Here is a 56,768-nt window from a genome sequence, read left to right as displayed (position 1 = left end):
GAAACCAAGCGCGAAGATAACAGCGGCATAGCTGCCCATGCTTACGCCGGGATTTCCTTTTTGGATCTTCGATAGGGTTTCGCGGCTTATGCCCGCCCGATCGGCAACCGTCACCATTCTCAGGCGACGGCGCAGGCGGGCCTTTTTCAGCGACTCTCCGAGTTTCTTGAGTCCGCTTCGGACGATGATGGGTTCCTTTTTCGGCATAATGACCAGAATATTAGGCAGTAATTTAGTTTATGACAAGAAATATAGCCCTAACACCTATGGGGGCGCTACCGCCAACCATCCCTGGTCTTATTCCGCAACTCCGACACGACTGCAGCCACATAATCCGGATCGTACGGCTCCAACCAGGTCAGCCACTCTCGCGCAGGGCTCCACCAGGCCACCTTGCCCAGGGCCGTCCATCGGCACCCCGCCGGAGTCACGCCCGCGGCGAATCGGTGGAAGTGGCCAGCATTGAGCAGGCCTGCAGCGCTCCAGGACGCCCTCCAGCGTCTTTTCCAGCGGGGCCGGGCTCATGTCCCAGCCGTGGGCTGATTCCAGAATCTCCCGTGTCCCGCTCGTGCGGTCCACGACCATCATGGCGACGGCCTGCGGCAGGGGGTGCGAGATCACCACGTCGACACGTTCCGGGAGCGCGGCCAAGTCGATCTCCGAGGCCTCAAGGTCACGCCAGACGGAGGCCCCCTCCACCCGGAGTGGCCAGTCGACGGACTTCGCGCCCCCCTAGAAACAGCACCACCCTGCCATCAGGCAACGTGAGGGTTGAGCCCGTAGGCTGGTAGATCACGCCTGGGGCCATTTCGGTTGGCTTCGTCAGATCAGCGAGCAGCGGCCAGCACTCGTGATTGCCCGCGCACCAATGGACCGGGACACGCCGTCCGTTTGGCGTCACGTTGCGCCCGAGCAGGCGCTCCTCTATGAGGCCTGGGAAGTTGCCAAAGTCGCCGACCTGTAGGATGAGATCCGGCTCCGCATGCTCCGAGAGCCAGGCCAGGGCCTCCATGTCGCCGTGGAGGTCTCCGAGGATGGGGATACGCGAGAGCATGCCAATCCCACGCCTTCGTGCTGTTAGCCCTTGGGCAATGGGCTCGTTGCGTTGGGAAAGAGCCTGGTCACTATCTCAGTGGCGAGTGTAAACGGGTTCGTTCCGGGCATGGGGCAAAATTCGTGGGTGATGCCACCACGGATGCGGATGCGCATGACGCGGGTGAAAGTGAAGCCTGCGTAGGCTACCTCACGCCCCTGATCGAACCAGGTCTGGCCGAATGCTACATCTCTGCTCATTGCTCATCTCCTGTTCATTTGTGCGCCTTGACTGCTTCCGAAGCGTTGTTTTTGAGATGAATCCCGAGAGCCTTTTGTGATCAGGAAGAAGCCTCATGTTCGAATTAGCCGTGTATTCTTTTGGCCTTGCGAATTAAGCCTTCTGTCCCCGCTTGACCCCGTCCAGGCGATCCGCCAGCCTGTGTGCACGTAAATGGCTATAGCGCGCAAGCATCTGAAGGGTCTTGTGCCCGCTGATGGTCTTGATCTCCATCACATCCAGGTCGGTATTTTCAAACAAGCGGCTGATCGCCTCGTGCCGCAGATCATGGAATCTCAAGTCAGGTAACCCAGCGCCAGTGCTGGCTCTATGAAAAAGTTTGGTTATCCAATTCGCGCTCAGGCCAAACACTTCGCCTTGAATATTCCTGGGGATCGATTTGAGGATTTCGATCGCACTGCGCGACAGCGGCACTGATCTGGCTTCGCCGTTTTTGGTCATGGGGAGGTGTATGAAGCGTTGCTTGAGGTCGACACGATCCCAACTGAGTTCGGCGATCTCCGACCGGCGCATGGCTGTCTCCAAGGCGAAGAGGATCACCGGCTTGAGGCGTTCATCCGCGGCCTGCAGCAGCTGCTCTTCTTCTTTCACTTCAAGGCGGCGAGACCGCCCGGGTGGGAGCTTGGGCTTGTTCACCCGCTTGGCTGGGTTGTGAAGGGATTCCATGCCCCAGTCCGTGCTGGCGATCCCATAAATGCGCGAGATGAGATTGATTTCGTGGGTTATCGTCTGCGCGCCTGCGCCTTCATCCTGACGGAGCCTGATGTGCTCGGCGAGATCCTTGCCGCGGATCGCGGCGAGGTGCTTGCTGGAGATGGGGCGATTGGTAATCTGGCGGATTCGGCTGCGGACCTTGCGAGGTGTTTTGTAGTTATCGAGATATTCCAGCTCGAAACGCTCCAGCGCTTCCTGGAGGGTGGTGCTTTCGGCCTCGCGGCGGCTGACGAAGACGCCTCTGTCGATTTCCGATTCCACCTCCCGCGCCCATTTTACGGCGTCATCGTATGCCTCAAAGGTCTTGCTCTGAGGAGGGAAGCCCTTGCGCTTGATTTTGACGCGGAACTGGTAGGGCCCGCGCTTCTCGATACACGCCATTACGGTCTCCTTTCTTAATTGGGATGTTCCCAAAAAGTTCCCATAAAGACAAGGGGGAGGATAAAAACAGGATGGAAAAAGAAAAGAATCTCAGCTATCATACTGAGATTCTTTAATTTTAATTGGCGCGCCAGGGAGGGATCGAACCCCCGGCCGTCGGCTTAGAAGGCCGATGCTCTATCCAACTGAGCTACTGGCGCGCGCTGGGGGATGCGTCTTATATGCCACGACGCGCCGCGCGGTCAAGGGAGGGCGCCGGGCGCGGGCCGGGCGCGGGCCGTGGGCGAGGTGGAACGCGGGGCCGGGGTGTGGGAACCGGGGCGTGGGGCCGGATGGCACCCGGGGCGCCGGGCGCGGCTGGCGGGGCGCGGGGGAACGTGCTATTGGCCCGGTCATGGGAAAATCCGCATCCACCCGCCCCGCGCGCCCTTGCCCGGCAGGCGCTGCGACCCGCGAGCCCGCCGCCTCCGCGCCGTGCGCACCATGTGCGCCCGGGGCGGCCTGCGGCCCTGAGGCCTCTCGCCCCGCAGACCCCGCGACCTGCGGGCCTGCCGCCCCCGCGCCGTGCGCGTCGTCCGCGTCCTGTGCGCCCGGGGCGGCCTGCGGCCCTGCGGCCTCGGCTTCCGCCCGCCCCGCGCCCCTGGCCTGTTTCGCGGACCTCGCCGCCCATCTGGACGCCCGGGGCATGTTCCATATGGACTTCGGCCTGGGGCGGATGCGCGCGGCCCTGGAGGCCCTGGGGCTGGCGGGGCGCCAGGAAGGGGGGCGCCCCCTGCCGGGCGCAGCGGTCGCCGCACCCCCGGGGGCGGCCCGGGGCCCTGGCGCCGTGGCCCGGCCCGTGGCCGTGCAGGTGGTGGGCACCAACGGCAAGGGCTCGGTGTCGCTGATGCTGGCCGAGATCATGCGCGCCCACGGGCTGCGCGCGGGGCTGTACGCCTCGCCGCATTTCGTGGACGTGCGCGAACGGGTGCTGGTGGACGGGCGCAAGCTGGACGAGGCGGCCTGGATGACCCTTGGGAGCGCCGTGCTGGCTACCCCCGGCGGGCCGGAGCTGACCTATTTCGAGTGCGTCACGGCCATCGCGGCCCTGGGCTTTGTCCGCGCGGGGTGCGCCGCGGTGGTGCTGGAAGCGGGCCTGGGCGGCGCCCACGACGCCACCACCGCCCTGGATGCGGACCTCACGGTGTTCACGCCCATGGGCCTGGACCATATGGCCGTGCTCGGGCCGACCCTGGCGCATATCGCCCGCGACAAGGCCGGGGCCATGCGCCCGGGCGTGCCCGCCGTCAGCGGACCCCAGCCGCCCGAGGCCATGGCCGTGCTGCGCGAGCGGGCCCGCGAGATCGGCGCGCCGTTCATGACCGTTGCGGATGTCCTCGGCGCGGCTCCCCCCGGGCCGTGCGCCGGGGTGCCCGCCCCGGCCATGGCCGGGGAGCACCAGCGCGAGAACGCGGCCCTGGCCCTGGCGGCCTGGACGGTGCTGGCCCGCGCCCGGGGCTGGGCCTCGGACCCCGCCGCCTGCGCCCGGGCCATCGGCGCCGCACGGCTGCCGGGGCGGCTGCAATGCGTGCCGGGCGGGCCGGGGCGCGCAGAGCTCTGGCTGGACGGCGCGCACAACGCGCCCGCCCTGGAGCGCCTGGCCCGGGCCGTGGGCCGCGCCGTGCCGCGCCCCGCCGCCGTGATCTTCGCCTGCATGGCCGACAAGGATCTGGCGGCCATGGCGCCCCTGGTGGCCGGGCTGACCGCCGGGCCGCTGTGGCTGCCCGCCCTGCCCGAGGTGCCGCGCGCCCTGGCGCCCGAGGCCGCCGCCGCGCTGCTGGGCCCGCGCGCCGTGCCCCTGCCGGGGCTGGCCCGGGCGTTGGAGCTGGCCGACGGGCTCGGGGACGGCGCGGGGGCCCCGGGGCCGGTGCTGGTCTGCGGCTCGCTGTACCTGCTGGGCGCCTTCTTCGCCCTGCGCCCCGAGGCCCTGGGCACCCGGGGGCCGGACCTGGCCCTGCCGCCGCTCCCGGCCCCGGAGGACGGGCCCTCGGCCTGACGACCCGCCGCCTTCGGCCTGCCCCGGCCCCGGCCCCGGGCCCGCCTGGGTTCGTGGTGCTGCGTACGCTCGGTGTGGACGCCGAAAATCCGGCGCCGCGTCGCCCCGCGTTTCGCCCGCCCGGGGCTTTCGGCCCGCCTGGGCTTGCGGGGCGGGCCGGGGCAGGGTAGCATCCGCGCTGCGCCGATGCCCGCCCCGCCGCGCCCCGCGTGGTCGGCGCCGCCCCGCACCCGAGCAACAGGACAGGACCGATGCACGAACTCTTCCGCCGCCTGCCGAGCATGGACGCCGCCCTGGCCGAATTGACCGCCGCCCCGGACCTGGCGGCCCTGCCGCGCCCGCTGCTGCGCGAGGCGGTCACGGATTTCCTGGATTCGCTGCGCCGCGACATCCGCGAGGGCCGCGTGGCCGACCCCGCCGCCCTGGACCCCGCCGCCCTGCGTCCGGCCCTGGCGGCCTTTGCCCGCGCGGCCTGCCGCCCGCATTTCCGCCGCGTGCTCAACGCCACGGGCGTGGTGGTGCACACCAACCTGGGCCGCTCCATCCTGGCGCCCGAGGCCATGGCCGCCGTGGCCGACGCCTGCGCGCGCTACTCCAACCTGGAATTCTCGCTGGCAACGGGCGAGCGCGGCAGCCGCTACAGTCACGTCGAGGCCCTGCTCGCGCGGCTGACCGGGGCCGAGGCCGCCCTGGTGGTCAACAACAACGCCGCCGCCGTGATGCTCGTGCTGGACACCCTGGCCAAGGGCCGCGAGGTGGTCGTTTCGCGCGGGCAGCTCGTGGAAATCGGCGGCTCCTTCCGCATTCCCGATGTCATGGCCCGCTCGGGGGCCATCCTGGTGGAGGTCGGCGCCACCAACCGCACCCACCCGCGCGACTACGAAGGCGCCATCACCGAGAACACCGCCGCGCTGCTCAAGGTCCACTGCTCCAACTACCGCATGATCGGCTTCACCAGCGAGGTGGGCGCGCGGGAGCTGGCCGAGATCGGCGCGCGCCACGGCCTGCCCGTCATCGAGGACCTGGGCAGCGGCAGCCTGGCCGAGCTGGGCGGCGGGCCCCTGGGCGAGCCCACGGTGCAGCAGGCCGTGGCCGCCGGGCTGGATGCGGTGACCTTCTCGGGCGACAAGGTGCTGGGCGGGCCCCAGGCCGGGATCATCGTGGGCCGCGAGCGCTGGATCGCGCGGCTCAAGAAGAACCCCCTGAACCGCGCCCTGCGCATCGACAAGATGACCCTGGCGGCCCTGGAGGCCACCCTGCGGCTCTACCTGGACCCCGAGGCGGCCCTGCGCCGCGTGCCGACCCTGCGCATGATCACCGCCACGGCGCAGGAGCTGCGCGTGCGGGCCGGGCGGCTGGCGCGGCGCCTGCGCCGCGACCTGGGCGCGGCGGCGGTGGTCGGCCTTGCGCCGGGCATGTCGCGCGTGGGCGGCGGGGCCTTCCCCGAGCGCGATCTGCCCACCACCCTGGTCACCCTGGCGCCCGCTGACGGCACCGGGGCCGAGGAGCTGCGCCGCAGGCTGCTGGGCACGGACCCGCCCCTGGTGGGCCGCACCCAGGACGACCATTTCTGCCTCGACCCGCGCACCCTGGGCGACGACGAAATTTCCCTGGTGGCCGCCGCCCTGCGGCAGGCCCTGGTTCCCTAGCAGACGACCCCCAAGGAGACCCCATGTCCGAGAAGAAGACCGACCTGACATACGAAACCCGCAACTGCTGGGACGTGTACGCCGCGCCCAAGGACCGCAAGGCCATGGACGCCCTGGCCGCCCGCTACCTGGAGTTCCTCTCCGCCTGCAAGACCGAGCGCGAGACCATCGAATATGTGTGCGCCAAGGTGCAGAAGGCCGGATTCAAGGACGACCTGGGCCACGACATGGTCTGGCGCGACATGCGCGGCAAGACCATGTTCCTGGCCCGGCGCGGCAAGCGGCCCCTGTCCGCGGGCGTGCGCCTCGTGGGCGCCCACGCCGACACCCCGCGCCTGGACCTCAAGCAGCACCCGCTCTACGAGGAATGCGGCGTGGGGCTGGCCAAGACGCACTACTACGGCGGCATCCGCAAGCACCAGTGGTTCGCCCGGCCCCTGGCCCTGCACGGGGTGGTGGTGCGCGCCGACGGCCAGGCCGTGGTGGTCAACATCGGCGAGGACGCGGGCGACCCGGTGTTCACCGTGCTCGACCTGCTGCCGCACCTGGCCTACGGGCAGATGGAAAAGACCGTGACCAACGCCTTCGAGGCCGAGAAGCTGAACATCGTTTTCGGCCACGAGCCCCGGGCCAAGAAAGCCGCCAAGGGCAAGGACGGCGCGGCCTCCGACGAGAAGAACCGCGTCAAGGGCCGCGTGCTGGACATGCTCAACGCCAAGTACGGGCTGGTGGAGGAGGACTTGTTCTCCGCCGAGCTTCAGATCGTTCCGGCGGGCGCGGCGCGGCCCGTGGGGCTGGACGGCTCGCTCATCGGCGGCTACGGCCAGGACGACCGCATCTGCGTCTTCGCCGCCCTGGAAGCCCTGCTGGCCGCCAAGGCCCCGGAGCACACCCAGGTGGTGCTGTTCTGGGACAAGGAGGAGATCGGCTCCGAGGGCGCCACGGGCGCCAAGAGCCTGTTCTTCGAGTATTGCATGGACGACCTGGCCCGGGCCTGGGAGCCCGGCGCGCGGCTGTCGGAAATCTTCCTGAACACGCGCGCCGTGTCGGCGGACGTGCACGGCGCCCTGGACCCGGACTACCAGGACGTGCACGAGAAGCTCAACTCGTCGCTGCTGGGCCACGGCCCGGTGTTCTGCAAGTTCACCGGCCACCGGGGCAAGGTCGGCGCCAACGACGCCCACGCCGAGTATGTGGGCTTCCTGCGCAACCTGCTGAACCGCGCCGGAATCCCCTGGCAGATGGCCGAGCTGGGCCGGGTGGACCTGGGCGGCGGCGGCACGGTGGCCAAATACCTCGCGGCCTACGGCATGGACATCATCGACTTCGGCCCCGGCGTGCTCTCCATGCACTCGCCCTTCGAGATCAGCTCCAAGGCCGACCTCTACGCCACAACCCTGGCCTACCGCGAGTTCCTGCAAAGCTAGCGCAGGCTGCGGCGTTGGGTGGCGTCGCGCGTAGTAGACTTGAAGAATGAGAAATCCCCCGCGACGGTGTGCCGTCGCGGGGGATTCAATATTCAATTCTATTGTGCTTAGTGCCTTGGTCCCAAAAGAATGAGGTGTAGCTCGTCTGAACCAATAGAGCTACTCCCGATTGTGTCTTTGCGCATCGATGCGATAAGGTTGATTAGCGAATCACGCTGTTCTTTTGTTGCAGTTTGAGCACCCATTTCTTGAAAAAAAGCAAGAGATTTAATGACATTATCTGATCCATAGAGGCATATCCGACATTTCGTCTCAGAAGTCTGGCTGTCCAAAGCGGATTTCGCACTTGGATCTTTAGTGATGTTGTGATGCCCGTATCTGCTTACGCAACTCCAAAAATCAAGATATGCTTTTACTCGTATCTCTCTATTGTGCCGCTTTTCTTCAAGATATTTTGTGAAATAGAATTGGAGAAATGCACCAATGGTGACTGCACATAGGGATATGAACGCTGTCAACATAAGACGGCTCCTTTAGGCTGTGGGAGTATGCATTGATGTATTGTCTCCTCATCTCCCTTCGCACCTACACCCCCAGCCACTCCCTCAGCGCGGCCACGCGGTGGGTGTAGGTGTGGTGGGTGAGGATTTCTGTGCGCCAGGCGGTTTGTATGTCGTGGCGCAGGGGGGTGCCGGGGGCGAGGCGGCGGGCCAGGGTGGGGAGGTCGGCAGGGGTGGCGAAGCGGACCTCGCGGACTAGCTCCTCCGGGAAAAGGGACAGGCCCGGGGTGGCGTCGGTGAGCAGCAGGCCGCCTGCCGCCCAGACGTCGAAATGGCGCTGGGTCAGGCCGTGGGGCAGCAGCAGGCTGGTGGCGTTGAGGGTCCAGGCGGCCTGGCGGTAGATGGCGGGCAGGGTGGTGTAGTAGTCCACGGGCGGGCGCAGGGTGGCCCCGGCGGGCAGGCGTTCGGCCCAGCCCTGGTCGCCGTAGACCGTCAGGCCCAGGGGCGCGGCGGCTTCCAGGCAGGCGGCGCGCAGCTCGCGGCTGGCGGCGTCGGCCCCGGCCCCGATGCGCCGGGCCTCGGCCCCGGGCCACAGCGGCCAGATGGCCAGCCGCTCGGCCCACCAGTGGTAGTCGGGCCGCCCGCCCGCGCCGAGCATGGCCCGGGCCGCGTCCCATTGCCAGCGCGGCACGGCGCTGCCCGCGAAAAATTTCTCCCGCCCCGGAAACTGCGAACGGCCCACGAAGACCATCCGCCCGTCCAGGCCCAGGTCCGGCTCCGGGCCCACGCCCGAGGGCACGCCCCGGTCCGGCGCCATGGCGCCGCGGCTGCCCAGGGCCGTGCCTGCGCCCGCGCCCGCGCCGCCGCCCGGGCAGCCCGCATCCGTGCTCCCCCCGGTGCTCCCCCCGGCGCCCCCCCCGGCGCCTGCCCCCGCCCCCCCGCCCCCCCCGGGCGCGAACAGCTCCGGGCAGGCCGCCAGGGGCAGGTGCAGCACCTCGCGCACGCCGTGCAGGCGCAGGGCCGGGGCGAAGGACGCGTCGGTCAGCGCCAGCCGCACCCGGGTCCAGAAGGGCGAGCGCAGCCCGCTGACCAGATGGAACGGATTGTCCACGCACCACACGCACACCGGCACCCGCGCGGCGTCCAGCAGGTGGAACAGCTCACCGAAGGGGTCCAGGCCCCTGAAATTGACGCACAAGAACAGGGCCGGGCGCTCCTGGCGCAGCAGGGCGGGCACCAGCTCGCCCGTATGCTTCGGGGGCAGCACGCGCACGGCCAGCCCGGCCCGGGTCAGCGCGGCGGCCAGCTCGCGCACCAGCAGGTCGCCCTCGGCGCCCGGCAAGAGCACCGAGGGCCGGGGCGCGGGCAGGGCGGGCGCGGCCCGCAGCCCGGCCAGGAAACGGCAGCGGCCCAGAATCGGCCCCCAGAACGACGGGAACAGCCGCGCCCCGGGGCGGTAGACCCACAGCTCGGCCCCGGCGATGAGAAATTCGTCCAGGTCGCCGGGCTCCAGCAGGCGCCAGTGCCCGGGCAGGGCCGCGTGCCACGAGGGCGGCATCTGGGCCTTGAACCCGGGGGCCTCCATGGCGTATACGGCCCTGCCCGGCGGCAGCAGGGCCGCCGCCTGGGCCGGGTCCGGCCCTATGCCCAGCAGCAGCACATGGCCGCCCGGCCCGTCCGGCCCGCCTTCGCGGGTGAATTGCGCCGGGCCGTCGGGCGGCGTCTGGAGCATGCCCAGCTCGGTGGTGATGCGCGGTCGTTCGGGGCGTGTGTTCATGGGCTGCCAGGTGTTGCGGCCCCCGGGGGTCGCCTGTTACAAGAAATTTTCCCGCAGGGCGCCAACCACATGAAAAAGTACCGGGACCATTATTTCGAGCGGGCCAAGCGCGAGAACTACCCCGCGCGCTCGGTCTACAAGCTCCAGGAGCTGGACAAGCGCTTCGGCCTGTTCCGCACGGGCATGACCGTGCTGGACCTGGGCGCGGCCCCCGGCTCGTGGACCCTGTGGGCCGCCAAGAAGGTCGGCCCCGGGGGCTTCGTCCTGGCGGCGGACATCCAGGCTACCGAAACGGGCTTCCCCGGCAACGTGGCCTTCTTCCGCGAAGACGTGTTCCAGCGCTCGGAGGCCTTCGAGGCCGAGCTGGCCGCGCGCGGGCCGTTCCATGTGGTCATGTCCGACATGGCGCCCAGCACCACGGGCCACAAGGGCACGGACCAGGCCCGGTCCATGAACCTGTGCGAGGAGGCCCTTGCCGTGGCCCTTGTGACCTTGGTAAAGGGCGGGCACTTCGTGGTCAAGGTGTTCCAGGGGCCCGACGAGCAGGCCTACCGCGAAGCCCTGCGGGCCCGCTTCGGCAAGGTCAAGACCTTCAAGCCCAAGAGTTCGCGCCCGGAGAGCAAGGAAATCTTCTACGTGGGCCAGGACTTCCTGGGCCGGGAATGATCCGGCGCCGCGCCGCCCCCGGGCGCGCGGCACAACCATATCACTACATTCAGCGCATTCGGAGGACACCATGGCCGGTCACAGCAAATGGGCCAACATCCAGCACCGCAAGGGGCGCCAGGACGCCAAGCGCGGCAAGGCCTTCACCAAGGCCGCGAAGGAAATCATCATCGCCGCCAAGAGCGGCGGCAACCCGGACATGAACCCCCGCCTGCGCGCCGCCATCCAGGCCGCCAAGGCCGTGAACCTGCCCAAGGACAAGATCGAGAACGCCATCAAGAAGGGCACCGGCGAGCTGGCGGGCGGCGAAATGTTCGAGGTGCAGTACGAGGGCTACGGCCCCGGGGGCATCGCCATCCTCGTCGAGGCCGCCACGGACAACAAGAACCGCACCGTGGCCGAGGTCCGCCACATCCTGTCGCGAGGCAACGGCAACATGGGCGAGGCCGGGTGCGTGGCCTGGATGTTCGACAAGAAGGGCACCTTGTACTTCGACAAGGCCAAGTACGGCGAGGAGCAGATCATGGAGGCCGGCCTGGAGGCCGGGGCCGAGGACGTGGTGGACGACGGCGAGGCCTGGGAAGTGCGCTGCGCCCCCGAGGATTTCGCCGCCGTGCAGCAGGCCTTCGACGACGCAGGCCTGGAGTACTCCTCCGCCGAGATTTCCATGATCGCCCAGAACACCATCGACGTGGACGTGGACACCGGGCGCAAGCTGGTGAACCTCATCGACAAGCTCGAAGACAACGACGACGTGCAGAACGTCTTCCACAACGCCGAGCTGCCCGACGAGCTGTTCGCCGAGCTGGAGCAGGGCTAGCCCCCGGCCATGGCGGACAACGGCCTGCTCGTGCTGGGCATCGACCCCGGCTCGCGCGTCACCGGCTTCGGGCTGGTGCGCGAGGTGTCGGGCCGGGCCATGCTCGTGGAGGCCGGGACCATCACCACCGGCGCGGAAAAGGACCTGGGCCGCCGCCTGGGGCGCATCCACGCCGGGGTGGCCGAGCTGGTGGCCCGCCACGGGCCCGACGTGGCCGCCGTGGAGAACGTGTTCGTCTCGCGCAACACCATGAGCGCGCTCAAGCTCGGGCAGGCGCGCGGGGCGGCCATCGCCGCCGTGGCCGTGGCGGGCATTCCCGTGGCGGCCTACGAGCCCACGGTGGTCAAGAAGAACCTTGTGGGCGTGGGCAACGCGCCCAAGGGCCAGGTGGCCTGGATGGTCGCCCACTCCCTGGGCATGAAGAACCCCGGCTGGGCCGAGGACGCCTCCGACGCCCTGGCCGTGGCCCTGTGCCACCTCAACCAGCGCCGGTTCGACCGGCTGGCGGGAAAGCAGCCATGATCGCCTATCTGCGCGGCACGGTGGTGGCCCGGTCCGAAAGCTCCTGCGTGGTGCTGACCCCGGGCGGGGTGGGCTACGAGGTCGGCCTGACGGTGCACGCCGCCGCCGGGCTGCCGCGCCAGGGCGAGGTGGAGCTCTTCGTGCAGACCATCGTGCGCGAGGACGCCCTGGAGCTTTACGGCTTCGCCACCTGGGACGAGCGCGAGACCTTCGCCCTGTTGCTGTCCATCTCCAAGCTCGGGCCCAAGACGGCCCTGGCCATGCTCTCGGTCTTCTCGCCCGACGACCTGCGCCGGGTGGTCCTGGCCGACGATTTCATGCCCCTGGTGCAGGTGCCGGGCATCGGCAAGAAGAGCGCCCAGCGCATCTTCATCGAGTTGAAATACAAGCTCGAACCCGGCGGCGTGGCCCCGGGGCCGCTGCCCGGGGGGCTGCCCGGGCCTGCGGCGTCGGTCTTCCGCGACGCCCTGGCGGGGCTGACCAATCTGGGCTATGACGAAGCCCAGGCCCGGGGCGTGCTCGAAACCGTCCTGGGCGCGGAACCCGACCTCGACGTGGCCGGCGCCCTGCGCGCCGCCCTGCGGCACATCTCCAAGGCGCGTGAATGAGCATGGCATCCGTTTCCCCCCCGGCCTGCGGGCCCGGCCCCGACGACGGCATCCGCCCGCGCAGGCTGGACGAATTCATCGGCCAGGACGAGCTGCGCGCCAATTTGCGCGTGTTCCTCTCCGCCGCGCTGGAGCGCGGCCAGGCCATGGACCATGCGCTGCTCTACGGCTGCCCGGGCCTGGGCAAGACGACCCTGGCCCAGATCCTGGCCAGCGAGCTGGGGGTCAACCTGGTCAGCACGTCGGGCCCGGTGCTGGAGCGCAGCGGCGACCTGGCGGCCATCCTGACCAACGTGTCGCGCCACGACATCCTGTTCATCGACGAGATCCACCGCATGCCCCCGGCGGTGGAGGAAATCCTCTACCCGGCCATGGAGGACTTCAAGCTCGATCTGGTCATCGGCCAGGGCCCCGGGGCGCGCACGGTGAAGATCGACCTGGAGCCCTTCACCCTGGTGGGTGCCACCACGCGCATCGGCCTGCTGACCTCGCCCCTGCGCGACCGCTTCGGGGTCATCGCGCGCCTGGAGTTCTACGCCCCGGCGGAGCTGGCGCGCATCGTCACCCGCGCGGCGGCCATCCTGGGCGTGCCGCTCACGCCCGAGGGCGCCCTGGTCATCGGGCGGCGCTCGCGCGGCACCCCGCGCATCGCCAACCGCCTGCTGCGCCGCGTGCGCGATTTCGCCCTGGTGGAGGGCGACGGCACCGTGGACGCCGCCGCCGCCGAGGCCGCCCTGGAACGTCTGGACGTGGACGGCTCGGGCCTGGACACCATGGACCGCAAGATCCTCTCCGTGCTCATCCACCACTACTCGGGCGGCCCCGTGGGCGTGAAGACCCTGGCCGTGGCCTGCTCCGAGGAGGTGCGCACCATCGAGGAGATCTACGAGCCCTACCTCATGCAGTGCGGCTTTTTGAAGCGCACCCCGCGCGGGCGCGTGGCCACGGCCAAGGCCTACGCCCACCTGAATCGCATCACCTCCGGACAGGGGAGCCTTTCGTGAGAATCGTCGCCGCCAGCTTCCAGATCATGGCCCTGCCCGACCCCGAAAGCGTGCTGGCGCACATCGAGGCCGCCGGACGCACCTGCTACAAGTCTGAGGACAAGATGACCCCGGACTCGGGGCGCGAGTTCGTGGCGCGCATCCTGCGCTCGGGCCACGAGAGCGTCATCGAGCACGCCTCGGCCACGGTGCGCTTTGTCTGCGACCGCGGCGTGACCCACGAGCTGGTGCGCCACCGGCTGGCGTCCTACAGCCAGGAATCCACGCGCTACGCCAACTACTCCAAGGACCGCTTCGGCAGCGAGATCACCGTGATCCGCCCGCTGTTCTGGGCCGAGGGCAGCCCGCAGTATGTGCTCTGGGAGCGCGCCATGCGCGAGGCCGAGGCGGCCTACCTGGAGCTGATGGCCGCCGGGGCCAAGGCCCAGGAGGCCCGCGCCGTGCTGCCCAACAGCCTGAAGACCGAGATCGTCATGACCGCCAACCTGCGCGAGTGGCGCCACGTCATGCGCCTGCGCTGCGCCGGGGCGGCCCACCCGCAGATCCGCGAGATCATGCTGCCCCTGCTGGACGAGTTCTCCCGGCGCATCCCCGTGGTCTTCGACGACCTGCGCGCGCAGTTCGCCGAAGACATCGCGGCCTTCGCGGCCCGGGGCGGGCAGTGAGCCTGCCCGGGGCCCCGGGGGCGGGCGGGCCGGGGCCGGTGGTCATGGACGACGTGCCCCTGTCGCGGCCGCGCATCGACGAGACCGGGGCGCTGGTCGTGCCTGCGGACTGCGACCCCCGCTACCGCTGGTGGACCAAGGACGGCATGAAGCTCGCGCGCATCCTCGTGGAGCTGCACGCCTCGCGCAGCGTCTGGGAGCGCTACATGGCCGAGCCCTATCCCGAGGAACTCCAGCGCGAGAACTACCCCCTGCTGGGCGGCTGAGGCCGCCGCGCGGGCCCGCGCTCCGCGCCCGCGCCTGCCTCCCCGGGCCCGGCCGGAAAAGCGGGGCCCGCGCGGCCCGCGCCCGCGCTGCGTCTGCGGCCCCCGTCGTTCGCTGCCCGCCCTGTCTGCCCGCCCGGAAGGCGCTGCCCTGGCCCGAAGGACAGCCTTTCAAGCTGTCTGCGCACCTGCGCGTCCGGGGAGGGTTCGCCCGGCCTGGCTCCGGGGCGCGGCACCCGGTTGCGTACCCGCCCGTCCGGGGGCTTGCACCTCCGCCGCCTCCGCCTGCCGTCTCCCGCCATGCGCCCGCCCGGGGCGCCGTGCCGTCTCCCGCCGGGCACGGCGCCGGGCCTTCCGCCCGGCAGCCCGGCGTTACCGGACATCGCCGTTAATCGGACCAGACCTGCATTTTTTGACCACCAGGGTCGGTTATGGCTGGCCGCATGCCGCGCCGCAGGGCGCCTGGCCCGCTGTGCCCTGCGGGGCGCGGGATTTGGGTTGCGGGTGTCGCTCCTGTGCCAATTTTGTGCATACTGGGCTGTTTCTTCACGATTATGACATCCGGCCGGGGCAGGGCGGGCGGATGGCCCGCGAAGGCTGGCCTGGGCCGGGTTTCGCGGGTTGTCAAGAACAAAGGCCGGGCAAGAGCAACATTATCCAGGGATCGAATGCAAAAAAAGGCAGAAGGGTTCGGAATTCGACGAATGGCATATTTGACCCTGTGGAAAACTTTTCCCGGGATGTTCCACTTGACGGGTGGCAACCCTTGCCCGGTGGTGCTTCCTCGCAGGGTACGGATTTCCGCGCCTTGGCGCGAATTATCTTTTATTTCAGATTGTTAAGCTGTTGGGCGGATGTGGGGAAAGCCATGTGTGACGAGCGTGCGACACCGGATTACGCCCTTTGCCCGCAGGCCGGAATCGGCCTAGAACACGCTCCATGATGAATGCGTGGCCTCAGACACTGAACATCCTGGAAAAAACGGTCAACCCCGGCCTGTTCCAGGTCTGGATCAAGCCCCTGGACGCCGAGGCCGCCGATGGCCGCCTGACCCTGTTCGCGCCCAACGCCTTCGTGGCCTCCTGGGTGCGCGACAGGCTGCTGGAGACCATCGCCGAGGCCGCCACGCAGGCCATGGGCGAGCGCCCGGCCATCGACATCGCCGTGCGCCCCAGGGCCATGCAGAGCGCCCCCTGCCCCGAGCAGGCCCCGGGTGCCCGCCCGGGCGGCAACGGCAAGGGCGCCCCAGGGGGCAACGGCAACGGCGGCGCGCCGGGGCGCGCCCCGGCCCCGGAGCAGCTCGGCCTGCCGAGCCTGGTGCCCCAGGGCCTGAACACCCTGTCCTGGCGCTTCGGGTTCGATGATTTCGTGGTCGGCCCGTGCAACGAGCTGGCCTACGTGGCCGCCAAGGGCATGACCCGCGGCGGGCTGGACTTCGACCAGATGTTCCTGAACTCGGCCCCGGGGCTGGGCAAGACGCACCTGCTGCAATCCATCGGGCGGACCATGGCCCAGGCCAGCAACCGCTCCAACGTGCGCATCGCCTACCTGACCGCCGAGGAGTTTGCCACCCAGCTCATCCTGGCCATCCGCTCCCGCGAGATGGAGCGCTTCAAAAACCGTTTCCGCGACAACGTGGACGTGCTGCTGCTTGAGGACATCCACTTCCTGCAGGGCAAGGAGCGCACCCAGGACGAGCTGCTGGAAACCCTGAAGGCCCTCCAGTCCCGCGGCTGCAAGGTCGTGCTGTCCAGCTCGTTTCTGCCCCGCGAGCTCAAGGACGTGGACGACCACCTGGCCTCGCGGCTGTGCTCGGGCTTTCTGGCGACCATCGACCGCCCCTGCTACGACACCCGGCGCCGCATTCTGGAAAGCAAGGCCCGCCAGCATCAGGTGGCCCTGCCCGCCGACGTGTCCGACTGCCTGGCCGAGCACCTGACCGACGACGTGCGCCAGCTGGAAAGCTGCCTGCAAAGCCTGGTGCTCAAGGCCCGCCTGCTGGGCGAAGCCATCACCATGGACATGGTGGCCCAGGTGCTGCGCAACTACACGGCCACCGACACCGGGCGGGTCAGCTTCCAGCGCATCATGGAGCACATCTGCCGCAGCTTCGGCATCGAGCCCACGGCCCTGGCCTCCAAGAGCCGCAGGCGCGACATCGTGCTGGCCCGCAACACCGCCTTCTACCTGGCGCGGATGCACACGGATATGCCGCTCAAACAGATCGGCAGCCAGTTCAACCGCCGCCACTCCACCGTGCTCAAGGGCATCACCAACGTCGAACGCGAACTGCGCCTGCAAACCCCCCTGGGCCGCCAGATCGATTCCGTGGTCGGCCGCATCAAGACCCCCTAGCCCCCCAGCCCCAACCTGCTCCGCTTTCCAGCTTCCCGCAGCCGTGCAATCCGGCGGCCCCGTGCCTTTGCGCAAGCGTGGGCGCGCAGGGCGTAACGCATAACGGCGCCCCCCGGGGGGCGCCGTCGCGGGCAGGGCGGGGTCTTTGGCGGGGCGCTGCGGCTACCAGTCGCCGGTGACCACGGCCTTGAACAGCGGGGCCAGGGCCTTGTCGCCGTATTTGGACTTCATGTCGTTGAGCTCGGCCACGGCCTCGCGGGGCTCCTTGGCCGGGGCGTAGGGGCGGGTGGTGGTCATGGCGCAGTAGGAGTCCACCACGGCGGTCATGGCGCCCAGGGGGGAGATCTGCTTGGCGCGGGCCGGGTAGCCGCTGCCGTCCAGGCGCTCGTGGTGCTCCATGATCGCCTGCTGCATCTCGTCGAACTTCAGCCCGAGCTTGAGGGCCAGCTTGGAGCCCAGCAGCGGGTGCAGGTTGACCTTGGAGTGCTCGTCCGGGGTCAGGGCCTTGGGCTTGTCGCGGATGAAGGCCGGGATCTTGGACATGCCCATGTCGTGCAGGAAGAAGGCCAGGGCGGTCTTGTCGTACACGCGGCGGTTGAAGCCGCCGGGAAAGACCTTGTTGAACAGCCACAGGCCGAGCACCCCGCAGTTGTAGGAGTGCCGGGCCAGGGTGTGCTCCTTGTGCAGGCGGCGCACCAGGGCCTTGGCGCGGTTCTTGTCGTTCCACAGGTATTCGGTGAGCACCATCACGTCGTTGTAGAGCTTGGTGAACACGGGCCCCACGGGCTGCTCGAAGAACTCGTCGATGCGGTCGGTGATGGCGTAGGTGAAGACCTCGGCGATCTCGGCCTCCTTGAGATGCTCGTCCACCAGCACCAGGTCGAGCTGCTTGGCGATGTGCTTGGAGTAGATGGGGTGGTCGGTGCGCGCCACGAACAGGTTGCCCTCGGCGCACGTCTGCGCCACCTCCTCCTGGGTCTCCTTGTCCATGCGCTCGTCCTGCTTCTTGTAGAGCAGGATCTGTGCCGTGTCCTCCTTGAGGCGGTACAGGTTCAGCGGCGGGCGGAACTTGGGGAAGCTTTCGAGGATGTCGGGGCTGATCTGGTAGTATTCCTCGTCCAGATTGTCCACGATGCCGCTCTTGAGCTTGGTCTTGGTAGCGCACATGATGCCCGACCTCGGTATGCGGCCTTGCGCTCCCGCGCCGGGCGGCGGGGGATGCCGCGTTCTGGCCCGGCCTGGCTGGCCGGTCCATGTTGTGCGCCTTGCGGGCCATGCAGTGCGGGGCCCCGCAGGCGCGGCGCGGATGCAATGCGGGGCTCCGCAGGCGCCGGATGCGGGGAAAAATCCTCGCCCTGCGGGCCTCGCGGGGCTCCTGCTTCGTCCCTTGGCCTTTTTTTCCTTGGGGAGTCAAGCCCTTCGCCATGGATTTTGGGTTATTTTCTAGAAAATCTCTAGAAAAATCTTGTGGGCCGTGGTATTTTCCCCTTGACACAGCTCCGCCCTCTGGTGGTAATTTGTGGTAAATAGTGGGACGAAGTGAGGTCCATGTCCAAATTCAGAGGTCACTCCTATCGCAGCCTGGACCCCAAAGGTCGGCTGATGATCCCCCCGGAATACAGGGAGGCCGCGGCTTCCATGGGTTCCGAGGGGCTCCTCGTGCTGACCAATTTCGACGGCTGCGTGGTGGCCTATCCGCTGCCCGAGTGGGAGCGGATCGAGGAAAGCTTCAACCGCGTGAACGTCCTGGACAAGAAGATGCGCAACTTCCAGCGCTTCTTCATCTCCGGGGCCGTGGAGGCCGCGCTGGACAAGCAGGGGCGCATCCTCATCGCGCCCCATCTGCGGGCCTACGCGGGGTTGGACAAGGACGTGGTCGTGGCCGGGGTCGGGCGCAAGTTCGAGATCTGGAGCCAGGCGACCTTCGAGGCCCGGCGCCGCGAGATGGAAGAGACCTTCGACGGCGACATGGCCGAACTGGCCGAAAAGGGCTTCGAGCTGCGGCTCTAGGCGGAGGCGGGGATGATGGAGACAGACAGGAACCCCGCCGACCTGCACGTCCCGGTACTGTTGAACGAGGTGCTCGAGCACCTGCGCCCCGGGCCCGGGGGTCGTTATCTCGACGGAACCCTGGGTCTTGGCGGGCACACCCGGGCCATCCTGGAGGCCGCGGGCCCCGGGGCCCAGGTCCTTGGCCTGGACCGCGACGCCCAGGCCCTGGAGCTGGCCCAGGAGCGCCTTGCGGAATACGGCGACGCCGTGCGCTTCGCCCTGTGCCGGTTCAGCAGGCTGGACGAGCCGCTGGCCGAACTGGGGTGGGACGCCCTGGACGGTGCCCTGGTTGATATCGGCGTGTCTTCCCTGCAGCTCGACGACCCGGCGAGGGGTTTCAGCTTCATGGAGGACGGGCCGCTGGACATGCGCATGGGCCTGGCCGACGGGCTGGCCCCGGCGTCGGCCATCGTGAACATGGCCCCGCTGGAGCGCTTGAAGCTGATCATCGGCCGCTACGGCGAGGAACCCCAGGGCGGACGCATCGCCCGGGCCATCGTCGAGGCCCGGCAGCGCAGTCCCATCCGGACCACGCGCGAGCTGGCGGCCATCGTTGAAAACGCCTACCCGGCCAAGCTCCGGGCTACGGCAAGAAACCACCCCGCGACCCGGACCTTCCAGGCCCTGCGCATGGAGGTCAACCGGGAGCTGGACGAACTTCAGGAATTCCTGGACCGGATACTGCCTTTCCTGAAGCCCGGCGCGCGGCTTGCGGTCATCAGCTTCCACTCGCTGGAAGACAGGATCGTCAAGCGGACGTTCAAGCGGGAAGCCTCGGGGTGCCTGTGCCCCCCGGAGCAGGTGGTGTGTGTCTGCGGGCATGTCCCGCAATTGCGGATTGTGACCACCAAGCCCGTTGTCGCCGGGCCGGACGAGATTCAGGTCAACCCCAGGGCGCGCAGCGCCAAGCTGCGGGTGGCCGAGAAGCTCGCCCCCGGCGGCGGGCCGCGCCGATGAGCGGCTCGCGCTGGGCGTGGGCCGCGGCGGCGCTGCTGCTGCTGGCCCTGGCCCAGGGGTTGGGGGTGGTCTGGTGCGGCATCGAGCGCTACGACCTGGCCTACAAGCTCACCGGCCTGCGGGCCCGCCTGGAGGCGAGCGAGGAGCTGGTGGCCAAGCTGGAAGTGGAACGCGACAGCCTGCTGTCGCCCTACAGGCTGCGCGAGAAGGCCCGGGAATACGGCCTGGGCCCCGCGAGCCAGGGGCGCATCCGCAGGATGGACCCGCCCCCTGGCGGGGAAAACAGGCCCCAGGAGCAGCAATGACCGCCCGCTACGAGCCGCGACACAGCAAGGTCCACGACTGGGCCGCCGTCAGGCTGCTGGTCGTGGCCGTGCTGTTCGCCCTGGCGGGGCTGACGCTGTGGGCCCGCGCGTTCCAGGTCCAGATTCTCATGGGCGAGGAGCTGGCCGCCCGGGCCAAGCGCCAGCACATGGCCGCCGAGTCCGTCAGCGGGCCCCGGGGCAGGATTTTCGACCGCCAGGGCCGCGTGCTGGCCAAGAGCGTGCAGTGCAGCTCGGTGTTCGCCCGGCCCATGGAAGTGCAGGACCCGGCGCGCACCGCCCGCGAACTGGGCCGCGTGCTGGGCGTCAGCGCCCGGGACATTGAGACCCGCCTGGCGGCCCGGCGGCCCTTTGTCTGGCTGGCGCGCCAGGTGGCCGACCGCGACGCCGCCGCCGTTTCCGCCCTGGCCCTGCCCGGGGTGGGCACCATGCAGGAGTTCAAGCGCCTGTACCCCAGCGGGCATCTGGCCGGGCAGCTGCTGGGCTTCACCGGGCTGGACGGCGTGGGCCTGGAGGGCCTGGAGCGGGCCCTGGAAGACACCCTGGCCGGGCGCAGCGACAAGACCGTGGTCCAGCGCGACGCCAGCGGCCGCAGGCTGCTGGACGGCGACGAGCCCAGCCGCGCCTCGGTGCGCGGCGGCGACGTGCGCCTGACCATCGACGCCGACATCCAGGCCATGGCCGAGCAGGCCGTGGGCAGTGCCGTGACGGCTTACAACGCCAAGGCCGGCATGGGGCTGGTGGTCCACGTGCCCAGCGGCGACATCCTGGCCTGGGCCATCCACCCCTTCTTCAACCCCAACATCTATTCCAGCTACCGCCCCGACGCCTGGCGCAACCGTATCGCCCTGGACGCCCTGGAGCCCGGCTCGACCTTCAAGCCCTTCGTGCTGGCCGCCGCGCTCCAGGAAGGCATCGTGCGCCCCGACAGCGTGTATTTCTGCGAGAACGGGCGCTTCACCATGCCCGGGGCCGTGATCCGCGACACCCACGACTACGCCGACCTGCCCGTGACGCATATCCTGCGCTACTCCAGCAACATCGGCATGGCCAAGATCGGCCTGGAAATGGGCGCGCGCACCATGCACGGCTACCTGTCCCGGCTGGGCTTCGGCCAGCGCACCGGCCTGCCCCTGGCGGGCGAGGCCAAGGGCATCCTGCGCAACCCCGGGGCCTGGCAGCGCGTGGACCTGGCCAACGTGGCCTTCGGCCAGGGCGTGGCCGTGACGGCCCTGCAGATGGGCCAGGCCTACCTGTGCCTGGCCCGGGGCGGGGTCACGGGCTCCCTGCGCCTGCTGGCGACGGACGAGCCGCCCCACGCCCGGGCCGAGCGGGTCTTCTCCCCCGAGGTCGCCGGGCAGATCCTGTCCATGATGCGCGACGTGGTGCAGGCCGACGGCACGGGCACCCGGGCGCGCATCGAGGGCATGACCGTGGCCGGCAAGACCGGCACGGCCCAGAAGGCTTCGCCCACCGGCGGCTACGGCAACGACCACGTGGGCTCCTTCGCCGCGCTGCTGCCCGGCGAAAACCCCGAATTCCTGGTGCTTGTCATCGTGGACGAGCCGCACCCGCAGCACTATGGCGGCGTGGTCGCGGCTCCGGCGGTGCGCGAGATCGCGCTCCAGTCGCTGGCCTACATGGGCAGGCTGCCCGAGCCCGCCGTGCAGGTCCGGTCCGCCTTCGCCGAGGGAGGGCTGACGGATGAGGACGTTCGCAGGCTGGTGGACGCGATTGGTGCGGGAATCGACAGCCCTGCCGTGGCCCTTCAGGCGGGAGAGGCTGTTCCCAATGTCGTGGGCATGTCCCTGCGGCGCGCCGTTGAGCTGCTCGCAGGCGGCGGAGCCGTCCCCGAGGTCCGGGGCAGCGGGCTTGTGGTCCGCAGGCAGAGCCCTGACCCGGGAAAACCCTGGCCCGGAACGGGAAACCGTTGCGTGCTGTGGCTCGACGCCACGGCGGACAGGAGCTGACGTGCTGGACGAAACGTTGTGGGCCGAGCTGAAGCGGCTGGTTGCCGCGGGGCTCATGGTGCGGACCGATTCGCGCCAGGTGCGCCCGGGCGAGGTCTTCGTGGCCGTGCCCGGGGCGGGCCTGGACGGGGCCTGCTTCATCTCCGACGCCGTGGAGCGCGGCGCCGCCTGGGTGGTGACGCGCGACCCCGGGGGCGTGCCCCAGGGCCGGGGCGTGCGCGCCGTGGCCCACCCCATGCCCCGGCGCGCCCTGGGCGAGCTGGCCGCCGCGCGCTTTCGCACCGCGCAGCACGGCCTGACCCTGGTGGGCATCACCGGCACCAACGGCAAGACCACCCTGACCTACATGCTCGAGCATCTGCTCGCCGCCGCCGGGCGCACGGTGGGCGTCATCGGCACCGTGAGCTACCGCTGGCCGGGCTTTTGCCTCGAAGCGCCCATGACCACCCCCGACTGCTGGCAGCTCCACGAGCTGCTGGCCAACATGGCCGCCGCCGGGGTGGACACCGTGGTCATGGAGGTCTCCTCCCACGCCCTGCACCAGGACCGCGTCTGGGGCCTGGACTACGACGTGGCCGTGCTGCTCAACGTAACCCAGGACCACCTGGACTACCACAAGACCATGGACGACTACTTCCGGGCCAAGGCCAAGCTCTTCCACGAGATGGGCCGCGCGGGCAAGACCGGGGTCATCAACGCCGACGACGCCTACGGGCGGATGCTGCTGGGGCGCTACACCCCGGCCATGGGCTTCGGGCTGTACTACCCCAACGTGGGCAGCGGCCCGGGGCTGGCGGGCAGCGTCAAGGCCTGCACCGCGCGCGGGCTGGAACTGCTCGTGAAATACGGCGAGCAGACCTGGACCCTGACCTCGCCGCTCATCGGCAAGCACAACGCCTCCAACCTGCTGGCGGCGCAGTCGGTGGGCCTGGCCCTGGGTCTGAAGCCCAAGGCGCTCAAGGCCCTGGAAACCTTCACCGGCGTGCCCGGGCGCCTGGAGCGCATCCCCAACGCCCGGAGCCTGGACGTGTTCGTGGACTACGCCCACACCCCCGACGCCCTGGAGAACGTGCTCTCCAACGTGCGCGAGCTGGGCTTCCGCAAGGTGTTTTGCGTGTTCGGCTGCGGCGGCAACCGCGACCGCGCCAAGCGCCCGCTCATGGGCCAGGCCGTGTGCCGCTACGCCGACGTGGCCGTGCTGACCTCGGACAACCCGCGCGGCGAGGACCCGCTGGCCATCATGGCCGACGTGCGCCCCGGGCTCACGGGTTGCGCCCGGGTCATCGAGGAGCCCGACCGCGCCGCCGCCATCGCCCTGGCCCTGAAGACCATGGAGCCGGGCGACGTGCTGGTCATCGCGGGCAAGGGTCATGAATCCTATCAGGAAATCCAGGGCGTGCGCCACCCGTTCAGCGACGCTGCCATGGTCAGGGAGCTTGCCGGGTGAATCTGACGCTGGCCGAAGCCGCCGCCGCCATGCACGCGGTGGGTGACGTGGACCCCGGGCGCGAGGTGCGCCTGACGGGCATCTGCACCGACAGCCGCCTGCTCGAGCCGGGGCAGCTGTTCTTCTGCCTCGCGGGCGAGAACTACGACGCCCACGCGTTCGCCGCCGACGCCGCCCGCGCCGGGGCCGCCGCCGTGGTCGTCTCGCGGCCGGTGTCCGGGGTCCAGGGCGCGCCGGTGCTCATGGTCCGCGACGTGCTCGCGGCCCTGGGCGACCTGGGCGGGCTGTGGCGCGGGCGGGCCCGGGCCACGGTGGTGGCCGTCACCGGCTCGGCGGGCAAGACCACGGTCAAGGAGATCCTGGCCGCCATCCTCTCCGAGCTGGGCGAGACGGCGCGCAATTACGGCAATTTCAACAACCTGCTCGGCGTGCCCCTGACCATGCTCGGGTGCAGCGGGCAGGAGCGCTTCTGGGTGCTGGAGCTGGGCATCAACGTGCCCGGCGAGATGCAGGCCCTGGGGGCCATGGTCCGGCCCGATGCGGCGGTCATCGCCAACATCGGCCCGGCGCACCTGGAGGGCCTGGGCAGCCTGGAGGGCGTGGCCGCCGCCAAGACCGAGCTTCTGCGCCATCTGGCCCCCGGGGGCCGGGCCTTTGTCAGCGCCGACCACCCGCCGCTGCTGGACTACGCCCGGGCCATCGCGCCCGAGGTGCGCCAGTTCACCGTGGCCGACGCGGCGGGGCTGGTGCGCGGGCAGTACCTGGGCCGCACCGCCGAGGGCCAGGGCCGCTACCGCCTGCGCCTGAACGGGCTGGAGTTGGACGTGACCTCGCCCCTGGCCGGGGCGGTGTTCGCCGAGAACATGATCGCCGCCGCCAGCGTGGCCTTCGCCCTGGGCGCCGGGGAGCGCGAGATCGCCCGCGGCATCGCCAAGGTGGCCGTGCCCGGCGGGCGCTTCAACGTGAAGCGCAGCGGCGGCTGGACGCTTATCGACGACAGCTACAACGCCAACCCGCTGTCCATGCGCCAGGCCGTGGAGAACGCCCGCGAGCTGGCCGGGGCCGGGCCCCTGGCCCTGGTGCTGGGCGAGATGCGCGAGCTGGGCGCCCAGGCGGGCGCGCTGCACCGCGAGATGGCCCGCGCCGCCGCCGCCGCCGCGCCCTGGGCCGTGTTCTTCCACGGCGGCCACGCCGACGAGGTGGCCCGGGGCCTGGAAGACGGCGGCTACGCAGGGCGGCTCGTGCGCATCGACGACCCGGCGCTGTTCGCCGGGCAGTTCCTGGAGCTGGGCCTTGCGTCCGGCGTGGTGCTGTTCAAGGGCTCGCGCGGGTGCAGGATGGAGCGCTTCCTGCACGCGCTGGCCGAAGCCATGGAGGGTCGCGGCTAGATGCTCTACAACCTTCTCTACCCGCTCTCCAGCGAAGTCGGCATCTTCAACGTCTTTCGCTACATCACCTTCCGCTCGGTGTGGGCGCTGGTCACCGCGCTGCTCATCACCATCCTGGTCGGCCCGGCCTTCATCCGCTTCCTCAAGCGCCTGAAGTTCGGGCAGGTCATCCATGAGGACGTGGAGGCGCACATGCAGAAGGCGGGCACGCCGACCATGGGCGGGCTGCTCATGGGCTTCGGGGTGCTGGTGGCCGTGCTGCTGTGGGCCGACCTGACCAACGTCTACATCTGGCTGGCGCTGCTGGTCTTCGTGGGCTTCGGCATCGTCGGGCTGGTGGACGACTGGCTCAAGGTGGTCAAGAAGCACAACAAGGGCCTGTCGGCCCGGGCCAAGTTCGCGGGGCAGGTGCTGGTGGCGGGCACGGCCATGTTCCTGCTCATCGAGCAGCCCGCCTTCGACACGCACCTGGCCTTCCCCTTCTTCAAGGCCCTGTACCCCGACCTGGGCTGGTTCTACCTGCCGTTTGCGGTGCTGGTCATGGTCGGGGCCTCCAACGGCGTGAACCTCACCGACGGCCTGGACGGGCTGGCCATCGGCCCGAGCATCGTGGCCGGGGCCTGCTTCGCGGTGTTCGTCTACGTGGCCGGGCATGTGGAGATCGCCAAGTACCTGCGCATCGCCTACGTGCCGGGCATGGGCGAGGTGGCCGTGTTCTGCGGGGCGCTGGTGGGCGCGGGGCTCGGGTTCTTGTGGTACAACGCCTACCCCGCCCAGGTCTTCATGGGCGACGTGGGCTCGCTGTCCATCGGCGGCAGCCTGGGCTTCGTGGCCGTGATGAGCAAGAACGAGCTGATCCTGGTCATCGTCGGCGGGCTGTTCGTGGTCGAGACGCTCTCGGTGATCCTCCAGGTGGGCTACTTCAAGTTCACGGGCGGCAAGCGCATCTTCCGCATGGCGCCCCTGCACCACCATTTCGAGCTCAAGGGCATTCCGGAATCCAAGATCATCACCCGGTTCTGGATTCTCTCCATCCTGTTGGCGCTCATGGCGCTGTCAACCCTGAAGCTGAGGTAACGGCATGTTCGGGCACGAAGGCGAACTCGCGGGAACGCGCGCGGCGGTTGTGGGCGCCGGGGCCTCGGGCCGGGCGGCGGCGCTGCTGCTGGCGCGCCTGGGCGCCGCCGTGCGCCTGCTGGACCGCAAGCCGGACGCCGTGGCTGGCGAGGACGCCCAGGCCCTGACGGCGGCGGGCGTGGAGCTGGCCTTTGGCGAGCACCGGGCCGAACATTTCGCCGGGGCGGGGCTGGTGGTGCTCTCCCCGGGCGTGCCGCTGCCCCCGCTGCGGCCGCTGCTGCCCGCCGGGGACGCGGCGCCTGAGGTGATTTCCGAGCTGGAGCTGGCCGGGCGCTACAGCCCCGGGCGCATCGTCGCCATCACGGGCACCAACGGCAAGACCACCACCACCGGCCTGACCGCCCATGTCCTGCAAAACGTCGGACTGCGGGTGTTCCTGGGCGGCAATATCGGCACGCCCCTGTCGCAGTACGTGCTCGACGGGCGCGAGGCCGACGTTTTGGTGCTGGAAATTTCCAGCTATCAGGCCCAGTACTGCACGTCGTTTCGCCCCGACGTGGCCGTGCTGCTCAATTTCAGCCCCAATCACCTGGACCACCACGCGAGCATGGACGAGTACCTGGAAGCCAAGCTGAACCTGTTCGCGCACATGGAGCCCGAGGGGCTGGCCCTGCTGCCCGCCGCCCTGCGCGCCCAGCTGGGCGACCGGCACATCACCCGCGCCCGGATCAAGTGGTTCGAGCCCACGGACCGCTTCGAGAGCGAGCGCCTGCCCGGCGCGCACAACCAGGCCAACATGGAGGCCGTGTATCAGGCCACGGTGCGCTTCGGGGTGGACGAACGCTGCATGCGCGAGGCCCTGGACACCTTCGAGCCCTTCCCCCACCGCTTGCAGCGCGTGGGCCAGGCCCGGGGCGTGACCTTCGTGGACGACTCCAAGGCGACCACGGTGGACGCCCTGCGCGCGGCCCTGGAGAGCATCGACGGCAGCGTGCTGCTGCTGGCGGGCGGCGTCTACAAGGGCGGCGATCTGGCCAGCCTGGCCCCGCTTCTGCGCCGCAAGGTGCGCGCGGTGTGCCTGTTCGGCGCCAGCCGCGAGATTTTCGAGGCCGCCTGGGCCGGGCACGTGCCCCTGGCCTGGGAGCCGACCATGGACAAGGCCATGCACCGGCTCATGACCTGGGCCGAGCCCGGCGACACCATGCTGCTGTCCCCGGCCACGTCGAGCTTCGACCTGTACGCCAACTACAAGGAGCGCGGGAAGCACTTCCAGCGCGTGTTCGAGGAACTGCGATGAGCCCCGTCGCTGCCAACTCCGCCGCCGCCGGCCCCGCCGCCACGCCGCGCCACGCCGAACGCACCCGGGTGGACATGCTGCTGCTGGGTTTCACCCTGGGCATGATGGCCGTCGGGCTGGTGATGGTCATGAGCGCCAGCGGGGTCATGGCCGAGCTGTCCTTCGGCGACAAGTACCTGTTCATCAAGAAGCAGGCCGTCTACGCCCTGGTTGGTCTGGTGATCATGGCCGGGGCCATGGTCGTGGACCGCGGCCTGCTCTACCGCCTGACCTACCCCATCCTGGGCGTGGCCGTGCTGCTGCTCGGGGCGACCCTGGCCTTCGGCTACGAGGCGGGCGGGGCGCGGCGCTGGCTGCACCTGGGCCCGGTGTCCATGCAGCCCCTGGAGGCGGCCAAGGTGGCCCTGGTGTTCTACCTGGCCTATTTCTTCAGCCACAAGCAGGAAAAGGTGAAGACCTTCAGCGTGGGCTTCCTGCCGCCGGTGGCCGTGACCGGGCTGCTGGGCGGGCTGCTGCTGCTGCAACCCGACTTCGGCGGGGCGGCGTTTTTGTGCATCCTGCTCTTCCTGATGAGCGTGGTGGGCGGCACGAGCCTGATCTACCTGGGCTCCTCGCTGGTGCTGGCCCTGGGCTGCGGCTGGCTGCTCATCGCCCAGTCCGAGTACCGCATCAAGCGCTGGACGGCCTTCCTGGACCCCTTCGGCAACGCCCAGGACACGGGCTACCAGCTGGTGCAGTCGCTCTACGCCTTCGGCTCCGGCGGCTGGACCGGCCAGGGCCTGGGCGTGGGCAAGCAGAAGCTGCTCTTCCTGCCCGAGGCGCACAACGACTTCATCCTGGCCGTCATCGGCGAAGAGCTGGGCTTTGCGGGCGTGTCCCTGGTCTTCGTGGGCCTGGGGATCATCCTGTGGCGGGCCTTCGCCATCTCCCTGGCCCAGCAGGACGCCCAGGACCGCTTCCTGGGCTACGGCCTGACCCTGATCCTGGCCGTGGGTGCGGTGCTGAACATGTCGGTGGTCCTGGGCATGGCCCCGCCCAAGGGTGTGCCCATGCCGTTCATGAGCTACGGCGGGTCGAGCCTCATCGTCTCGTGCTTCTGCGTGGGGATGCTGCTCAACCTGTCGAGGCGGAGGGCCTGATGCGGCTGGTGATCCTGACCACGGGCGGCACGGGGGGCCATGTGTTTCCGGCCCTGGCCGTTGCCGAGGAGCTGCGCAGCCGCCACGCGGGGCTGGAGCTGCTCTTCGTGGGCGGGCGCCACGGGCGCGAGGCCGAGTTCGCCGCCCGCGCGGGGCTGCCCTTCGTGGGGCTGCCGGTGCGCGGGTTCCTGGGGCGCGGGCCCCGGGCCGTGGGCGCGGCCTTCGGGCTGGCCTGGGCCCTGGGCATCTCGTGGCGGCTGCTGGCGCGCCGTAGGCCCGACGTGGTGGTGGGCTTCGGCGGCTACGCGGGGTTCGCCCCGGTGGCCATGGCCGCCCTGCGCGGGGTGCCCTGCGCCCTGCACGAGCAGAATAGCCGCCCCGGCTCGGCCAACCGCCTGCTGGGCCGCTGGGTGGACCGGGTCTTCCTGTCCTTCCCCGACGAGGCGAAATTTTTCGACGCGGCGCGCACGCGCCTGACGGGCAACCCCGTGCGCGCGGCCATCCGCGAGGCCGGGGCGCGGGCCGGCGCCGGGGCCGCCCCCGCCGGGCGGCGGGTGCTGGTGGCGGGCGGCAGCCTGGGCGCCCGGGCCATCAACGAGGCCGTGGCCGGGAGCCTGGAGGCCCTGCGCGCGCGCGGGTTCTCCCTGTGGCACCAGACCGGGGCCGAGGACGAGCAGACCGTACGCGCGGCCTACGCCTGCGCCGGGTGGACGGGCGAGGGCGCCCGGGTGCAGCCGTTCATCGACGACATGGCCGCGGCCTACGCCTGGGCCGACGTGGTGCTGTGCCGCGCCGGGGCGACCACGGTGGCCGAGCTGGCGGTGATGGGCAAGCCCAGCGTGCTGGTGCCCTTTCCCTACGCCACCCACGACCACCAGACGGCCAACGCCCGGCGCCTGGAGCAGGCCGGGGCGGCGCTGCTCCTGCCCCAGGGCGCCCTGGGCCAGACGGATCTGGCCCAGGCCCTGGACGCGCTGTTCACCGAGCCGGGCAGGCTGGAGCGCATGGGCGCCGCCGCCCGGACCCTGGGCGCCCCGGACGCCGCCGCGGCCCTGGCCGACGAAATCGAGGCCCTGGCCGCGCGCCGCGTGGCCTGAGCCAAGCAAGGACAAGAAGGAACCATGAAGAACAAGGTCAGGAAGATACACATGGTGGGCATCGGCGGCTCGGGCATGAACGGCATCGCCGAGGTGCTGCTCAACCTGGGCTACGAGGTCAGCGGTTCGGACCTGGCGGACTCGCCGGTGACCAGCCGCCTGCGCACCCTGGGCGCCACGGTGCACAAGGGCCACGCCGCCGCCAACGTGGGCGACGCCGACGTGCTGGTCAAGTCCACCGCCGTGGGCCGCGACAACCCCGAGGTGGCCGAGGCCCGGCGCCGGGGCATCGCCGTCATCCCCCGCGCCGAGATGCTGGCCGAGCTGATGCGCCTGCGCACGGGCATCGCCGTGGCCGGAACCCACGGCAAGACGACCACCACCTCGCTGCTGGCGACCATCTTCACCGAGGCCGGGCTCGACCCCACGGTGATCATCGGCGGGCGGCTGAACACCTTCGGCTCCAACGCCCTGTTGGGCGAGGGCGAATACCTCATCGCCGAGGCCGACGAATCCGACGGCTCGTTCCTGTGCCTGTTCCCCATCGTCACCGTGGTCACCAACATCGACGCCGACCACATGGACCACTACGCGGACCTGGACGAGATCAAGGACGCCTTCGTGGACTTCATGAACACCGTGCCCTTCTACGGCATGAACGTGGTCTGCCTGGACGACCCGGTGGTGCGCGAGGTGCTGCCCCGGGTCAACCGCCCGGTGCTGACCTACGGCATCGACGAGCAGGGCGCGACCCTGCGCGCGGTGGTCCGCCAGTGCCAGGCCAAAAGCTGCTTCGACGTGCTGCGCGACGGCGAGTTTTTGTGCTCGGTGGAGCTGTCCCAGCCCGGGCGGCACAATGTGCTCAACGCCCTGGGCGCCATCGGCGTGGCCCTGGAGGCCGGGCTGCCCGTGGACGTGGTGGCCAAGGCCCTGGGCCGCTTCGGCGGGGTGGGGCGGCGCTTCGAGGTCAAGGGTGAGCGTGATGGCGTGCTGGTGGTGGACGACTACGGCCACCACCCCACGGAGATCGCCGCCACCCTGCGCACGGCGCGCCAGTACGCCCCGGACCGCCGCCTGGTGGTGGCCTTCCAGCCGCACCGCTTCACGCGGACCCAGGCCCTGTTCGGCGAATTCTGCACGGCCTTCGACGACGCGGACCTGTTGCTGCTCACGGAAATCTACCCGGCCAGCGAGGCGCCCATCCCCGGTGTCAGCGGCCAGAGCCTGGCCCAGGGCATCCGCCAGGTCTCGGCCACCGAGGTGCGCTTCTGCGAGGATTTCGACGCCGTGCGCGCGGCCCTGCCCGGGGTGCTGCGCCCCGGCGACCTGCTGCTGACCATGGGCGCCGGAAACATCTGGCAGGTCGGCATGGACTGGCTGCACGCCCGCTAGGCGCGCGGCAACGCAAACCACAGGACACGAAAAGCGTCATGCATCTGAAAGTACTGCCCGGACCCACGCTTGCCGAACGCACCACCCTGCGCCTGGGCGGCCCTGCCCTGGCCGAGGTGCGCATCGTTTCCGAGCGCGGGCTGGACGAGCTGCCGGGCAGGCTGGAGGAGCTGGGCGGCAGGGCCATGGCCCTGGGCCACGGCAGCAACATCCTGGCCGCCGACGGGCCGCTGCCGGTGGTCCTGCTGCGGGCGCCCGAGGGCGAGGCGCCCGAGACGGTGTTCACCAGCGGCGACGAGGCCGTGGTGCGCGCCGGGGCGGGCATGGGCCTGCCCGCGCTGCTGGCCTGGTGCGCGCGCCAGGGGCTGTCGGGCCTGGAAGGGCTGGCGGGCATCCCGGGGGCCGTGGGCGGCGCGGTGGCCATGAACGCGGGCTCCTTCGGGGCCGAGGTGGGCCGGGTGCTGGAGCGCGTTTTGCTGTACAGCCCGTGCTGCGGGCTGCGCTGGGCCGGGCGCGACGACGTGCGCCTGGGCTACCGCTTCTTCGCCCCGCGCACGGCGGATGTCTTTTTCCTGGTGCTGGCGGCGGAGCTGCGCCTGACCCAGGCCGGGCCCGAGGCCGTGCGCGCGGCCATGGACGCCACCTGGGCCCGCAAGCGCGCGGCCCAGCCCCTGGCCGCGGCCAGCGCGGGCTGCGTGTTCAAGAACCCCGAGGGCGCGGCCCCGGCGGGCAAGCTGCTGGACGACGCGGGCTTCAAGGGCCGCCGCCTGGGGGGCATGGCCTTCTCGGAGCTGCACGCCAATTTCCTGGTCAACCTGGGCGGGGGCACCGCCGCCCAGGCCTTCGAGCTGATCCAGGCCGCGCGCGAGGCCGTGGCCACGCGCTTCGGGGTGGATCTGGAACTGGAAGTCAAGGTGGTGGCATGAACATGGCCCTGGCAGCCAAACCCGGAGCCGCGCTCCGTATGGGCAAGGGCGCGGGCGCCCGCACCCGGGGCCGCGCAGCCTCCGGCGGGGGGCTGGGCGCGGGCCTGGTCCGGCTGGTGGGCTGGATGTTGGGCCTGGGGCTGTGCGCCGCGTTCGTCATCGCCGTCAGCGTCGGGCTGCTGGTGGGCTTCCGCTGGCTGACCGCCGCCCCGTATTTCGCCCTGCGCGAGATCAGCGTCACCGGCAACCAGCGCCTGGACGCCGCGGAGATCATCGCCCTGGCCGACGTGTCCCTGGGGGCCAACACCCTGGACATCGACATCGCCGAGCTGGAGGCCCGCGTGGCGGCCTCGCCCTGGGCGGCCTCGGTGTCCGTGCGCCGGATGCTGCCCGCCGGGCTGGCCATCGCCGTCACCGAGCGCGAGGCGCGCTGGTGGGTGGGCACGGGGCGCGGGCTGTTCTACGCCGAGGCCGACGGCGCGGTCATCGCGCCCGTGCTGGGCCGCCGGTTCACGCCGCTGCCGGTGCTGGAAGTGGCCCCCGAGGCCGACGGCGTGCCCGCCGGGCTTTCGGAGATGATCGCGGCCTTCGAGGCCCTGGACCTGCCCATCAAGCCCGCCGAGGCGGCCTGGGTGCGGGTGCTGCCCGGGCGCCTGGAGCTGTTTTTCGAGGACCGGGGCCTGACCGTGGCCGCCAGCACCCGGGACTGGGACCGGGGCATGGAGCGGCTGGCCCGGGTGTGGGCCGACCTGGTGCGCCGCAGCGAGGACCGCGCGGCCCGCGAGATACGTATTTTCGGCGGCAAGGTCTGGGTCCGGACCTGACCGTGCCGGGCAAAAGACAATAGGGAGATCGTGACATGGCCAAATCGGAACTCATTGTCGGCCTGGATGTCGGCACCACGAAGATCTGCGCGGTGGTCGGCGAGCTGACCCCCGGCGGGGTGGACGTGGTGGGCATCGGCACCAGCCCGTCCACCGGCCTGCGCAAGGGCGTGGTGGTCAACATCGAGCAGACCGTGCAGTCCATCAAAAAGGCCCTGGAGGAGGCCGAGCTGATGGCCGGATGCGACATCCGCTCGGTGTACGCGGGCATCGCGGGCAGCCATATCAAGGGCTTCAACAGCCACGGGGTCATCGCCGTCAAGGGCGGCGAGGTCGCCCCGCGCGACGTGGAGCGCGTCATCGACGCGGCCAAGGCCGTGGCCATTCCCCTGGACCGCGAGGTCATCCACATCCTGCCCCAGGAATACATCGTGGACGACCAGCGCGGCATCCACGACCCCCTGGGCATGGCCGGGGTGCGCCTGGAGGTCAAGGTGCACATCGTCACCGGCGCGGTGACCTCGGCCCAGAATATCATCCGCTCCTGCCACCGCTCGGGGCTGGACGTGTCGGACATCGTGCTCGAGGCCCTGGCCTCGTCCAAGGCGGTGCTGACTCCCGAGGAGCGCGAGATCGGCGTGGCCCTGGTGGACCTTGGCGGCGGCACGTCGGACATGGCCATCTTCAGCGACAACGCCATCAAGCACACCGCCGTGCTGGCCCTGGGCGGCACCAACCTGACCAACGACATCGCCTACGGGCTGCGCACGCCCATGGCGGCGGCGGAAAAGATCAAGGAGCGCTACGGCTGCGCCATGGCCGAACTGGTGCCGCCCGAGGAGGTCATCGAGGTGCCCAGCGTGGGTGACCGCGAGCCGCGCAGGCTCTCGCGCCAGGTGCTGGCCGAGATCTGCGAGCCGCGCATGGAGGAGATCCTGGTGCTCATCGACCAGGAGCTGGCGCGCTGCGGCTTCAAGGGCAAGGTCCCGGCGGGCGTGGTGCTCACCGGCGGCGCCTCGCTCATCGAGGGCGTCCAGGAGCTGGGCGAGCAGATCTTCAACCTGCCCTGCCGCATCGGCTACCCGCGCGAGATCCGCGGCCTGCATGACGTGGTCAACAGCCCCGTCTACGCAACGGCTGTGGGCCTTCTGCTCTACGGGGCCGAGAAAGAGGGCGGCGACATGAGTTTCCGCATCCGCGACGAAAAGCCGGTCTTCAACCGGATTCTCGGGCGGATGCGCAAGTGGTTCGTGGACATCAAGTAACGGCGAGCGGAAGCGAACTGGCAAGAGCCGGGGCGACCCGGAAACAAGGGGAGGATACCATGGACTTTCTGGAACTGGAAAACGACAGCGGCGCCAAGATCAAGGTATTCGGAGCGGGCGGCGGCGGCGGCAACGCGGTGAACAACATGATCTGCTCCGCCCTGCGTGGGGTGGAGTTCATCACCGCCAACACCGACATCCAGGCCCTGAACAAGAGCAAGGCCGAACACAAGATTCAGCTTGGCGAGAAGCTGACCAAGGGCCTGGGCGCGGGGGCCAACCCCGAGATCGGCCGCGACGCGGCCCTGGAGAGCATGGACGTGATCCGCGAGTACATCGACGGCGCGGACATGGTCTTCGTCACCGCCGGCATGGGCGGCGGCACGGGCACGGGCGCGGCCCCGGTCATCGCCCAGGCCGCCAAGCAGGCCGGGGCGCTCACCGTGGGCGTGGTCACCAAGCCGTTCTACTTCGAGGGCAAACGGCGCCTCGAGGCCGCCGAGGAGGGCATCCGCGCCCTGTCCGAGAGCGTGGACTCGCTGATCACCATCCCCAACGACCGCCTTTTGTCCCTGGCCTCCAAGAAGGCCACCTTCATCGACATGCTCAAGAAGGCCGACGAGGTGCTCTACTTCGCGGTCAAGGGCATCTCGGACCTGATCATGGTTCCCGGCCTCATCAACCTGGACTTCGCCGACGTGAAGGCCGTGATGAGCGAAATGGGCCTGGCCATGATGGGCACGGGCATCGCCCGGGGCGAGTCGCGCGCGCGTGAGGCGGCCATGAAGGCCATCACCAGCCCGCTGCTGGAGGACGTGTCCATCGACGGCGCCAAGGGCGTGCTCATGAACATCACCTGCGGGCCCGACCTGACCATCGACGAGGTCAGCGAGGCGGCCAGCACCATCTCCGAGGCCGCCGACGACGACGCGCGCATCTACTTCGGCACCGTGTTCGACCCCGAGGCGGGCGACGAGATGCGCATCACCGTCATCGCCACGGGTATCCAGTGCGCCCAGAACTTCCGCCCCGTGCAGGACCCCAAGCTGGCCCAGCTCCTGGCCATGCAGGGCGGCAAGGCCGGGCAGGCGCGGCCCGCTGCGGCCCCGCAGCCCGTGCGCGCTGCTGCGGCTCCGGTGCGGCTGGCCCCGGCGGCGGCCGCGCCCGCCGCGCCTGCGGAGGCCGCCGAGGCCCCCGAGGCTCCGGCCGGCGCCCGGCCCCTGACCCGCGAGGAGCGCTACAAGCGCGCCCTGTCCAACGCCAAGAACGATCCCGAGCTGAGCCAGCAGCCCGCCTACCTGCGGGCCCAGGCCGCCCGGGGCGCCCAGGCCGCCGAGCCCCAGCCCCAGGCGCCCCTGCGCCGGGCGCCCCTGGCCCAGGCCGTGGGTGCGTCCCGGCCTGGCGAAAAAGACTTCGTCTTCGACGAGGAGGACTTCGAGATTCCGTCGTTCATCCGGCTGCAAGCCGATTAGCAAATTCGGGCAGTATCCTCCCCCGAAGAAGCCGGGGGCCGGGCGCGGCGGGTCTCGCCGCCCGCCGGCCCGGCCCCGGCTTCCCTTGCCAAGAACCGGGGGGCCGGGTATAGCCCGAGCGGAGGCCATATGATGCTACGATCCAGACGCAACCTGTTCCGTGACCGCGCCCGCGAACGCAGGCGCAAACGCACGGTGTGCGCCGCTTTGGCCTTCGCCGCCATTCTTGCGGGCCTGACCTACTTTTTCCACGATCCCGCCGGTAACACGGGCCGCACGGCCCAGCGCGAATCCCTGCACGAGATGGACACCACCGCGCAGGACATGGACCTCGTGCCCGCGTCGGTGGACGGGCGCCTGCCCCTGGCGGAGCGCCCGGAGCCGCTGGCCGACGCCACGCCCGGCAGCGCCGTGGTGCAGGGCAGCGTCAGCCCCGGCGACACCGCCGCCGCGCTGCTTGGCCCCTACATGACCCCGGCCCAGGTCCACGCCCTGGTCCAGAGCTGCCAGAAGGTCTTCCCCCTGTCGCGGCTGCGCGCGGGCCAGCCCTATGTGCTCAAAGCCGCCGATGACCGCCTGGAGCGCTTCGAGTACGAGATCGATTCCGAAACGCTGCTCATCGTCGAGCCCGAGGGCGACGGCTACGCGGCCCGGCGCGAGGCCATCGCCTACGAGAAGGAAACCAAGGTCGTGTCCGGCAAGATCACCTCCTCGCTCTTCGGCGCCGTGGCCGAGGCGGGCGAGACCCCGGCCCTGGCCATCCGCCTGGCCGACATCTTCGCCTGGGACATCGACTTCATCCGCGACATCCGCGTGGGCGACACCTTCGTGGCCGTGGTGGAAAAACGCTCGCGCGACGGGCAGTTCACCGGCTACGGCAAGATCATCGCCGCCCAGTTCGTGAACCAGGGCCAAGCCTACCGGGGCTTCCTGTTCGCCGACAAGCAGGGCAGCGAGCAGTACTTCGACGAGCAGGGCAAGGCCCTGCGCAAGGCCTTCCTCAAGGCGCCGCTCAACTTCTCGCGCATCTCCTCGGGCTTCAACCTGAACCGCCTGCACCCCGTGCTGGGCTACCGCAGGCCGCACCCGGCCATCGACTACGCGGCGCCCTCGGGCACCCCGGTCATGACCGTGGGCGACGGCGTGGTGCTCCAGCGCGGCTGGGACAAGGGCGGCGGCAACTTCATCAAGATCCGCCACAACAGCGTGTACGAGACCGTCTACATGCACCTCAAGGGCTTCGCCAAGGGCATCAGCAACGGCGCCCGGGTGCGCCAGGGTCAGGTCATCGGCTACGTGGGCAGCACGGGCCTGTCCACCGGCCCGCACCTGGACTTCCGCATGAAGCAGAACGGCTCCTACATCAACCCCAGGACCATCAAGTCCATCCCGGCGGACCCGGTGTCGCGCGACCGCATGGCCGCGTACATGAGCCACATCCAGCCGCTGCTGGCCCAGATGCACAGCGCGGGCCTGATGCACGCCCAGGCCGAGGCCGCCGTGGACGTGGCCTGGCGCTAGTGCCCCGGCTTGCCTTTTTCCGCCCGGCGGGTACCATCGCCGCATGAGCAGGGCACGGGGCGAACGGGAATTCTGGACAGGCATCTGTTATGGCCGCGAGAAGCCGCCCGTCCCGGAGTGGGGCGGGCGGCTGCCCGTGGCCCTGGTGTTTGCCCAGCCTGCGGCCACGGCCCTGTCCACCCTGGGCTGGCAGGTGGTCTGGCGGCTCTTGTCCGCCCGGCCCGAGCTGGCCGTGGAGCGCTTCTTCTGGGAGGGCGGCGAGGCCGCGCCCCGGGCCTGTGATTCCGGCCGCCCCCTGGCCGATTTCCCCGTCATCGCCTTCAGCCTCAACTTCGAGGAAGAGCTGCGCAGCCTGGTCGAGGTGCTCGACCGGGCGGGCATTCCCGCGCGGCGCGCGGCGCGCGGGGCGGGCTGGCCCCTGGTCATGGCCGGGGGGCCGCTGGCCTTCCTGAATCCCGCCCCGGCGGCTCCGGCCGTGGACCTGTTCTGGGTTGGCGAGGCCGAGGCCGGGCTGGACGCGCTGCTGGCGGACCTGGCCCGGGCCGCCGGGGCGGGGCAGGGCAAGGCCGGGGCCCTGCGGGCCGTGGCCGGGCGGCCGGGGGTCTACCTGCCCGGGAGCCCCGGCGCGCCCGCGCGGCGCGTGGTGCCCGCCGGGGCCCCGGGGCTGCTGGAGGCGCCGGGGCGCTCCTGCTTCGTCAGCCCCGAGGCCGAGTTCCGCGACATGTTTCTTTTGGAGGTCAACCGGGGCTGCCCCTACGGCTGCCGGTTCTGCGCCGCCGGATACGTGTACCGCCCGCCGCGCCACGCGGCCATGGGCGAACTCATGGCCGCCGTGGAGCAGGCCAACCCGGTGAAGGTCGGGCTGGTGGGCACCGCGCTGACGGACTGGCCGGAGCTTCTGCCCTTCCTGCGCTGGCTGGCCGGGCGCGGCACCAAGTTTTCCCTGTCCTCCCTGCGGGCCGACGGCATGACCGACGAGCTGCTGGACTTCCTGCGCCGCACGGGCACGCGCAGCCTGACCTTCGCCCTGGAGGGCGCCAGCCGCCGCCTGCGCCGCGCGGCCAACAAGAACCTGGACGAGGACGCCTTCCTGGACGCCGTGCGCCGGGTCAGCGCCCTGCGCTTCAATCACCTGAAGATCTATCTCATCGTGGGCTGGCCCGGGGAGACCGGGGAGGATTACGACGAGCTGGGCGACCTGCTCGGGCGCATGGCCGAGGCCGTGCGCCAGGGCCAGGGCGGCAAGAGCCGGGGGGTGGAGCACGTCACCGTGAGCGCCAGCTGCCTGGTGCCCAAGCCGTGGACGCCCTTCCAGTGGGCACCCATGGCCGACGAGGCGCAGCTGGAATGGGCCCTGGGCCGGGTGCGCGATCTGGTGCGCCCCCTGCGGGGCTTCCGGGCCATGCTGGAACGGCCCGGCCCGGCGCGGCTCCAGGCCCTGCTGGCGCGTGGCGACGAGACGGTGTTCGATCTGGCGGAGCTGGCCGCGCGCCCGGGCATGGGCTGGCGCCGGGCGCTCAAGGCCTGGGACGGCGACCCCGGGGCCTTCCTGGACCGCGAGCGCGGCCAGGACGAGGCCTTCCCCTGGGAGTGCATCGACACCGGCGTGTCGCGCGACTATCTGTGGCGGGAATGGGAGCGCTACAAGCAGGCCCGGCCCTCGGCCCGCTGCGCGCCCAGCGGCTGCGCCGGATGCGACGCCTGCGGCCTGGGGGGCTGGCTGGCGGACGGGGAGTAGCCCCGCGCCCGCGACTGGCGGTGCACCGTTTTCTTCAGGTAGGCTGCTGCAAGAGGCTGTTTTTTGTCCCGTGGCGCTGGCTTGCGCCGCACAGCGCGTCGTTCACGCCCCGGCGCGTCCGGCGGCGCGGCGGGCCGCATTGCCCGCCGCCGTGGGCGCCGCTGCGGGGCGGCCTGCGGGAGGGGCGTTGCTGGCGGCTAGTTGCCGCCGCGGCGGCGGCCGCCGCAGCCGCCCGCAGGGCAGGCCCGGGGGCGGCCCGTGGGGTTGTAGCCCACCAGCGGCGCCACGCCCCGGTCCAGGGGGCTGGCGTGGTCCACCCGCAGCGCGGCTCGCGAGATGACCTTGCGCGTGGCGCCCGCGCATTTCGCGCAGGGCGGGCAGGGCTCGTCGGGCCCGGCCAGGTCCTCGAAGCTGTGGCCGCATTTCTCGCATTCGTATTCGTACATGGGCATGGCTGGTCCTCCTTCTGGGCGCGGCCCGGGGCGGCCCGCGCCAGGGCACAATAACGCCCGGAGCGCGCAAGTCAAGGTGCCCCGGCTGCGGCCGCACCGGGAAGCCCCGGCCCCGGGGGGGGCGGAGGCAGGGCCCGGCCCGGCGCGCAGGGAAACCCTTTGACAGCCCGCGCGCCTTTGACGAAGATTTCCGCCAGCCCAGGGCACCCCGCCGCCACCCTCAACCGGGACCGCCGATGACCGACCAGCACCGCCCCGCCCAGGACCCGCCCCAGGACGCCGAAGGCTTCTTTCCCATCAGCCCGCTGATGATCCGCAACTGGAGCAAGGGCCGCTTCGCCCTGTACCTGCGCCAGGGCCCGTCGTTCGTGCTCTACACCAGCAAGGGCGACGCCTTCACCGACGTCCACCGCCGCAAGCTCGACGACATGGGCGTGCTCCAGGTCTATGTGGACGGCGCCGAGCGCGGGGCCTACGCCAGCTACCTGCTGGAGAACCTGCCCGATCTGCTGCTGGACGAGAACATCCCCATGGAGCAGCGCAGCGAGGCCTGGTACCAGGGCTCGCTCATGGCCTTGCGCCGCGTGTTCGAGGAGCGCCTGCCCAAGGGCCTGGCCAAGCGCCGCTTCGGCGAGCTGTCCGACATGCTGCGCACGGGTATGGCCTTCTTCAACCAGAACGGCGCCCTCAAGCAGGTGGCCCGGCTGGTGGCCCGGGGCTACAAGAGCTACAACCACAGCCTGGGCTGCGCGGTGCTGACCTATTTCGTGTGCGCCGGGTCGCCCAAGGTCCATCCCGACCGGCTGCACGCCGTGTGCCTGGGCGCGCTGCTGCACGACCTGGGCAAGACCCAGGTGGCGCAGGACCTGCTGGACCGCGACCCCGATACCCTGAGCCTGGGCGAGCGCGACAAGGTGCGCGCCCACGCCGCCGCCGGGGTCGCCCTGTGCGCCAACCTGGGCCTGGAGCACGAGACGGTCAACTGCATCCTCTTCCACCACGAGCGCGTGGACGGCAGCGGCTACCCCTCGGGCATCTCCGGCGAGGCGCTGCCGTTCTACGTCAAGGCCCTGGCCGTGTGCGACGTGTACGACAACCTGACCCGCCCCGCCCCCTGGCGCCCGGCCCGCACGCCTTACGAGGCCCTGCGCTACATGAAGATGCACCGGGACGGCTTCGACGTGGACGCCATGCGCAGGCTGATCAACGTGCTCTCCGGGGCCGAGGTTCCCACCCAATAGCCGGGGCGCCCGCGCCCCATTCGAGGCCGACCATGTTCCTGCTCGACAAGCCGTATGTCTCCGGCTTTCTGCGCGAGACCGCCCTGCGCCTGGGCCTGCCCGTGCTGGACGGGCCCGTGGCCCGCGCCGCCCTGGGCGACGCGCCCTGCCTGGCCGCGGAGGCGGCCTTCGCCGACGCCCTGCGCCAGGGCCCGGCCCGGCGCGTCTACGCCAACTCCGAGAACGCCCTGGGCTGGGTGGCCCGCAACCTGGGCTTTTCGCCGCTGCCCGAGCGGGTGCGCCTGTTCAAGGACAAGCTGGCCTTCCGCGAGCTGCTGCGGCCCCTGTATCCGGACTACGCCTTCCGGGGCGTGCCCCTGGCCGGGCTGGGCGCCGTGAACCCGGCGGAGTTCGCCAAACCCTTCATCGTCAAGCCCGCCACGGGCTTCTTCAGCCTGGGCGTGCACAAGGTGGAGGCCGACGCCGACTGGCCCGGGGTGGTGGCGGCCATCCGCGCCGAGGTGGGGCGCATCGCGGGCCAGTACCCCGAGCAGGTGCTCGGCCTGGAGCGCTTCCTCATCGAGGAGAACATCCCCGGCGAGGAGTTCGCCGTGGACGTGTACTGGGACGGCGACGGCCAGCCGGTGATCCTCAACATCCTGGCGCACCTGTTCCCGGACGAGGCCAGCGTCAACGACCGGGTCTACGTGACCTCGCGGGCGGTGGTGGAGCCCAATCTGGAGCGCTTCACCCGCGCCCTGGCGGACCTGGGGCGGCTGGCCGGGCTGCGCGACTTCCCGGCCCATGTGGAGTTGCGCGTGGCCCCGGACGGGCGCATCGGCTTCATCGAGGGCAACCCGCTGCGCTTCGCGGGCTGGTGCGTGGCGGACCTGACCTGGCACGCCTGGGGCGTGAACCCCTACGAGGCCTACCTGCTGGACCGCCGCCCCGACTGGGGCGCCCTCTTGGCCCGCCGGGGCGACACGGTGACCAGCGTGGTCATCGCCGACCTGGCCCCGGGGGTGGACCCGGCAACGGTGGCTGGCGTGGACTACGCGGCCTTTGCCGCGTGTTTTGCCCGGCCCCTGGAGCTGCGGCGCATTGACTGGCGCGAGTACCCGGTGTTCGCCTTCCTTTTCGCCGAGCATGCGCCCGACGCCCTGGGCGAGCTGGACGCCATCCTGCGGTCGGACCTCACGGAATTCCTGCTGCCCGCGCCGCGCTGAACGGGCCGGGCAGGCCGCACGGCCTGCGCCCCCGTCGCGCCTCCTTGCGGGGTGTGGCGGGGGCGTTGTCTTTTCGAGTGGGTCGGTGGTCGGGCCGGGCGGGTGGGCCGGGGGTCAGTCCTGGTGCGCGGCCACGCGGTCGCGCCCGGCGCTCTTGGCGGCGTAGAGCGCCCGGTCGGCGGCGGCCACCAGGGCCCGGGCGTCCAGGGCGTTGTCCGGGGTGCGCGTGGCCACGCCGAAGGACGCCGTGACCACATCGGCCACCTGCGAGCTGGCGTGGGGCAGCCCCAGGCCGCGCACGGCCTCGCGCATCATCTGGGCCACGCGCAGGGCGCCGTCCAGGTCCGTGTCGGGGATCACGGCGGCGAACTCCTCGCCGCCGTAGCGGGCCAGCAGGTCGCACGAGCGGCGCAGGGTCGTGCCCAGGGCTGCGGCCACGGCGCCCAGGCAGGCGTCCCCGGCCAGGTGGCCGTAGGTGTCGTTGTACTGCTTGAAGCAGTCGATGTCGGCCATGACCAGGGAGAGCGGCGCCGCGCTGCGCCGGGCCCGGGCCGTCTCGCGGACCAAGATGTCTTCCAGGGAGCGGCGGTTGGCCACCCCCGTCAGCGGGTCGGTGACGGACATGCGCAACAGCAGCTCGTTGGACAGGTTGAGCTTGCGGTTGGTCTCCTCCAGGGTCCGGGTCATCACCAGCAGCTCGCGCTCGCGCTGGGCGCGGGTGTCGGTTTCGGCCTTGAGGCGCAGGGCCGAGCGCACGCGGGCCAGAAGCTCCACGCGGCGCAGGGGTTTCTCGATGAAGTCCATGGCCCCGGCCGCGAAGGCCGCCTCCAGGGTCGCCTCGGCCAGGTCGGAGGTGACCATGATCACCGGCAGGTGCCCGCAGCCCGGGTCGGCCTTGATGCGGCGGCAGGCCTCGATGCCGTCGATGCCCGCGGGCATGACGATGTCCATGAGCACCAGGTCCCAGCCGTTGGCGGCCGCCCCGGGCACGCCCACGCCGAGCAGTTCCAGGGCCTGGGCCGCGCTTTCGGCGTGGTGCAGGGCCTGGTGCCCGTCCGAGCGCAGGTAGAATTCGATGAGCGCGCGCACGCTCTTGGTGTCGTCCACGATGAGGATGCTCATGATGCTCCGCCGGGGCCGGGCCGCTGGGCCCGGGGCCGATGGGCCAGCCTATCATTCCCCATAGCGGATGACCACCTCGCGTAGATGTTTTTCCAGCCGCTCAAACAGGTCGGCCAGGGCGTCGGCGTCGGCGTGCACGGCGGCGGTCTCCACGGCCCGGCCCAGCTCGGTGACGGTGTCGAAGCCGTAGCCCCCGCCCGAGCCCTTGAGGCCGTGGCCCAGCACGCGCACGGTGTCCAGGTCGCCCCGGGCCAGGGCCTGGCGCATGGCGGCCAGGTCGGCGGCCGCCTCGGCCAGGAACTCCTCGACCAGGGTGCGCATGGCCGGGTCGGCCAGGACCACGGGGGCGGCCCCTGGCGCCGGGCCGCCCTGGCCGGTGTAGCGGGCCAGGGCTTCCAGGAAACGGGCCTTCTTGATGGGTTTGGTCAGGTGCCCGGTGCAGCCCGCCTGGGCGCTCTTGTGGAAGTGCTCCTCGAAGGCGTGGGCCGTGAGGGCGACCACGGGCACGGGCGCCAGGCCCAGGGCGCGCTCGTACTCGCGCATGGCGCGGGTGGCGTCGTAGCCGTCCAGCACGGGCATCTCCATGTCCATGAACACGATGTCCGGGCGCGCGGCCTGGAACAGCTCCAGGGCCTGGGCCCCGTTTTCGGCCACGGTCAGGCTGTGGGGCGTGCCCGCCAGGTAGTAGCGGATGAGCTTGCGGTTGGCGGGCTGGTCTTCGGCCAGGAGGATGGCCAGGGGCCGCAGGCCGTGGGCCGGGGCCGGGGCGGCGCCCGGGGCCGGGGCGCCGCCTTCGGCCAGGGCGCGGGCCAGCCTGGCGGGGCTGGCGGGCTTGATGGCGAAGCGGGCGAAATCCAGGCCCTGGGCACGGGCCGATTCGGGGCGCTGGTCGCTGCTGCACGCCAGCAGGACGATGTCCCGGGCCAGGCCCTGGTCGTGGATCTCGCGGGCCAGGGCAGGCGCGTCGCCCTGCGGGGCGGCGAGGTCCAGCAGGGCGGCGTCCAGCGGCGGGGCGTTGCCTGCGGCCCGCTGGTGCAGCAGGGCCCGGGCGGCGGCGGTGTCGGGGGCGGTGAGCGCCGTGGCGCCCAGGCCGTGCAGGTGCGCGGCCAGGGCGCGCAGGGCACTCGCGTTGCCCGCCACCGCCAGGGCCGTGCGCCCTTCCAGGGGCCTGGGGCGCGGCCCGGCCTCGGCCACGGCCAGCTCCAGCTCGAAGGTGAACAGCGCCCCGCCGTCGGGGGCATCGGCCAGAGTCAGGCTGCCGCCCATGAGCGCGGCGATGCGCCTGCTGATGGCCAGGCCCAGCCCGCTGCCGCCGTACAGCCGCGTGGTGGACGAATCGGCCTGGGTGAAGCTTTCGAACACGGCCTGTTTCATGGCGTCGGGGATGCCGATGCCCGTGTCGCGCACGCTCAGGCGCAAGAGGCCGGGCCGGGCCGGGTCGGGCTGATCCACGGCCAGCTCGACCTCGCCTGCGGCGGTGAATTTCAAGGCATTGGACAGCAGGTTGGAGAGCACCTGCGACAGGCGCGTGGGGTCGCCCGCCAGCAGCGGCGGCAGGCCCGGAGCCACGGCGCATATCAGCTCCAGCCCCTTTTCCCGGGCGCGTACGGCGTACATGTCGCACACGGTCTCGGCCAGGGCCGCCGGGTCGAAGGGGATGCGCTCCAGGGTCACCTGCCCGGCCTCGATCTTGGAGAAGTCGAGCACGTCGTTGATGATGCCCAGCAGGGTTTCGCCGCTGGAGCGGAAGATGTCCACGTACTGACGCTGCTCGGGGGTCAGCCCGCTGTCGGCCAGCACGTCGCTCATGCCGATGATGGAGTTGAGCGGGGTGCGGATCTCGTGGCTCATGTTGGCCAGGAATTCGCTTTTGGCGCGGTTGGCGACCTCGGCGGCCTCGCGGGCGGTGCGCACCTGGACCAGCAGGGCCTCCAGCTCGCGGGTGCGGTCTTCCACGCGCTGTTCCAGGGTGCGGTTGTAGTCCTCCAGCCTGCGCCCGGCCTCGGCCAGGCTGGCGTGCAGGCCCTCAGAGCGCCGCCGCGCGGCCAGCAGCTTGGTGATCATGGAGTTCAGGGCGTCTTCGAGCACCTTGAGCTCGTTGCGGCCCCGGGTGCCCACGTCCACGCGCAGGTGCTCCAGGTTGTCCATGTCGATCTCGCGGGCGGCGGCGGTGAGTCGGCCCAGGGGCCGCGAGAGCAGCGGGCGGCTGACCCACAGGAAGATGACCCACAGGGCGATGGTCTTGATCACCGAGTTGACCAGGATGAACATGAACCCGTACCAGACCTTGCCCAGCACCACGTAGCGGCTGGAATAGAGCGTGACCTGGCCCATGGGCACCTTCTGGCCGATCTCCTCGGAGTAGAGGATGGGCTCGGTGTGCCAGAAGAAGTCGCCGCGCGGGCCGCCCCCGGGCCCGGCCTCCTCGCCGGGCGGGCTGTCGCGGAAGGTCTCGCCCGCCGAATAGGTGCCCTGGTACTCGGTGCCCACGCGCACGCCCACCACCACCGGGCTCTCCATGAGCCCCTGGACGATGGAATTGATCTGCACGTCGTCCACGTTGTAGATGGCCGTGGCCAGACCCTGGTTGAAGATCTGGGTCATGGCCTTGAGGTCCTTGAGCACGGTGTCGCGCGTGTTGTAGTACTCCGCGGCCATGTGCACGGCGGTCAGGGCGATGGTGATGACCACGTAGACCGCGAAGACCATGGTCAGCAGCCGGGTGGCGATGGAGTCGCGGATGGGGACGAGCGGCGCGGGGGCGGGCGAGGGCTGGGGCATGGCCGGGGCTTTTCGGGCTAGTCGAAGGCGTAGGCGGGCAGGGGGAAGCCCCAGCGGTCGAAGATGGCCTGCAGGCGCCCCGCGCGGTACAGATGCTCCATGCCCCGCTCGTAGAGCTCCCGGATCTTGCGCCCGCGCTCGGTATCCTTGAGCACCGGGAAGTAGCCCCGGGCGCCCACGGGCTCGATGCGGAAGCGGGCCATGTCGAAGGGGATGGTGTTCTTGTGGATGGAATCCTCGATGAAGTTCAGGTCGTCGAGGTAGAAGTCGATACGCCCCAGGATGACCATGCCCAGGGCCGAGACCCCGGATTTCAGCTCCTTGTGCTGCATGGGCGCGGGCAGGTTGGTCAGGTCGTAGTAGCCGATGCGCCAGGCGATGGTGCGGCCCTCCAGGCTGCCTGGCACGGACCACTGCCCGATGTTCTCGCGGTTGAAGAACACGTAGTATTTGCCCTCGTACATGGGCACCCCGGCCAGCGTCAGCCCCCGGGGGGGCTTGTCGTGGCAGGTCATCATGTCCGCCGAGCCGTCGCGCACCATGTGGTAGGCCCGCTCGGAGGGCACGTATTCGCGCACGTACTCGATGCCATACAGGCCGAACACGGCGCGCAGCGTGTCGTGGTACAGGCCGGTGCCGTCCATGTTGGTGAAGCCCTCCCAGGAGGGCCCCACGACATGCACGGCGGTGATGCCGCCGGGGTCGGGCAGGGGCTCGCTCGCATCCGCCGGCAGAGGCAGGAGCAGGGCGAGCAGAAGCCAGAGGATCGTTCTCATGTGGCCGGGCTCCGGGCCCGGGGAGGGGGCCCGGACCGTGTTTGTCCCCCTCCCCTAGCACAGCGCGGGCCGCTTGTCAGCGGCTGGCGGAGGGCGGCGGGGCATATCCGCCGAAATTCGGCACCGGATGGCCCCATTTGGCGTAGATGGCGTCCAGGGCGCCTGCGGCGGCCAGGGTGAGCATGCCCTGGTCGTAGAGGTCCATGATGGCCCGGCCCCGGGCCGTGGGGGCCAGCACGGGGTGGTAGGAGCGGAAGCCCACGGGTTCGATGCGAAAGCGCTGCTGGTCGAAGGTCAGGCCCGAGCGGTCGATGGACTCGCGGATGAGCACCGGGTCGTCGAGGTAGAAGTCGGCCCGGCCCAGCACGACCATGCCCAGGGCCGAGACCCCGGTCTTGACCTCCTTGGTCTGCATGCCCTCGGGGATGTAGCGCTCGTCGTAGTAGCCGATGCGCCAGACCACCGAGCGCCCGGTCATGCTCTCGCGGCCCTTCCAGGGTTCGATGCTCCGGGAGTCGAAGAACACGGCGTAGGCGTTCTCGTACATGGGCACGCGGGCCATGACCAGGGGCGGGTCCACCCGGGCCTTGCACAGCATCATGTCGGCCTCGTTCTCGCGCACCAGGTGTGTGGCGCGCAGGCTGGGCACGAACTGGTGCTCGATTTCGATGCCGTGCAGGCCGCGGAACACGGCGTCGAGCAGGTCGAAGTACAGCCCGGTGCCGTCGGCGTTGGTGAAGGTGTCCCACGCGGGGCTGACCACGCGGATGACGGAGACGGTTTCCTGGGCCCGGGCGGGCGCCAGCAGACACAGCAGCAGCGCGGCGGCTGCGGCCAGGATACGGCAGGATGGGGGCATTGGGCGACCTCCTCGGCAGGTGAGGTCCGGTGCGCGGCTCTTGTAGCACGGGCCCAGAGGGCTGGCAACGTGCGGGAAAACCGGGGCGGGCCGGGGGCGTCGCGGGCGGAAGGGCTCAGGCGGGGGGGCGGTCCACCAGCAGATCGTGCCCGAGGCTGTGCCGTGCGGGGGGGCTCAGGCCCGGGCGGCGTAGGCGGCCAGTTCGGCCTCGGCCTGCTCCCAGCGCCCGAAGGCAGCGGCCAGCTCGGCCTCGGCCCGGGCCAGCTCCTGGCGGGCGGCGGCTGCGGCCTCGGCGGGGCCCTTGTACAGCGCGGGGTCGGCCAGGCGCTCCCCGGCGGCGGCCACGGCGCGTTCCAGGGCTTCGATGCGCGCGGGCAGGGCCTCCAGCTCGGCGGCCAGTTCGGCCATGTGGCGCTGCTCCTTGAAGCCGAGCTTGCGCGGGGCGCTTTGGGGCGGCTCGGGGCGGGGGGCTGCTGCGGGCCTGGGCTCCGGGGCCGGGGGCGCCGGGCGCTGGCGCAGCCAGTCGTCGTAGCCGCCCACGTACTCGGCCACCCGGCCCCCGCCCTCCAGGGCCAGGGTGCTGGTGACCACGTTGTTCAGAAAGGCCCGGTCGTGGCTGACCACGAGCACCGTGCCCTGGTATTCCATGAGCCGCTCTTCGAGCAGCTCCAGGGTCTCGGCGTCCAGGTCGTTGGTGGGCTCGTCCATGACCAGCAGGTTGGATGGCCGGGTGAACAGCCGGGCCAGCAGCAGCCGGTTGCGCTCGCCCCCCGAGAGTACGGACACGGGGCTCATGGCCCGCTCGGGCGGGAAGAGAAAGTCGGCCAGATAGCCCATGACGTGGCGGTCGCGCCCGCCCACGGTCACGGTGTCGCTGCCGCCCGCCACGGCGTGGCGCACGGTGGCCTGGGGGTCCAGCTCCTCGCGGTGCTGGTCGAAGTAGGCGATTTCCAGGCCGGTGCCCAGGCGCACCTGGCCGGAGGTCGGCGCCAGGCGGCCCAGCAGCACCTGGAGCAGGGTGGTCTTGCCCGCGCCGTTGGGGCCAATGAACCCCACGCGGTCGCCGCGCAGGATGGTCGTGCACAGGCCCTGGAACACGGGCGCGTCGTGGCCCCAGGTAAAGGCCACGTCCTTGGCCTCGGCAACTACGCGCCCCGAGCGCTGGGCCTCCTGGATGGCCATGGCCGCGCGGCCCACGCGCTCGCGCCGGGCGCGGCGCTCTTCGCGCAGGGTCATGAGCGCGCGCACGCGGCCCTCGTTGCGCGTGCGCCGGGCCTTGATGCCCTGGCGGATCCAGGCCTCCTCGCGGGCCAGCTTCTTGTCGAACTCGGCGTTGTGGCGGGCCTCGGCGTCCAGCAGGGCCTGCTTGCGCTCCAGGTAGGTGTCGTAGCCGCACTGCCAGTCCGTGAGGCGGCCGCGGTCCAGTTCGAGGATGCGCGTGGCCACGCGGCGCAGAAAGGCCCGGTCGTGGGTGATGAAGACCAGGGTGCGCACATGGCGCGGCAGGTACTCCTCCAGCCAGGCGATGGAGTCGATGTCCAGATGGTTGGTGGGTTCGTCCAGCAGCAGCACGTCGGGGCTGCCCACCAGGGCCCGGGCCAGCAGGGCCCGGCGCTTGAGCCCGCCCGAAAGGGTCTCGAAGGGCGCGGCGGGGTCCAGGCTCAGGCGGGCGATGACGGCGTCGATGGCGGGCAGGGCCTCCCAGCCGCCCTGGCGTTCCAGGGCCGCCTCCATCTCGGCCAGGCGGGCCAGGCCATCGGCGTCGCGGGCCTGGCGGCTGGCGTGGTGGTAGGCGGCCAGGGCGCGGCCCATGTCGCCCAGCCCGGCGGTGACCACGTCGTACACCGGGCCGGTGAGCGCCTCGGGCACCTTCTGCGACAGCCGGGCCACGGCCACCCCGGCCGAGCGGACCACTTCGCCGCCATCGGGCACGAGGTCGCCGGAGAGCAGCCGCAGCAGCGTGGACTTGCCCTCGCCGTTGCGGCCCACGAGGCAGACCCGCTGGCCTTCCTCGATCTGGAAGGACACGCCGTCCAGCAGGCGGGGGCCGCCGAAGGACATGGTCAGGTTGGTCGCGCCGAGCAGTGCCATGGCCTGGGGGAATAAGCCGGAGGCCGGGCGCGGTCAAGCCCGCAGGCGGCCCGGCGCCCCCCCGGCGCCGTTATTGCACCGCGCGCTCCAGCTCGTCCAGGCAGCGCGCCAGGCCGCCGATGCCCGAGGAGCCAGCCAGCAGCAGCGGTTTCATGAAGCCCTTGCAGGCGCGCTTGACCAGGGTGGTGGCCTCGTGGCTCACGCAGTCCAGGGGGCAGACCACGGCGTCGGCCCGGGCCAGGAGCTGGTGCAGGTGCCCGGGCGACTGTTCCAGGCCGCCGTCGTGGTGCAGCAGTTCGCAGCCGTAGCGGCTGGCCAGGGCCTTGTAGTGGGCCATGAGGTTGCAGCGCCCGCCCACGTAGAGCACGCACTTGCCGCGCAGCTTGCCGCAGCCCAGGCCGCAGCCCTGGCCGCAGGCGCCGTCGCAGCCCCGGGGGCAGGCGTCCGGACCGGGCAGGGCGTCGGGCATCTGGGCGGCCAGCACGTTTTCCAGGGCGGCGATGGTGTTGTCGCGCTCGGCCAGGGCGCCGCGGGCCTGGCGCAGCTCGCGCAGCAGGTCCTCGATCTGCGCGGCCTGGCGCAGCACGGTGCGCTCGGCCTCGTCCTGCCTGCGGCGGGTGGCGTCCAGGTGCCCGGCCAGGGCGTCGCGCTCGGTGCGCAGGGCGGCCACGGCGGTGGTTTCCAGGGCCTGGCGCAGGCTCACGCGCTCACCCTCGGCCTCGGCGCGGCGGCGGCGTTCGTCCTCCAGGTCGCGCTCCAGCCTGCGGTTGCGCGCCTTCCAGACGGCGGCGGCCTCGCGCAGGCGGGTCTTGCGTTCCTCCAGGGCCTCGGCCAGGAGCTGGTTGCGCCGTTCCAGCTCGTCCAGGCGGCGCAGGTCCGCGCGGTTGGCGGCGCCCAGCAGGTGCGAGAGCATGTGCACCTCGCCGAAAACTTCGGAGATCAGCCCCGGGGAGGCCCCGGGGTGGCTCATCACCGCCCAGAAGGGCCCGGGGATGTCGCCCGCGCCCGAGTGCTCGCGCCACAGGGCCAGCAGGGCGTCGTCGTCCGTGCATTTGCGGAACAGCGCCAGGCTGCGGCGGTGTTTCTTGTTGAGCAGTTTCTGGAGCCAGCGGGCGGCCTTGCCGGGGCACTTGGCCTGGCTGACGAACCAGCAGTGGATGTCGAAATCGCTGGCCCCGGGGTGGAAGCGCATGCCCAGTTGCCGGGCCCCGGTGCGCAGGTCGCCCATGGTCAGGCAGGTGCCGATGACCGGGCATTGGAAGTCTTCGAGTTCCCAGATGTTTTTCTGCTGCATGACGTGCTCCTTGCCGCTGTGGCGGCGGGGGGTGCTGCGATGGAGCAGTCATAAATGAAAATGAAAATCATTGTCAACAGGAAAGAGGAGGATGCGGGCGGATGGATGACGGGCCGGGGCAGCCCGCAATCCCGGCGCCGGGCACGGGGCCGACAGGCGGGGGGTGTGGCGGGTGCCGCTTCAGGCGGTGGCGCGCCCTGGGCGGCGGGTGCCGCCCTGTGCCGGTCCAACCGGGTATTTCCCGGGCGCGCGGGGTGCGGCAGGCGGGCAGGCCAGGGAGAAAGACGGCAGGCCGGGGAGCGCGCAGAAATGGCAAGCAGGCACCACTCCAGGGGCGCTGCATCCGTTGTGGTTTGGGCCCGGGCCCGTTGCCGGGTGCGCGGGGACGGCAGGGCCCGGGTGGACAGGGGGCCTCTGTCATCCGTTGCCGGTCCAGCCGGGAGCCTTCCCGGACGCGCGGGGCGCGGCAGGCGGGGCAGGCCGGGGAGAAAGACGGCAGGCCGGGGCGCAGCACGGGAATGGCAGGCCGGCGCCACCCGTGAGGAGGCCCCTCTGCCCGGCCCGGTCCGGGCGGGTGGACTTGGCCTGCGCTGCGCGGGGCGCCACCGCCGGGCGGGCCGGGCGGCGGTGGACGGGTGCCGGAATGGCGGGCGGGCCGCTTGCGGGCAAAAGAAAGGGCGGAAGCCGAAGCTTCCGCCCTGAATGGTCGCGCTTGGAGCCGTGAGGCTTACACGCAGCCGGTGGGCTTGGGCAGGCCGGCCATTTTGCAGGCGCCCTTGCCGGGGCCGGAGGGGAACAGCTCGTAGATGTGCTTCAGCTTGAAGCCGGTCACCTTGGAGAGGATGCGCACCATCGGGGCGATGCCGTTCTTCTTGTAGTAGTCCTGCAGGAACTCGATGACCTTGTTGTGCTCGTCGGTCAGCTCCTTGATGCCCTCGGACTCCTTCACGTACTCCACCCACTCGGGGTTCCAGTCCTCGAACTTCTGAAGGAAACCGTCTTCGTCGATGTCGAAAGATTTGCCCTTGAATTCGACAGTGGCCATGATCGTCCTCCTTGGATGGTTTGATGCCTGGGCGGCTCGCGGCCAAGCCGGGCGCCGCTCCCGGGCGGACCCGGGCTTCCTATTGGATAAGCAGCTTCCGCTGCTCAACTCCCGCAGGAGTTCCCCCGGACGTGTCCGGCGAAAATGTTAGGGGATACTAAATACTGCGGGGCTTTTTTGTCAATGGGTTCCGTCGGAAAAAGCCGGGCCCTGGCGGGCGGTGCGATTGCCAGGGCTTCCGGCGGGTTAGGCACCCAGGATCTCCTCGAGATGGGTGCGTGCGAAGTCCAGGGACGGGTCCAGTTCCAGGGCGCTGCCCAGGCAGTGTATGGCTTCCTGGCGCTGGCCCAGGAATTTCAGGCACAGGCCCAGGTTGGCCAGGTCCATGGCCGAGCCGCTGTCCAGGTTCAGGGCGGCGCGGAAGTCCTGGGCGGCGCCCTCGAAGTCCTTGGCCTTGAAGCGGGCCACCCCGCGCAGGTTGAAGTACTCCTTGACCTCGGGGCACAGGGCCACGGCCCGGTCCAGATGCGGCAGGGCGTCCACGAAGCCGCCGCCGCGCGTCAGGGCGTAGGCCTGGTAGAAGGCGGCCAGGGCGCGGTCCTCGTCGTTGTCCTGCAGGGGTTCGGCCCGGGCGAAGAGCGGGGCGGCGGCCTCGGCGTCCCCGCCGCGCAGGGTCAGCAGGGCGCGGTGCAGGGGCAGGAAATGCGCCCCGGGGTAGATGCGCTCCAGGGCGTCCAGCCCGGCGGCGGCCTCGGCGTGGGGCGCCTCTTCGGCCAGCACGCGGCCCACGAACATGCCCAGGCTGGCGCGCGGGGTCCGCTCGCGGAACTGGAAGCCCGGCACGAAGTTGTAATGCGCGGGCTGGCCCAGCTCGGCGCAGGTCGTGGGCACGCTGTAGAGCGTGAACCCCAGGCAGTCCAGCCCCCGGGTCAGGGCCTTGAGTTCGCGCAGGATGTCGCGCTCGGCCACCGAGGGCAGGCTGGACAGGGGCACCAGCGGCCCGCGGGTCAGCCAGGCGAACTGCCCGGGCTCGGTGTACTTGGGCAGGCCCGAGGCCTCGTAGTTGGCGCCGGTCTCGAAGTCCCCGGCGAGCTGGGCGATTTCCGTCAGGGCCCGGATGGCCGCCTTTTCCGGCGAGGAGGCCGTCCCGGCGGTGTAGACGATTTCGCTCGTGGCCGGGAAGGTCGCGGGGTCGTAGGCCAGGGCCGCCACGGTGGGCACGGGCATGCCCAGGGTCATGTCCTTGAGCCACAGGCGGATGCCGTTGGCCGTGAAGCGCTCGACGAGCCCGGCCAGCACGGGGTCCGTGCACGAGGCCGGGTCGATGGTCGGCATTTCGGGCCGGGCGCGGTCGGTCACGGCGCACACATGGCGTTCCACCAGCTCCGCCGCGCCTTGGAAGATGGATTCCTCGGGGGTGTTTCCGGCGCTTGAGCCGTTGAATTCGTTGAGTTTCTTGAACAGGTCCAGGGGCACGTACTCTTCGCGCCCGGCGCTGATGTTCGTCGCCGGGAAGAAGGCCCAGCGGTGCAGGTCGAGCACGCGGATGGCGTCGGCCTCGTCCAGGTCGTCGCCCGTGGCGCGCAGCACCTCGGCCAGGGGCATGACCCGCCCCGGCCACAGGGCCTGGGCCTCGGACCAGGTGGCCTGGGTGAAGCCCTCGCGCCGGTCCCAGAAGGTGAAGTAGCTGAAGCGCTCGGCCAGCTCCATCAGCGCCGAAGCCTCGGCCTGGATGGGCGAGGCGCCCTTGCCCATCTGCTTGCGCGTGGGCATGACCCGGCGCGCCCCGGCCCCGGTGACGGACAAGAACACCGGGATGCCCAGGCGCCCGGTGTCGATGCGCCGGGTCTCGGCCAGGATGGCGTCGCCGTGGCGGCCCAGGGCTTCGCGCACGCGCGCCACCGTGACCTCCGGGGCCACGGCCTTGTCCTGGTCCTTGTCGTAGGTCTTCTCGCAATGGGTCAGCGTGATCATCGGGGCACCACCTTGCGGGGCACGAGGCGCACGATGTCGCACAGGTGGCGCTCGGGGTCGCCGTCGCCGTCCGTCGCCTTGCAGCCCACGGTCTTGTTGCTCATGGTGAAGTCTTCCTCGGCCAGCTTGAAGAAGCGCATGGCCCGGCGCTCGTAGCTGCGGGCCAGCAGGGCCTGGGCCCCCGGGCGGGGGTGCAGGTGGGCGGCGAGGAACTTGACCAGCCCCCGGTGCAGCGCCTCGATGTAGAGCACCTCGGCGCCGACGATGATGTCGAAGCGCCGCCCCAGGCGGTCCGCGGAAAAGTCGGCCCGCTGCACCCGGGTGCGGTCGGCCAGCCCGTTATGCAGCACGTTGATGCGCGCGAACACCAGGGCGTCGTGGTTGATGTCGGTGATGGTGACGCGCAACCCGGCAGCGGCGGCGAACAGCCCGCACACGCCCACCCCGGCCCCGATCTCCAGCAGCTCGGCGTCGGGCGGGGCGGGCAGCGAGGCCGCCAGGTGCGCCAGGACCATGGACGCGGGCCAGACCTTGGCCCAGAAGGGCAGCTCCACGCCCTGGCCGGGGGCTGCGGCCTCGGCGATGCGCTCCACGTACTCGGTCATGTTGGTGATCTGCAGGACCTCCAGGGTCCTGCCCGCCGCGCTCACCGGTTCGAAGGCCACCTGGAAGCGCCGTCCGGCGTAGTCCAGCAGTTCGTCCAGGGGCGCGTCCAGGGAGATGGGCTCAGTGGTCTGCACGGTGCCTCCGTTTCCGGGCCGGGCCCGGGCCAAAAAAAACGCCGGCTCGCGCCGGCGTCGTCCTGGTCATGTGGAGCGGGAGACGAGATTTGAACTCGCGACTTCAACCTTGGCAAGGTTGCACTCTACCACTGAGTTACTCCCGCATCGTGGAGGCGGCATCCGGATTTGAACCGGAGAATGGAGGTTTTGCAGACCTCTGCCTTACCACTTGGCTATGCCGCCCCGTGCCGAGGAATTGAGCCTATAGTCCAGAGAGTTGGCGCTGTCAACGGACAATATCCCCCCTGTCGCCGGAACCCCTCGGTGCGAAAACGGACCGTATCCGTTCGGTGCCCCGCGCGCAAGAGTTTCGTGGGGCGCGGGTGCACTTTTTGGGCGGCGGGCGCGCCGCGAACCCCGGTTCTTGGCAGGGCGGGGGCGCCATGCTACAGGCGGCTTCGCGCAAGGCAGCGCCCGGAAGGCCGGGCGGTCGCCTGCGCCTCGTCAACCGATTCTCGCCCGCTGCGGGAATGCTGCGGGCCAAGGGGCAGAGGATGCCGGAGATCAATCGGGAACCGACGCTGCAAGGCAGTGCGCTGCCCTGGCTGTTTGGTTGCCTTTTTGTGCTGATTGCCGTGGGCGGCCTTGGGTATGTCCTGCTGGATGGGGATCGGTATGTCCAGGCAGCAAGAATGACTCAAGCCAGGGCGGCAGAACAGGCTACTTACCTGGAGAAGGACTTCTTCAAGACATTTGACAGTCCGATACTCGCAAAGGCCAGGGATTCCCAAACCGGTTCCTGCCAGGAGACGAGCAGCTACTACAGGGCATTGATACACGAGAGTTCTGTCAGGGCTTTTGCCGTGGAATACAGGGACAAGATTTCCGTCATGTATTCAATGGTGGAGGATTTCTTGGCTGGCAAGGGGCCCAGGCCGCTCCTGAAATGTGACAGCCGCGCCTACTTCCTGCGCAACATTCTCTTCAACATTAGCATTGAATCCCGCATTGTGCATGGATTGTGTTTGAATAATGACGGGAGATTCATCGGGCACACATTCCTCGAAGTTCTGGACAAGGACAGCAATTCCTGGGTGGTGCATGATCCGTACTTCAACATGAGCTACGTCGATAAAAAGACGGGCCGTTTGGCCGGGCTCATGGATTTGTGCCGGTTCGACATCGACGACTTCGCGCCAACGGCTGACAGCCCGGACGCCATCTTCCATGAAAAGAAGGATTACTTTTCCAGGATATATACGATTGTCATTTACGATAACCGCGAACTGGGGACGCAGAGCGTCGTCGTTTTCAACACAAGGAAGCTGGGCATTACGACAATGGCGGAGTTTTTCCAGGCGGAGCGGTTCTCCGCCCTGCGCGAGTATATTGAAAAAATATGGTATGATTATGTATGGATAGATGTCTAGGGGCATTAGGAGTGGGGGCTGATATAATGGACTTGGAGACTATTTACAGCGTGTTAGCCTCATGGGGCTTCTCGGCCTTCACTCAGGTCGAGAACGCTTGGTCCGTCGGCCAGTTATTCCCAGGCAAAGACCGTTGCGGGTTGTATATCCTTGGATTTGCTGACGGTGAGTTTTATGTCGGTGAAAGCAGCGACATCCCCAAACGTTTTTCGCAGCACAGAAAGAAGTACGACGACATCGTGTATTTCTCCTATGTGCTGGAAGCACAGGAGCGGCGGCGCCCCCTCGAAGAGGAGATCATCCATACGCTCGAAGCGCAGGGATTTGTGCTTCGCAACATTGAACACTCCAGCATCCCCCAGGGGGCATCCGATCTGGACCTGGTGGTGGAGCCTGCGCGGCGGAAAGCATGGATCGCTGGACAGGGCTTGCAACAAGAGAAATGCGAGCGCCCCGTCAACCAATCGCTGTATAGCAGTTACAAAGATATTTACAGAAGATTCATGGGGTTTCCGGTTGCCGCAGACACTCTCCATTTTTTGCGATATTATCTGGATGCAACCGTGCTCGATTGGCGAAAGACAGAGATGTCCTTCTGGGGTGGCAGCTGTCTATCCCCTGCAGGATACAAGAGCATCAAGTACAAACTCCCTACCATTGCAAGGGTCAATATATATAGGCAGGAAGTCCTGACTGTTGCACAGGACATGGTGTTCAACGGCGATAATATTCCGTTGGCCATTTCATTCCATGCTGCGTCCTCTCCGATCGATGCACTACCAAAAGAATTAGGCGATCAAGTCGCAGGCCACTCCGGAGTAAAGCTATGGGGGCACAAGTATAAAAGTGGCGGACATGATCAGACCGCGTTCATTGCTGCTGGCTTCGAGGCTGCTTTAGGGCTACTTGAGGACGATCAAATCAGGAAGGGCCTCAGGGTCCTCAACACTCGGCTGATGATGAAGGGGCCGTGCCTTTGGAAGGGGAATCACTGCTTGCCGCTTGTTGAAGGTGTTGCGGATGTGTCGTAGTTTTTTCAGAGTGGGAGACGGAGGGAGAGAATTGAGGTTCGCCATCTTTGCCTTAGTTGTACAGAGATAGTATTCACCTGACACTGCCGCCCCCGGCCCGGGGTTGTGCCGTTCAGGCCCCGGCCCTGGCGCGGCCCGTCG

Annotated in this window: 48 protein-coding genes and 3 tRNA genes (1 of these 51 only partly in view); 32 read left to right on the top strand and 19 right to left on the bottom strand. The window is 70.0% G+C overall.

Features of this window, described 5'->3' with window-relative positions:
• From G495_RS21035 to G495_RS0108545, 5 genes are all read right to left on the bottom strand, one after another.
• Positions 1-207 carry the 5' portion of a helix-turn-helix domain-containing protein gene (locus G495_RS21035; protein WP_035251427.1) on the bottom strand. Its footprint begins 102 nt before the window's first position, so the window shows 207 of its 309 coding nt (coding positions 1-207); the start codon lies at positions 205-207; the stop codon falls past the left edge of the window.
• A 466-nt stretch (positions 208-673) separates the two neighbouring features.
• Positions 674-1,054 carry a metallophosphoesterase gene (locus G495_RS22995; RefSeq protein WP_028587470.1) on the bottom strand — a complete coding sequence of 127 codons (381 nt, stop codon included), beginning with the start codon at positions 1,052-1,054 and terminating at the stop codon, positions 674-676.
• Positions 1,055-1,077: 23 nt separating this feature from the next.
• Positions 1,078-1,293 carry a hypothetical protein gene (locus tag G495_RS0108555; protein ID WP_028587469.1) on the bottom strand — a complete coding sequence of 72 codons (216 nt, stop codon included), beginning with the start codon at positions 1,291-1,293 and terminating at the stop codon, positions 1,078-1,080.
• A 133-nt stretch (positions 1,294-1,426) separates the two neighbouring features.
• A complete protein-coding gene (locus G495_RS0108550) occupies positions 1,427-2,428 on the bottom strand; it encodes an integrase (RefSeq protein ID WP_028587468.1) in 1,002 nt (333 codons plus the stop codon).
• A 123-nt stretch (positions 2,429-2,551) separates the two neighbouring features.
• Positions 2,552-2,628: transfer RNA gene (locus G495_RS0108545), tRNA-Arg, on the bottom strand.
• Between the two features lie 485 nt (positions 2,629-3,113).
• On the opposite strand from G495_RS0108545, the gene G495_RS18360 reads away from it, so the two are divergent.
• The 3 genes from G495_RS18360 to G495_RS0108530 all read left to right on the top strand — a co-directional run bounded on the left by G495_RS18360 (position 3,114) and on the right by G495_RS0108530 (position 7,539).
• Entirely contained in the window at positions 3,114-4,463 is a 1,350-nt protein-coding gene (locus G495_RS18360) for a bifunctional folylpolyglutamate synthase/dihydrofolate synthase (protein WP_051445207.1), read from the top strand.
• 251 nt (positions 4,464-4,714) lie between these two features.
• Positions 4,715-6,112, top strand: a complete 1,398-nt coding sequence (gene selA, locus G495_RS0108535) for an L-seryl-tRNA(Sec) selenium transferase (protein WP_028587467.1) — start codon at positions 4,715-4,717, stop codon at positions 6,110-6,112.
• A gap of 23 nt (positions 6,113-6,135) precedes the next feature.
• Positions 6,136-7,539, top strand: a complete 1,404-nt coding sequence (locus tag G495_RS0108530; RefSeq protein ID WP_028587466.1) for an aminopeptidase — start codon at positions 6,136-6,138, stop codon at positions 7,537-7,539.
• 585 nt (positions 7,540-8,124) lie between these two features.
• Here the strand turns inward: G495_RS0108530 and G495_RS0108525 are convergent.
• Positions 8,125-9,816, bottom strand: coding sequence for a glycosyltransferase family protein (locus tag G495_RS0108525; protein ID WP_028587465.1), 1,692 nt, complete (start codon positions 9,814-9,816; stop codon positions 8,125-8,127).
• A 69-nt stretch (positions 9,817-9,885) separates the two neighbouring features.
• On the opposite strand from G495_RS0108525, the gene G495_RS0108520 reads away from it, so the two are divergent.
• From G495_RS0108520 to dnaA, 8 genes are all read left to right on the top strand, one after another.
• On the top strand, positions 9,886-10,482 hold the full coding sequence (locus G495_RS0108520) for an RlmE family RNA methyltransferase (RefSeq protein WP_028587464.1): 597 nt from the start codon (positions 9,886-9,888) through the stop codon (positions 10,480-10,482).
• 70 nt (positions 10,483-10,552) lie between these two features.
• Positions 10,553-11,302 (top strand): YebC/PmpR family DNA-binding transcriptional regulator, encoded by a 750-nt coding sequence (locus G495_RS0108515; RefSeq protein ID WP_028587463.1) that lies wholly within the window; start codon positions 10,553-10,555, stop codon positions 11,300-11,302.
• A 9-nt stretch (positions 11,303-11,311) separates the two neighbouring features.
• Positions 11,312-11,824 carry a crossover junction endodeoxyribonuclease RuvC gene (ruvC, locus tag G495_RS0108510; protein WP_028587462.1) on the top strand — a complete coding sequence of 171 codons (513 nt, stop codon included), beginning with the start codon at positions 11,312-11,314 and terminating at the stop codon, positions 11,822-11,824.
• Entirely contained in the window at positions 11,821-12,432 is a 612-nt protein-coding gene (gene ruvA / locus G495_RS0108505) for a Holliday junction branch migration protein RuvA (protein WP_028587461.1), read from the top strand. Before ruvC ends, ruvA begins: the two co-directional genes overlap by 4 nt.
• Positions 12,433-12,434: 2 nt before the next feature.
• Positions 12,435-13,436, top strand: a complete 1,002-nt coding sequence (gene ruvB, locus G495_RS0108500; protein WP_035251489.1) for a Holliday junction branch migration DNA helicase RuvB — start codon at positions 12,435-12,437, stop codon at positions 13,434-13,436.
• Positions 13,433-14,101, top strand: coding sequence for an FAD-dependent thymidylate synthase (thyX, locus tag G495_RS0108495; protein WP_028587459.1), 669 nt, complete (start codon positions 13,433-13,435; stop codon positions 14,099-14,101). Before ruvB ends, thyX begins: the two co-directional genes overlap by 4 nt.
• A complete protein-coding gene (locus G495_RS18355; RefSeq protein ID WP_051445205.1) occupies positions 14,098-14,367 on the top strand; it encodes a hypothetical protein in 270 nt (89 codons plus the stop codon). The genes thyX and G495_RS18355 overlap by 4 nt, the downstream gene beginning before the upstream one ends.
• 936 nt (positions 14,368-15,303) lie before the next feature.
• Positions 15,304-16,719, top strand: coding sequence for a chromosomal replication initiator protein DnaA (dnaA, locus tag G495_RS0108485; protein ID WP_028587458.1), 1,416 nt, complete (start codon positions 15,304-15,306; stop codon positions 16,717-16,719).
• A gap of 162 nt (positions 16,720-16,881) precedes the next feature.
• On the opposite strand, the gene G495_RS18350 is transcribed toward dnaA, so the two are convergent.
• Positions 16,882-17,886 carry an HD-GYP domain-containing protein gene (locus tag G495_RS18350; RefSeq protein WP_035251421.1) on the bottom strand — a complete coding sequence of 335 codons (1,005 nt, stop codon included), beginning with the start codon at positions 17,884-17,886 and terminating at the stop codon, positions 16,882-16,884.
• 381 nt (positions 17,887-18,267) lie between these two features.
• On the opposite strand from G495_RS18350, the gene mraZ reads away from it, so the two are divergent.
• The 17 genes from mraZ (at position 18,268) to G495_RS0108395 (ending at position 38,604) form a co-directional block, all read left to right on the top strand.
• Positions 18,268-18,729 carry a division/cell wall cluster transcriptional repressor MraZ gene (mraZ, locus tag G495_RS0108475; protein WP_035251419.1) on the top strand — a complete coding sequence of 154 codons (462 nt, stop codon included), beginning with the start codon at positions 18,268-18,270 and terminating at the stop codon, positions 18,727-18,729.
• Between the two features lie 12 nt (positions 18,730-18,741).
• Positions 18,742-19,728 carry a 16S rRNA (cytosine(1402)-N(4))-methyltransferase RsmH gene (gene rsmH, locus G495_RS0108470; protein WP_425387607.1) on the top strand — a complete coding sequence of 329 codons (987 nt, stop codon included), beginning with the start codon at positions 18,742-18,744 and terminating at the stop codon, positions 19,726-19,728.
• Positions 19,725-20,033, top strand: coding sequence for a hypothetical protein (locus G495_RS0108465; RefSeq protein ID WP_028587455.1), 309 nt, complete (start codon positions 19,725-19,727; stop codon positions 20,031-20,033). Before rsmH ends, G495_RS0108465 begins: the two co-directional genes overlap by 4 nt.
• Positions 20,030-22,021, top strand: a complete 1,992-nt coding sequence (locus tag G495_RS18345) for a penicillin-binding transpeptidase domain-containing protein (protein WP_035251416.1) — start codon at positions 20,030-20,032, stop codon at positions 22,019-22,021. Before G495_RS0108465 ends, G495_RS18345 begins: the two co-directional genes overlap by 4 nt.
• Positions 22,022-22,076: 55 nt before the next feature.
• A complete protein-coding gene (locus G495_RS0108455; RefSeq protein WP_051445210.1) occupies positions 22,077-23,468 on the top strand; it encodes a UDP-N-acetylmuramoyl-L-alanyl-D-glutamate--2,6-diaminopimelate ligase in 1,392 nt (463 codons plus the stop codon).
• On the top strand, positions 23,465-24,856 hold the full coding sequence (locus tag G495_RS0108450) for a UDP-N-acetylmuramoyl-tripeptide--D-alanyl-D-alanine ligase (RefSeq protein ID WP_028587453.1): 1,392 nt from the start codon (positions 23,465-23,467) through the stop codon (positions 24,854-24,856). Before G495_RS0108455 ends, G495_RS0108450 begins: the two co-directional genes overlap by 4 nt.
• Positions 24,857-25,933 (top strand): phospho-N-acetylmuramoyl-pentapeptide-transferase, encoded by a 1,077-nt coding sequence (gene mraY / locus G495_RS0108445; RefSeq protein ID WP_028587452.1) that lies wholly within the window; start codon positions 24,857-24,859, stop codon positions 25,931-25,933. It begins immediately after the preceding gene.
• Between the two features lie 4 nt (positions 25,934-25,937).
• Positions 25,938-27,230: a UDP-N-acetylmuramoyl-L-alanine--D-glutamate ligase gene (gene murD, locus G495_RS0108440; protein WP_028587451.1), complete on the top strand. Its 1,293-nt coding sequence runs from the start codon at positions 25,938-25,940 to the stop codon at positions 27,228-27,230.
• Entirely contained in the window at positions 27,227-28,369 is a 1,143-nt protein-coding gene (ftsW, locus tag G495_RS18340; protein WP_211234137.1) for a putative lipid II flippase FtsW, read from the top strand. Before murD ends, ftsW begins: the two co-directional genes overlap by 4 nt.
• Positions 28,369-29,466, top strand: a complete 1,098-nt coding sequence (gene murG, locus G495_RS0108430) for an undecaprenyldiphospho-muramoylpentapeptide beta-N-acetylglucosaminyltransferase (protein WP_028587450.1) — start codon at positions 28,369-28,371, stop codon at positions 29,464-29,466. The genes ftsW and murG overlap by 1 nt, the downstream gene beginning before the upstream one ends.
• A 24-nt stretch (positions 29,467-29,490) precedes the next feature.
• On the top strand, positions 29,491-30,858 hold the full coding sequence (gene murC / locus G495_RS0108425) for a UDP-N-acetylmuramate--L-alanine ligase (RefSeq protein WP_028587449.1): 1,368 nt from the start codon (positions 29,491-29,493) through the stop codon (positions 30,856-30,858).
• Between the two features lie 38 nt (positions 30,859-30,896).
• On the top strand, positions 30,897-31,784 hold the full coding sequence (murB, locus tag G495_RS0108420) for a UDP-N-acetylmuramate dehydrogenase (RefSeq protein ID WP_028587448.1): 888 nt from the start codon (positions 30,897-30,899) through the stop codon (positions 31,782-31,784).
• Positions 31,781-32,608 carry a cell division protein FtsQ/DivIB gene (locus tag G495_RS18335; RefSeq protein ID WP_051445204.1) on the top strand — a complete coding sequence of 276 codons (828 nt, stop codon included), beginning with the start codon at positions 31,781-31,783 and terminating at the stop codon, positions 32,606-32,608. Before murB ends, G495_RS18335 begins: the two co-directional genes overlap by 4 nt.
• Positions 32,609-32,643: 35 nt before the next feature.
• Positions 32,644-33,873 (top strand): cell division protein FtsA, encoded by a 1,230-nt coding sequence (ftsA, locus tag G495_RS0108410; RefSeq protein WP_028587447.1) that lies wholly within the window; start codon positions 32,644-32,646, stop codon positions 33,871-33,873.
• Positions 33,874-33,932: 59 nt separating this feature from the next.
• Positions 33,933-35,345 carry a cell division protein FtsZ gene (gene ftsZ / locus G495_RS0108405; RefSeq protein WP_028587446.1) on the top strand — a complete coding sequence of 471 codons (1,413 nt, stop codon included), beginning with the start codon at positions 33,933-33,935 and terminating at the stop codon, positions 35,343-35,345.
• 129 nt (positions 35,346-35,474) lie between these two features.
• Complete coding sequence (locus G495_RS18330) at positions 35,475-36,866, top strand: M23 family metallopeptidase (RefSeq protein WP_156939645.1); 1,392 nt, start codon at positions 35,475-35,477, stop codon at positions 36,864-36,866.
• A gap of 43 nt (positions 36,867-36,909) precedes the next feature.
• Positions 36,910-38,604 (top strand): radical SAM protein, encoded by a 1,695-nt coding sequence (locus G495_RS0108395; protein WP_035251412.1) that lies wholly within the window; start codon positions 36,910-36,912, stop codon positions 38,602-38,604.
• Positions 38,605-38,801: 197 nt separating this feature from the next.
• On the opposite strand, the gene G495_RS18325 is transcribed toward G495_RS0108395, so the two are convergent.
• Positions 38,802-39,056, bottom strand: coding sequence for an FmdB family zinc ribbon protein (locus G495_RS18325; protein WP_035251410.1), 255 nt, complete (start codon positions 39,054-39,056; stop codon positions 38,802-38,804).
• Between the two features lie 236 nt (positions 39,057-39,292).
• Here G495_RS18325 and G495_RS18320 point away from each other — a divergent pair, with 236 nt between their 5' ends.
• Both G495_RS18320 and G495_RS0108380 read left to right on the top strand, forming a co-directional pair.
• Positions 39,293-40,297 carry an HD-GYP domain-containing protein gene (locus G495_RS18320; protein WP_051445202.1) on the top strand — a complete coding sequence of 335 codons (1,005 nt, stop codon included), beginning with the start codon at positions 39,293-39,295 and terminating at the stop codon, positions 40,295-40,297.
• Positions 40,298-40,329: 32 nt separating this feature from the next.
• Positions 40,330-41,502 (top strand): ATP-grasp domain-containing protein, encoded by a 1,173-nt coding sequence (locus G495_RS0108380; RefSeq protein ID WP_028587444.1) that lies wholly within the window; start codon positions 40,330-40,332, stop codon positions 41,500-41,502.
• 114 nt (positions 41,503-41,616) lie between these two features.
• On the opposite strand, the gene G495_RS0108375 is transcribed toward G495_RS0108380, so the two are convergent.
• The 11 genes from G495_RS0108375 to G495_RS0108325 all read right to left on the bottom strand — a co-directional run bounded on the left by G495_RS0108375 (position 41,617) and on the right by G495_RS0108325 (position 54,409).
• The gene (locus G495_RS0108375; protein WP_028587443.1) at positions 41,617-42,624 is read right to left on the bottom strand and encodes a diguanylate cyclase; all 1,008 of its coding nucleotides are present in this window, start codon (positions 42,622-42,624) and stop codon (positions 41,617-41,619) included.
• A gap of 51 nt (positions 42,625-42,675) precedes the next feature.
• Positions 42,676-45,405 carry an ATP-binding protein gene (locus G495_RS22815; protein WP_051445201.1) on the bottom strand — a complete coding sequence of 910 codons (2,730 nt, stop codon included), beginning with the start codon at positions 45,403-45,405 and terminating at the stop codon, positions 42,676-42,678.
• Positions 45,406-45,422: 17 nt separating this feature from the next.
• Entirely contained in the window at positions 45,423-46,181 is a 759-nt protein-coding gene (locus G495_RS0108365; RefSeq protein WP_028587442.1) for a substrate-binding periplasmic protein, read from the bottom strand.
• A 76-nt stretch (positions 46,182-46,257) separates the two neighbouring features.
• Entirely contained in the window at positions 46,258-47,040 is a 783-nt protein-coding gene (locus G495_RS18310; RefSeq protein ID WP_051445200.1) for a substrate-binding periplasmic protein, read from the bottom strand.
• 174 nt (positions 47,041-47,214) lie between these two features.
• The gene (locus tag G495_RS0108355; protein WP_028587441.1) at positions 47,215-49,131 is read right to left on the bottom strand and encodes an ATP-binding cassette domain-containing protein; all 1,917 of its coding nucleotides are present in this window, start codon (positions 49,129-49,131) and stop codon (positions 47,215-47,217) included.
• 70 nt (positions 49,132-49,201) lie between these two features.
• A complete protein-coding gene (locus G495_RS0108350) occupies positions 49,202-50,425 on the bottom strand; it encodes a DUF2325 domain-containing protein (RefSeq protein ID WP_028587440.1) in 1,224 nt (407 codons plus the stop codon).
• A 727-nt stretch (positions 50,426-51,152) separates the two neighbouring features.
• A complete protein-coding gene (locus G495_RS0108345; protein ID WP_028587439.1) occupies positions 51,153-51,470 on the bottom strand; it encodes a TusE/DsrC/DsvC family sulfur relay protein in 318 nt (105 codons plus the stop codon).
• A gap of 246 nt (positions 51,471-51,716) precedes the next feature.
• Complete coding sequence (locus G495_RS0108340; RefSeq protein WP_028587438.1) at positions 51,717-53,444, bottom strand: YcaO-like family protein; 1,728 nt, start codon at positions 53,442-53,444, stop codon at positions 51,717-51,719.
• The gene (locus G495_RS0108335; RefSeq protein ID WP_028587437.1) at positions 53,441-54,184 is read right to left on the bottom strand and encodes a class I SAM-dependent methyltransferase; all 744 of its coding nucleotides are present in this window, start codon (positions 54,182-54,184) and stop codon (positions 53,441-53,443) included. Before G495_RS0108335 ends, G495_RS0108340 begins: the two co-directional genes overlap by 4 nt.
• A gap of 71 nt (positions 54,185-54,255) precedes the next feature.
• Positions 54,256-54,330: transfer RNA gene (locus G495_RS0108330), tRNA-Gly, on the bottom strand.
• 4 nt (positions 54,331-54,334) lie between these two features.
• A tRNA-Cys gene (locus tag G495_RS0108325) sits at positions 54,335-54,409 on the bottom strand.
• A gap of 200 nt (positions 54,410-54,609) precedes the next feature.
• Here G495_RS0108325 and G495_RS0108320 point away from each other — a divergent pair.
• Together G495_RS0108320 and G495_RS21710 are read left to right on the top strand one after the other, a co-directional pair.
• Entirely contained in the window at positions 54,610-55,596 is a 987-nt protein-coding gene (locus G495_RS0108320) for a hypothetical protein (protein ID WP_156939644.1), read from the top strand.
• A 26-nt stretch (positions 55,597-55,622) separates the two neighbouring features.
• Positions 55,623-56,627: a GIY-YIG nuclease family protein gene (locus tag G495_RS21710; protein WP_156939643.1), complete on the top strand. Its 1,005-nt coding sequence runs from the start codon at positions 55,623-55,625 to the stop codon at positions 56,625-56,627.
• The last annotated feature ends 141 nt before the right edge of the window (positions 56,628-56,768 follow it).

Source organism: Desulfocurvus vexinensis DSM 17965 (assembly GCF_000519125.1).
GTDB lineage: Bacteria > Desulfobacterota > Desulfovibrionia > Desulfovibrionales > Desulfovibrionaceae > Desulfocurvus > Desulfocurvus vexinensis.
Note: the sequence above shows the minus strand (reverse complement) of the source record. Positions and strands in the feature narration are given on the sequence as shown.

Bases quoted from the DNA above. Each gene is read 5' to 3' on its own strand.
- G495_RS0108320 (WP_156939644.1), top strand. From the start codon at position 54,610: ATGCTACAGGCGGCTTCGCGCAAGGCAGCGCCCGGAAGGCCGGGCGGT.
- ftsA (WP_028587447.1), top strand. From the start codon at position 32,644: ATGGCCAAATCGGAACTCATTGTCGGCCTGGATGTCGGCACCACGAAG.
- mraZ (WP_035251419.1), top strand. From the start codon at position 18,268: ATGTCCAAATTCAGAGGTCACTCCTATCGCAGCCTGGACCCCAAAGGT.
- murC (WP_028587449.1), top strand. From the start codon at position 29,491: ATGAAGAACAAGGTCAGGAAGATACACATGGTGGGCATCGGCGGCTCG.
- G495_RS0108340 (WP_028587438.1), bottom strand. From the start codon at position 53,444: ATGATCACGCTGACCCATTGCGAGAAGACCTACGACAAGGACCAGGAC.
- ftsZ (WP_028587446.1), top strand. From the start codon at position 33,933: ATGGACTTTCTGGAACTGGAAAACGACAGCGGCGCCAAGATCAAGGTA.
- G495_RS18360 (WP_051445207.1), top strand. From the start codon at position 3,114: ATGTTCCATATGGACTTCGGCCTGGGGCGGATGCGCGCGGCCCTGGAG.
- rsmH (WP_425387607.1), top strand. From the start codon at position 18,742: ATGATGGAGACAGACAGGAACCCCGCCGACCTGCACGTCCCGGTACTG.
- mraY (WP_028587452.1), top strand. From the start codon at position 24,857: ATGCTCTACAACCTTCTCTACCCGCTCTCCAGCGAAGTCGGCATCTTC.
- G495_RS0108520 (WP_028587464.1), top strand. From the start codon at position 9,886: ATGAAAAAGTACCGGGACCATTATTTCGAGCGGGCCAAGCGCGAGAAC.
- murG (WP_028587450.1), top strand. From the start codon at position 28,369: ATGCGGCTGGTGATCCTGACCACGGGCGGCACGGGGGGCCATGTGTTT.
- ruvC (WP_028587462.1), top strand. From the start codon at position 11,312: ATGGCGGACAACGGCCTGCTCGTGCTGGGCATCGACCCCGGCTCGCGC.
- G495_RS18330 (WP_156939645.1), top strand. From the start codon at position 35,475: ATGATGCTACGATCCAGACGCAACCTGTTCCGTGACCGCGCCCGCGAA.
- G495_RS22995 (WP_028587470.1), bottom strand. From the start codon at position 1,054: ATGCTCTCGCGTATCCCCATCCTCGGAGACCTCCACGGCGACATGGAG.
- G495_RS18335 (WP_051445204.1), top strand. From the start codon at position 31,781: ATGAACATGGCCCTGGCAGCCAAACCCGGAGCCGCGCTCCGTATGGGC.
- G495_RS18320 (WP_051445202.1), top strand. From the start codon at position 39,293: ATGACCGACCAGCACCGCCCCGCCCAGGACCCGCCCCAGGACGCCGAA.
- G495_RS18350 (WP_035251421.1), bottom strand. From the start codon at position 17,886: ATGTGCGCTACCAAGACCAAGCTCAAGAGCGGCATCGTGGACAATCTG.
- G495_RS0108530 (WP_028587466.1), top strand. From the start codon at position 6,136: ATGTCCGAGAAGAAGACCGACCTGACATACGAAACCCGCAACTGCTGG.
- G495_RS18345 (WP_035251416.1), top strand. From the start codon at position 20,030: ATGACCGCCCGCTACGAGCCGCGACACAGCAAGGTCCACGACTGGGCC.
- selA (WP_028587467.1), top strand. From the start codon at position 4,715: ATGCACGAACTCTTCCGCCGCCTGCCGAGCATGGACGCCGCCCTGGCC.
- G495_RS0108455 (WP_051445210.1), top strand. From the start codon at position 22,077: ATGGTGCGGACCGATTCGCGCCAGGTGCGCCCGGGCGAGGTCTTCGTG.
- ruvB (WP_035251489.1), top strand. From the start codon at position 12,435: ATGGCATCCGTTTCCCCCCCGGCCTGCGGGCCCGGCCCCGACGACGGC.
- G495_RS0108525 (WP_028587465.1), bottom strand. From the start codon at position 9,816: ATGAACACACGCCCCGAACGACCGCGCATCACCACCGAGCTGGGCATG.
- G495_RS18310 (WP_051445200.1), bottom strand. From the start codon at position 47,040: ATGCCCCCATCCTGCCGTATCCTGGCCGCAGCCGCCGCGCTGCTGCTG.
- G495_RS18325 (WP_035251410.1), bottom strand. From the start codon at position 39,056: ATGCCCATGTACGAATACGAATGCGAGAAATGCGGCCACAGCTTCGAG.
- G495_RS21710 (WP_156939643.1), top strand. From the start codon at position 55,623: ATGGACTTGGAGACTATTTACAGCGTGTTAGCCTCATGGGGCTTCTCG.
- G495_RS0108465 (WP_028587455.1), top strand. From the start codon at position 19,725: ATGAGCGGCTCGCGCTGGGCGTGGGCCGCGGCGGCGCTGCTGCTGCTG.
- murB (WP_028587448.1), top strand. From the start codon at position 30,897: ATGCATCTGAAAGTACTGCCCGGACCCACGCTTGCCGAACGCACCACC.
- G495_RS0108365 (WP_028587442.1), bottom strand. From the start codon at position 46,181: ATGAGAACGATCCTCTGGCTTCTGCTCGCCCTGCTCCTGCCTCTGCCG.
- ruvA (WP_028587461.1), top strand. From the start codon at position 11,821: ATGATCGCCTATCTGCGCGGCACGGTGGTGGCCCGGTCCGAAAGCTCC.
- G495_RS22815 (WP_051445201.1), bottom strand. From the start codon at position 45,405: ATGCCCCAGCCCTCGCCCGCCCCCGCGCCGCTCGTCCCCATCCGCGAC.
- G495_RS0108345 (WP_028587439.1), bottom strand. From the start codon at position 51,470: ATGGCCACTGTCGAATTCAAGGGCAAATCTTTCGACATCGACGAAGAC.
- G495_RS0108515 (WP_028587463.1), top strand. From the start codon at position 10,553: ATGGCCGGTCACAGCAAATGGGCCAACATCCAGCACCGCAAGGGGCGC.
- G495_RS0108355 (WP_028587441.1), bottom strand. From the start codon at position 49,131: ATGGCACTGCTCGGCGCGACCAACCTGACCATGTCCTTCGGCGGCCCC.
- G495_RS0108395 (WP_035251412.1), top strand. From the start codon at position 36,910: ATGAGCAGGGCACGGGGCGAACGGGAATTCTGGACAGGCATCTGTTAT.
- G495_RS0108555 (WP_028587469.1), bottom strand. From the start codon at position 1,293: ATGAGCAGAGATGTAGCATTCGGCCAGACCTGGTTCGATCAGGGGCGT.
- ftsW (WP_211234137.1), top strand. From the start codon at position 27,227: ATGAGCCCCGTCGCTGCCAACTCCGCCGCCGCCGGCCCCGCCGCCACG.
- dnaA (WP_028587458.1), top strand. From the start codon at position 15,304: ATGATGAATGCGTGGCCTCAGACACTGAACATCCTGGAAAAAACGGTC.
- G495_RS0108550 (WP_028587468.1), bottom strand. From the start codon at position 2,428: ATGGCGTGTATCGAGAAGCGCGGGCCCTACCAGTTCCGCGTCAAAATC.
- G495_RS0108380 (WP_028587444.1), top strand. From the start codon at position 40,330: ATGTTCCTGCTCGACAAGCCGTATGTCTCCGGCTTTCTGCGCGAGACC.
- G495_RS0108350 (WP_028587440.1), bottom strand. From the start codon at position 50,425: ATGCAGCAGAAAAACATCTGGGAACTCGAAGACTTCCAATGCCCGGTC.
- murD (WP_028587451.1), top strand. From the start codon at position 25,938: ATGTTCGGGCACGAAGGCGAACTCGCGGGAACGCGCGCGGCGGTTGTG.
- G495_RS0108375 (WP_028587443.1), bottom strand. From the start codon at position 42,624: ATGAGCATCCTCATCGTGGACGACACCAAGAGCGTGCGCGCGCTCATC.